Annotated in this window: 55 protein-coding genes, 1 tRNA gene and 2 pseudogenes (1 of these 58 cut by a window edge); 44 read left to right on the top strand and 14 right to left on the bottom strand. The window is 70.9% G+C overall.

From position 1 onward, the window contains the following. The first annotated feature begins 158 nt into the window (after positions 1–158). Positions 159–608: an alpha/beta fold hydrolase gene (locus tag ACFY01_RS21590; protein ID WP_390737324.1), complete on the top strand. Its 450-nt coding sequence runs from the start codon at positions 159–161 to the stop codon at positions 606–608. Positions 609–682: 74 nt separating this feature from the next. Then, on the top strand, positions 683–1,003 hold the full coding sequence (locus tag ACFY01_RS21585; RefSeq protein ID WP_390737323.1) for a hypothetical protein: 321 nt from the start codon (positions 683–685) through the stop codon (positions 1,001–1,003). Between the two features lie 228 nt (positions 1,004–1,231). On the opposite strand, the gene ACFY01_RS21580 is transcribed toward ACFY01_RS21585, so the two are convergent. Together ACFY01_RS21580 and ACFY01_RS21575 are read right to left on the bottom strand one after the other, a co-directional pair. After that, on the bottom strand, positions 1,232–1,801 hold the full coding sequence (locus tag ACFY01_RS21580) for a TetR/AcrR family transcriptional regulator (protein WP_390737322.1): 570 nt from the start codon (positions 1,799–1,801) through the stop codon (positions 1,232–1,234). A 323-nt stretch (positions 1,802–2,124) separates the two neighbouring features. Further along, the gene (locus ACFY01_RS21575; protein WP_390737321.1) at positions 2,125–2,274 is read right to left on the bottom strand and encodes a hypothetical protein; all 150 of its coding nucleotides are present in this window, start codon (positions 2,272–2,274) and stop codon (positions 2,125–2,127) included. 208 nt (positions 2,275–2,482) lie between these two features. Here ACFY01_RS21575 and ACFY01_RS21570 point away from each other — a divergent pair, with 208 nt between their 5' ends. Next, a complete protein-coding gene (locus tag ACFY01_RS21570) occupies positions 2,483–2,749 on the top strand; it encodes a CopG family transcriptional regulator (RefSeq protein WP_356052442.1) in 267 nt (88 codons plus the stop codon). After that, complete coding sequence (locus ACFY01_RS21565) at positions 2,746–3,189, top strand: PIN domain-containing protein (RefSeq protein WP_390737320.1); 444 nt, start codon at positions 2,746–2,748, stop codon at positions 3,187–3,189. Before ACFY01_RS21570 ends, ACFY01_RS21565 begins: the two co-directional genes overlap by 4 nt. A gap of 124 nt (positions 3,190–3,313) precedes the next feature. Here ACFY01_RS21565 and ACFY01_RS21560 read toward each other — a convergent pair. Continuing rightward, positions 3,314–3,387, bottom strand: a tRNA-Gly gene (locus tag ACFY01_RS21560). A gap of 554 nt (positions 3,388–3,941) precedes the next feature. On the opposite strand from ACFY01_RS21560, the gene dcd reads away from it, so the two are divergent. Continuing rightward, a complete protein-coding gene (dcd, locus tag ACFY01_RS21555) occupies positions 3,942–4,517 on the top strand; it encodes a dCTP deaminase (RefSeq protein WP_132856835.1) in 576 nt (191 codons plus the stop codon). 10 nt (positions 4,518–4,527) lie between these two features. Beyond that, the gene (locus ACFY01_RS21550) at positions 4,528–5,025 is read left to right on the top strand and encodes a phosphoribosyltransferase (RefSeq protein WP_390737319.1); all 498 of its coding nucleotides are present in this window, start codon (positions 4,528–4,530) and stop codon (positions 5,023–5,025) included. Between the two features lie 94 nt (positions 5,026–5,119). Here the strand turns inward: ACFY01_RS21550 and ACFY01_RS21545 are convergent, their stop codons facing one another. Continuing rightward, positions 5,120–6,115 (bottom strand): YIP1 family protein, encoded by a 996-nt coding sequence (locus ACFY01_RS21545; RefSeq protein WP_390737318.1) that lies wholly within the window; start codon positions 6,113–6,115, stop codon positions 5,120–5,122. A gap of 153 nt (positions 6,116–6,268) precedes the next feature. Beyond that, a complete protein-coding gene (locus ACFY01_RS21540; RefSeq protein WP_390737317.1) occupies positions 6,269–7,750 on the bottom strand; it encodes an FG-GAP and VCBS repeat-containing protein in 1,482 nt (493 codons plus the stop codon). A gap of 219 nt (positions 7,751–7,969) precedes the next feature. Here ACFY01_RS21540 and ACFY01_RS21535 point away from each other — a divergent pair, with 219 nt between their 5' ends. Continuing rightward, positions 7,970–8,980: a hypothetical protein gene (locus tag ACFY01_RS21535; protein ID WP_390737316.1), complete on the top strand. Its 1,011-nt coding sequence runs from the start codon at positions 7,970–7,972 to the stop codon at positions 8,978–8,980. Positions 8,981–9,013: 33 nt separating this feature from the next. Then, positions 9,014–9,340 carry an antibiotic biosynthesis monooxygenase family protein gene (locus ACFY01_RS21530; RefSeq protein ID WP_390737315.1) on the top strand — a complete coding sequence of 109 codons (327 nt, stop codon included), beginning with the start codon at positions 9,014–9,016 and terminating at the stop codon, positions 9,338–9,340. A 68-nt stretch (positions 9,341–9,408) separates the two neighbouring features. Here the strand turns inward: ACFY01_RS21530 and ACFY01_RS21525 are convergent, their stop codons facing one another. Together ACFY01_RS21525 and ACFY01_RS21520 are read right to left on the bottom strand one after the other, a co-directional pair. Further along, positions 9,409–10,899, bottom strand: a complete 1,491-nt coding sequence (locus ACFY01_RS21525; protein WP_390737314.1) for an alpha/beta hydrolase — start codon at positions 10,897–10,899, stop codon at positions 9,409–9,411. 287 nt (positions 10,900–11,186) lie between these two features. Next, entirely contained in the window at positions 11,187–12,122 is a 936-nt protein-coding gene (locus ACFY01_RS21520) for a L,D-transpeptidase (protein ID WP_390737313.1), read from the bottom strand. A gap of 103 nt (positions 12,123–12,225) precedes the next feature. Here ACFY01_RS21520 and ACFY01_RS21515 point away from each other — a divergent pair, with 103 nt between their 5' ends. Both ACFY01_RS21515 and ACFY01_RS21510 read left to right on the top strand, forming a co-directional pair. After that, entirely contained in the window at positions 12,226–12,738 is a 513-nt protein-coding gene (locus tag ACFY01_RS21515; RefSeq protein ID WP_390737312.1) for a SigE family RNA polymerase sigma factor, read from the top strand. Next, positions 12,728–13,381: a L,D-transpeptidase gene (locus ACFY01_RS21510; protein ID WP_390737311.1), complete on the top strand. Its 654-nt coding sequence runs from the start codon at positions 12,728–12,730 to the stop codon at positions 13,379–13,381. Before ACFY01_RS21515 ends, ACFY01_RS21510 begins: the two co-directional genes overlap by 11 nt. Positions 13,382–13,476: 95 nt before the next feature. Here ACFY01_RS21510 and ACFY01_RS21505 read toward each other — a convergent pair whose 3' ends face one another. Further along, complete coding sequence (locus tag ACFY01_RS21505; protein ID WP_390737310.1) at positions 13,477–15,759, bottom strand: (Fe-S)-binding protein; 2,283 nt, start codon at positions 15,757–15,759, stop codon at positions 13,477–13,479. Positions 15,760–16,311: 552 nt separating this feature from the next. On the opposite strand from ACFY01_RS21505, the gene ACFY01_RS21500 reads away from it, so the two are divergent. The 7 genes from ACFY01_RS21500 (at position 16,312) to ACFY01_RS21470 (ending at position 24,697) form a co-directional block, all read left to right on the top strand. After that, a complete protein-coding gene (locus ACFY01_RS21500) occupies positions 16,312–17,469 on the top strand; it encodes an MraY family glycosyltransferase (RefSeq protein WP_390737309.1) in 1,158 nt (385 codons plus the stop codon). A 94-nt stretch (positions 17,470–17,563) separates the two neighbouring features. Beyond that, positions 17,564–19,408, top strand: a complete 1,845-nt coding sequence (gene dnaK / locus ACFY01_RS21495) for a molecular chaperone DnaK (RefSeq protein WP_390737308.1) — start codon at positions 17,564–17,566, stop codon at positions 19,406–19,408. Continuing rightward, positions 19,405–20,064 carry a nucleotide exchange factor GrpE gene (gene grpE, locus ACFY01_RS21490; protein WP_390737307.1) on the top strand — a complete coding sequence of 220 codons (660 nt, stop codon included), beginning with the start codon at positions 19,405–19,407 and terminating at the stop codon, positions 20,062–20,064. Before dnaK ends, grpE begins: the two co-directional genes overlap by 4 nt. Before the next feature lie 36 nt (positions 20,065–20,100). Continuing rightward, complete coding sequence (gene dnaJ / locus ACFY01_RS21485) at positions 20,101–21,288, top strand: molecular chaperone DnaJ (protein ID WP_390737306.1); 1,188 nt, start codon at positions 20,101–20,103, stop codon at positions 21,286–21,288. Positions 21,289–21,293: 5 nt separating this feature from the next. Next, a complete protein-coding gene (locus tag ACFY01_RS21480) occupies positions 21,294–21,746 on the top strand; it encodes a heat shock protein transcriptional repressor HspR (protein WP_390737305.1) in 453 nt (150 codons plus the stop codon). 483 nt (positions 21,747–22,229) lie between these two features. Continuing rightward, positions 22,230–23,336: a substrate-binding domain-containing protein gene (locus tag ACFY01_RS21475; RefSeq protein ID WP_390737304.1), complete on the top strand. Its 1,107-nt coding sequence runs from the start codon at positions 22,230–22,232 to the stop codon at positions 23,334–23,336. Between the two features lie 314 nt (positions 23,337–23,650). Continuing rightward, entirely contained in the window at positions 23,651–24,697 is a 1,047-nt protein-coding gene (locus ACFY01_RS21470; protein WP_390737303.1) for a LuxR C-terminal-related transcriptional regulator, read from the top strand. 295 nt (positions 24,698–24,992) lie between these two features. Here ACFY01_RS21470 and ACFY01_RS21465 read toward each other — a convergent pair whose 3' ends face one another. Continuing rightward, on the bottom strand, positions 24,993–26,030 hold the full coding sequence (locus ACFY01_RS21465; RefSeq protein WP_390737302.1) for a helix-turn-helix transcriptional regulator: 1,038 nt from the start codon (positions 26,028–26,030) through the stop codon (positions 24,993–24,995). 104 nt (positions 26,031–26,134) lie between these two features. Here ACFY01_RS21465 and ACFY01_RS21460 point away from each other — a divergent pair, with 104 nt between their 5' ends. Both ACFY01_RS21460 and ACFY01_RS21455 read left to right on the top strand, forming a co-directional pair. Then, a complete protein-coding gene (locus tag ACFY01_RS21460; protein WP_390737301.1) occupies positions 26,135–26,299 on the top strand; it encodes a hypothetical protein in 165 nt (54 codons plus the stop codon). Position 26,300: 1 nt separating this feature from the next. Beyond that, on the top strand, positions 26,301–26,636 hold the full coding sequence (locus tag ACFY01_RS21455) for a hypothetical protein (protein ID WP_390737300.1): 336 nt from the start codon (positions 26,301–26,303) through the stop codon (positions 26,634–26,636). A 149-nt stretch (positions 26,637–26,785) separates the two neighbouring features. On the opposite strand, the gene ACFY01_RS21450 is transcribed toward ACFY01_RS21455, so the two are convergent. Continuing rightward, positions 26,786–27,199 (bottom strand): pyridoxamine 5'-phosphate oxidase family protein, encoded by a 414-nt coding sequence (locus tag ACFY01_RS21450; RefSeq protein ID WP_390737299.1) that lies wholly within the window; start codon positions 27,197–27,199, stop codon positions 26,786–26,788. 167 nt (positions 27,200–27,366) lie between these two features. On the opposite strand from ACFY01_RS21450, the gene clpB reads away from it, so the two are divergent. Then, a complete protein-coding gene (clpB, locus tag ACFY01_RS21445; RefSeq protein WP_390737298.1) occupies positions 27,367–29,964 on the top strand; it encodes an ATP-dependent chaperone ClpB in 2,598 nt (865 codons plus the stop codon). A 227-nt stretch (positions 29,965–30,191) separates the two neighbouring features. Further along, positions 30,192–30,731: a YbjN domain-containing protein gene (locus ACFY01_RS21440; RefSeq protein WP_390737297.1), complete on the top strand. Its 540-nt coding sequence runs from the start codon at positions 30,192–30,194 to the stop codon at positions 30,729–30,731. Positions 30,732–30,821: 90 nt separating this feature from the next. Here the strand turns inward: ACFY01_RS21440 and ACFY01_RS21435 are convergent, their stop codons facing one another. Next, complete coding sequence (locus tag ACFY01_RS21435; RefSeq protein ID WP_390737296.1) at positions 30,822–31,286, bottom strand: ATP-binding protein; 465 nt, start codon at positions 31,284–31,286, stop codon at positions 30,822–30,824. Between the two features lie 176 nt (positions 31,287–31,462). On the opposite strand from ACFY01_RS21435, the gene ACFY01_RS21430 reads away from it, so the two are divergent. From ACFY01_RS21430 to ACFY01_RS21410, 5 genes and pseudogenes are all read left to right on the top strand, one after another. Further along, on the top strand, positions 31,463–32,377 hold the full coding sequence (locus ACFY01_RS21430) for a Scr1 family TA system antitoxin-like transcriptional regulator (RefSeq protein ID WP_390737503.1): 915 nt from the start codon (positions 31,463–31,465) through the stop codon (positions 32,375–32,377). Next, positions 32,334–32,471, top strand: coding sequence for a DUF397 domain-containing protein (locus tag ACFY01_RS21425; RefSeq protein ID WP_390737295.1), 138 nt, complete (start codon positions 32,334–32,336; stop codon positions 32,469–32,471). Before ACFY01_RS21430 ends, ACFY01_RS21425 begins: the two co-directional genes overlap by 44 nt. 282 nt (positions 32,472–32,753) lie before the next feature. Further along, positions 32,754–33,599, top strand: coding sequence for a hypothetical protein (locus tag ACFY01_RS21420; RefSeq protein ID WP_390737294.1), 846 nt, complete (start codon positions 32,754–32,756; stop codon positions 33,597–33,599). A gap of 100 nt (positions 33,600–33,699) precedes the next feature. Next, positions 33,700–34,356 (top strand): DUF433 domain-containing protein, encoded by a 657-nt coding sequence (locus ACFY01_RS21415; RefSeq protein ID WP_390737293.1) that lies wholly within the window; start codon positions 33,700–33,702, stop codon positions 34,354–34,356. Then, a pseudogene (locus ACFY01_RS21410) lies at positions 34,346–34,450 on the top strand (toxin-antitoxin system, toxin component, PIN family protein); the annotation flags it as partial. The gene ACFY01_RS21415 and the pseudogene ACFY01_RS21410, both read left to right, overlap by 11 nt. Before the next feature lie 67 nt (positions 34,451–34,517). On the opposite strand, the gene ACFY01_RS21405 reads toward ACFY01_RS21410, so the two are convergent. Next, positions 34,518–35,705, bottom strand: a complete 1,188-nt coding sequence (locus ACFY01_RS21405; RefSeq protein WP_390737292.1) for a pyridoxal phosphate-dependent aminotransferase — start codon at positions 35,703–35,705, stop codon at positions 34,518–34,520. Between the two features lie 753 nt (positions 35,706–36,458). Here ACFY01_RS21405 and ACFY01_RS21400 point away from each other — a divergent pair. From ACFY01_RS21400 to ACFY01_RS21320, 17 genes are all read left to right on the top strand, one after another. Continuing rightward, complete coding sequence (locus ACFY01_RS21400) at positions 36,459–36,983, top strand: DUF2617 family protein (RefSeq protein ID WP_390737291.1); 525 nt, start codon at positions 36,459–36,461, stop codon at positions 36,981–36,983. A gap of 80 nt (positions 36,984–37,063) precedes the next feature. Beyond that, entirely contained in the window at positions 37,064–38,704 is a 1,641-nt protein-coding gene (locus ACFY01_RS21395; protein WP_390737290.1) for a polyamine aminopropyltransferase, read from the top strand. 52 nt (positions 38,705–38,756) lie between these two features. Beyond that, a complete protein-coding gene (locus ACFY01_RS21390; RefSeq protein WP_390737289.1) occupies positions 38,757–39,542 on the top strand; it encodes an SRPBCC family protein in 786 nt (261 codons plus the stop codon). A 133-nt stretch (positions 39,543–39,675) separates the two neighbouring features. Next, positions 39,676–40,464, top strand: coding sequence for an aldose 1-epimerase (locus tag ACFY01_RS21385; protein ID WP_390737288.1), 789 nt, complete (start codon positions 39,676–39,678; stop codon positions 40,462–40,464). Between the two features lie 23 nt (positions 40,465–40,487). Continuing rightward, positions 40,488–41,036, top strand: a complete 549-nt coding sequence (pyrE, locus tag ACFY01_RS21380) for an orotate phosphoribosyltransferase (RefSeq protein ID WP_390737287.1) — start codon at positions 40,488–40,490, stop codon at positions 41,034–41,036. 135 nt (positions 41,037–41,171) lie between these two features. Then, positions 41,172–42,203: a class II fructose-bisphosphate aldolase gene (gene fbaA / locus ACFY01_RS21375; protein WP_390737286.1), complete on the top strand. Its 1,032-nt coding sequence runs from the start codon at positions 41,172–41,174 to the stop codon at positions 42,201–42,203. 94 nt (positions 42,204–42,297) lie between these two features. Next, entirely contained in the window at positions 42,298–43,770 is a 1,473-nt protein-coding gene (locus ACFY01_RS21370; protein ID WP_390737285.1) for an MFS transporter, read from the top strand. 52 nt (positions 43,771–43,822) lie between these two features. After that, positions 43,823–44,236, top strand: coding sequence for a DUF3151 domain-containing protein (locus ACFY01_RS21365; RefSeq protein ID WP_390737284.1), 414 nt, complete (start codon positions 43,823–43,825; stop codon positions 44,234–44,236). 150 nt (positions 44,237–44,386) lie between these two features. Beyond that, positions 44,387–45,244, top strand: coding sequence for a tryptophan 2,3-dioxygenase family protein (locus ACFY01_RS21360; protein WP_390737283.1), 858 nt, complete (start codon positions 44,387–44,389; stop codon positions 45,242–45,244). Beyond that, on the top strand, positions 45,237–46,436 hold the full coding sequence (kynU, locus tag ACFY01_RS21355) for a kynureninase (RefSeq protein WP_390737282.1): 1,200 nt from the start codon (positions 45,237–45,239) through the stop codon (positions 46,434–46,436). The genes ACFY01_RS21360 and kynU overlap by 8 nt, the downstream gene beginning before the upstream one ends. 320 nt (positions 46,437–46,756) lie before the next feature. After that, complete coding sequence (locus ACFY01_RS21350; protein WP_390737281.1) at positions 46,757–47,638, top strand: alpha/beta hydrolase; 882 nt, start codon at positions 46,757–46,759, stop codon at positions 47,636–47,638. A 140-nt stretch (positions 47,639–47,778) separates the two neighbouring features. Further along, positions 47,779–48,804, top strand: coding sequence for an alpha/beta hydrolase (locus tag ACFY01_RS21345; protein WP_390737280.1), 1,026 nt, complete (start codon positions 47,779–47,781; stop codon positions 48,802–48,804). Next, positions 48,797–50,014 (top strand): acyltransferase, encoded by a 1,218-nt coding sequence (locus ACFY01_RS21340; protein WP_390737279.1) that lies wholly within the window; start codon positions 48,797–48,799, stop codon positions 50,012–50,014. Before ACFY01_RS21345 ends, ACFY01_RS21340 begins: the two co-directional genes overlap by 8 nt. Positions 50,015–50,023: 9 nt before the next feature. Continuing rightward, positions 50,024–51,406: a sensor histidine kinase gene (locus ACFY01_RS21335; RefSeq protein WP_390737278.1), complete on the top strand. Its 1,383-nt coding sequence runs from the start codon at positions 50,024–50,026 to the stop codon at positions 51,404–51,406. After that, entirely contained in the window at positions 51,403–52,077 is a 675-nt protein-coding gene (locus ACFY01_RS21330; RefSeq protein WP_390737277.1) for a response regulator, read from the top strand. The genes ACFY01_RS21335 and ACFY01_RS21330 overlap by 4 nt, the downstream gene beginning before the upstream one ends. Before the next feature lie 95 nt (positions 52,078–52,172). After that, the gene (locus ACFY01_RS21325) at positions 52,173–53,519 is read left to right on the top strand and encodes a sensor histidine kinase (protein WP_390737276.1); all 1,347 of its coding nucleotides are present in this window, start codon (positions 52,173–52,175) and stop codon (positions 53,517–53,519) included. Beyond that, complete coding sequence (locus ACFY01_RS21320; protein ID WP_390737275.1) at positions 53,516–54,181, top strand: response regulator; 666 nt, start codon at positions 53,516–53,518, stop codon at positions 54,179–54,181. The genes ACFY01_RS21325 and ACFY01_RS21320 overlap by 4 nt, the downstream gene beginning before the upstream one ends. Here ACFY01_RS21320 and ACFY01_RS21315 read toward each other — a convergent pair. Then, a complete protein-coding gene (locus ACFY01_RS21315) occupies positions 54,151–54,369 on the bottom strand; it encodes a DUF397 domain-containing protein (RefSeq protein ID WP_390737274.1) in 219 nt (72 codons plus the stop codon). The genes ACFY01_RS21320 and ACFY01_RS21315 overlap by 31 nt on opposite strands. Before the next feature lie 8 nt (positions 54,370–54,377). After that, positions 54,378–54,614 (bottom strand): annotated as a pseudogene (locus tag ACFY01_RS21310) (Scr1 family TA system antitoxin-like transcriptional regulator); the annotation flags it as partial. An 812-nt stretch (positions 54,615–55,426) separates the two neighbouring features. Here ACFY01_RS21310 and ACFY01_RS21305 point away from each other — a divergent pair. Next, a protein-coding gene (locus ACFY01_RS21305) for a cytochrome P450 (protein WP_390737273.1) crosses the window boundary here: on the top strand, positions 55,427–55,908 show its beginning. The gene runs 739 nt beyond the window's last position; only the first 482 of its 1,221 coding nucleotides appear in the window; the start codon lies at positions 55,427–55,429; its stop codon lies off the right edge, out of view.

Raw genomic sequence — 55,908 nt, 5'->3', positions numbered from 1 at the left:
AAAGAAGCAGGATTGGCATTAGCCTTCCGCCGATGCGGCCGCCATAGTCGATTCTGCGAAGCGCCGCCGGCCGCAAAAAATACGGTTTCCGTTCCCCTGCGGACCGCGCCGCTTCCCCATACCGATTCGGCTGGACAACCCGAGAGGAACAACACCACATGAAGTCCACCGCTCGAATCAAAGCGCTGGCGGCTGCCGGGCTCGTGAGTGGCGCGGTCGTGGCCTCGCTGGCCGTGACGAACGCGAGCGCCGTCACGACCCAGGCGAACGACCACGCCGTCGCCTCGCAGACGGCGCACCGCGCGAAGCCGACGGTGGTCCTGGTGCACGGGGCGTTCGCCGACTCCTCCAGCTGGAACAGCGAGATCGGCTACCTGCGACGCCACGGCTACCCGGTCCTCGCGATCGACACCCCGCTGCGCGGCCTGGCCTACGACAGTGCCTATGTCGAGGCACAGGTCAAGACCGTCAAGGGCCCCGTCGTACTGGTCGGCCACTCCTACGCGGGCGAGGTCGTCAGCCAGGTCGCCGCAAAGACGTCGAAGGTCAAGGCCCTCGTGTACGTGGCGGCCCTCATCCCCAAGGCGGAGAAACCGCCGGCTCCCTGATCGGGCAGTTCCCCGGGTCGCAGCTCACCTCGGAGAACTTCCGCACCGTTCCCCTGCCCGGCGGTGACACCGACGTGTACCTCAAGGCCGACAAGTACGGGACCGTGTACGGCAACGGGCTGTCGAAGTCGGCCATCAATCTCGCTTCGGTGGCTCAGGAGCCGGTCGCCCTCTCGGCCTTCACCGACAAGGCCACGGTCAATCCGCCGGCGAGGACGCCGAAGTGGGCGGTCATAGCGACCGAGGACCACGCCGTGCCGACGGCCGCCCAGAAGTTCGAGGCCAACCGAGTGGGCGCCCACATCAGCTACACCCGCTCGGGCCATGACGTTCCTTCGATCAGCCCGGGAGCGGTCGACCGAGCCATCGTCGCCGCCGCCAACTCCGTGCACTGACCGATCCCGGCGGCGGAGCGCCCGTTTGATCGACGCGGGGCTTCCGGCGTCCGACGGGACACCGCCCGGGTCGGCGCTGTCGGCGCCCAAACGCCGCCGACGGCAGAAAGGCTCCCGCGGGCATCCGGCTCGCGGGAGCCCTTCGTCCCCACGGTTCACCAGGGAGGACGGCACCCGCACGAGGCCGGCTGTGGGATGCGCCTCAGGGAGTCCTGGACGGGTGATGTGTCAGCGCACGCCTGCTGCGTCGAGCAGGGTGGTCACGGTGGGTGCGACGAGCCCGGTCAGGTTGTCGGCTCCGATCCCCGCGCGGGCGCCGGCACCGTCGAAGACCAGGCTGAGCTGCCGGGCCAGCAGGTCGGGATCGCTCGCTCCGCCCTGCTCTGCCTCGGCGCGGAAGAGGGCCGTCAGGTTGTCCTTGACCTGATGGGCGACCCGGCTCGCGGGGTGATTCTCGTCCTTGAGCTCGATCTGCACGACCAGGTACCGGCAGCCTCGGAACTCGGGTGCCCCTGCCTGTGATTCCACCTGCTCGAAGACGTGCTGGATGCGCTCACGGGGTGACCGGCCGTCGTCCGACTCGGGCAGGAGAGTGGTCACGTGGGCAGCGGCGCGCTCCTTCAGGCTCGCTGCCAGAAGTTCGTCCTTGCTCTCGAACAGCTGGTACATGGAGCGCTTCGAAACCCCCGCCGCCTTGCACAGCGTGTCAACGCCGATGCTGACGCCCTCTCGGTAGGTGAGCGTGGCCGCTGCCTCCAGCAGCCGCTCTCGGGAGCTTGACTTCGCCTCGGTGGTCATATTGCGAGGTTGACTCGATTCCGCCGCATTGGAAACCGATCGGTTTTCGGCGCTTGGGCGCCAACTCGGAGATGCCCCTCTTCCTGCGCCGAGTTGTGCCATGAGGGCACCAATCAGCGCAGGCATTTCTCACCGCGGTGCATTCAGACTCAGTGGGCGATCACGGGCTCGCCCTCCGACGGCGCCAGAGGCGCATTCGGTATCAGGAGCGGCGAAAGGACAGCGCCGACCACGAAGAACCCTGCGCCCCACGCCAGGGTGGCCGTGCAGCTCTCGACCCCGGCGTGGGTCGGGGTCGGTGCGCCCGGCTTGTGCGAGGACAGCTAGTCGGTCGCGGCCGACGAGGCAACGGTGGTCAGCAGCGCCGTGCTGATCGAGCCACCCACCTGCTGGCCGGTGTTGATCAGCGCCGAGGCGACACCCGAATCCTCGTGGTGTATGCCTGCGGTCGCGCCCTGGAACGCGGTGGTCATCACTTCACCGAGGCCGAGCCCAAGCAGGATCTCCTCGAGTGGAGACCCGCACACTCACCCCGGGCACACCGACACGGAAACCGAACCCCATGACATACCCCTCTCCCCAGGAGGCGCCCGGACGCGGCCTGTGAGGTGTGCTCGGCCGGCCCTCGGCAACGGGGAAACGCTGCATACATCAATCCGGTACATGGACTACGCTTGGTACATGTCCATGAAGCGCACGAACGTCTACGCGGACCCCGAGGACCTGGCGATCATCAAGGAGGCCGCCAAGCGCCGGGGTATAAGCGAGGCCGAGATCATCCGCCAGGGCATCCACCTTGCAGCCATGGCGAACCGGGTCTGGGACGAGCCGCTGTTCTCGCGCACGTTCGAGGGGTCGGGGCGCACGCTGTCCAAGTCGGAGGTCCGTGACACGGTCGCCGAGGCCGTCCGGCGTGAGACCGGCTCGGGCTCCGGATCCGCCGCGTGATCATTGTCATCGCGGATACGTCCGGCCTTCTGGCAGCCCTGGACTCGGCTCACCCGGAACACGGGGCGGCGAACGAGGCCATCATGGCGGCGGGTCTGCTGGTCATGTCCCCGCTCCTGCTGGCCGAACTGGATCACGTGGCGACGCGTGAGCTCGGCAGGGAGGCCGCCGTCAGCGCGGTCGACGACCTGCGGCGCTGGATGAGCCGGGGCCGTGTCGTTCTGCCGGAGATCACGGAGGACCACCTGGGTGCCGCCCAGTCCGTCCGTGTCCGCTACCGCGCGCTTGACCTCGACCTCGCCGACGCGGTGAACGTGGCGCTTGCCGCCGACTACGACACGGACGCGATCCTCACCCTCGACCGACGAGACTTCCGGGCCGTACGCCCGTTGGGCCGTTACAAGGCGTTCCGGGTACTCCCCGACGACCTCCCGCTCTGACGCCTCGGCGGTCAAGTACCCGTTCCCGCAAGGGGCTTGTGCCGCGTGCGCGCGGAGGTCACGCAGGCCCCGAATCGATCTGGACAACAAACAAACCCCAGGTCACTGACCTGGGGTTTTAATCTGGAGCGGGTGACGAGAATCGAACTCGCGCTCTCAGCTTGGGAAGCTGATGTTCTACCATTAAACTACACCCGCGTAAGACGGACGGACCCCGGCGGAGCCGGTGGCCGAACGCTCGCTCACTGTACCTCATCGCAGGCCCTGGGTGCTCGGGACCCGGGGCCTGGGCGCGTTTCAGGGGCATGGGATCCGGCTGCGGGGGAACCGAGTTGGGGCGTACCGTGGAGGGGTGGGAGAGGGGCCGGGCGGGGCCGGGGTGCCGCCTGGAGAGTCGTCTCTTTGATCCCGTAATGTGGCTTTTGTCGTCAGGGCAGTTAGCCAGACGCGGCTCTTGGGGAAGGGACTCTTGGACTTGATGGAACGCACCGTCGTCCGCTGTGCCGATGGGCACGTGTTCAGCACCGCTTCGTTCCCGATGCAACAGGCCGAGCGGCTCGGCCCCGGCCGGCTCATGCGGTGTCCACGGTGTGCCCGGCTGCGCAGTGTCGTGCCGGTGGCTCTTGAGAAGCGATAGCCGGCAGTAGCGAGCAGTAGCCAGCAGTAAGCACCAGCAACCACGACAGCTGTAGCCCGGCGCGTGGAGTCGTCACGATTGTCACGGCTCCGCGCGCCTTGCGTATCCTCGGGACGTGCTTCTCTCAGACAAGGACATCCGGGCCGAGATCGACGCCGGGCGGGTGCGGATCGATCCCTACGACGAATCCATGGTGCAGCCGTCGAGCATCGACGTGCGGCTGGACCGCTACTTCCGGGTGTTCGAGAATCACCGGTACCCGCACATCGACCCCTCCGTCGAGCAGGTGGACCTCACCCGGCTCGTGGAGCCCGAGGGCGATGAGCCGTTCATCCTGCACCCCGGGGAGTTCGTCCTCGCCTCGACGTACGAGGTCATCACGCTGCCCGACGATCTTGCCTCGCGGCTGGAGGGGAAGAGCTCCCTCGGGCGGCTCGGGCTCGTCACGCACTCGACCGCCGGGTTCATCGACCCGGGGTTCAGCGGGCACGTGACCCTTGAGCTGTCCAATCTGGCCACGCTCCCCATCAAGCTCTGGCCCGGCATGAAGATCGGCCAGCTGTGCATGTTCCGGCTCAGCTCGCCGGCCGAGCACCCCTACGGCAGCGAACGGTACGGATCCCGGTACCAGGGGCAGCGCGGGCCCACCGCCTCGCGGTCCTTCCTCAACTTCCACCGGACCCAGGTCTGAGGGCGGCTCCATGGGTGACATCAGGGAGAACCTGACCTACGAGCGGTTCGGCGCCGCCGTGCGTGAACTCGCGCAGACCATCGCCGACGACGGGTTCGAGCCCGACATAGTGCTGAGCATCGCGCGCGGCGGGGTCTTCGTCGCCGGCGGGCTCGCCTATGCCCTCGACTGCAAGAACATCCACCTGGTGAACGTCGAGTTCTACACGGGTGTCGGGACCACTCTTCCCATGCCCGTCATGCTCGCTCCCGTCCCGAACGCGATCGACTTCTCCGACAAGAAGGTGCTCATCACCGACGACGTCGCCGACACGGGGAAGACGCTGAAGCTCGTGCGCGACTTCTGCGTCGACACGGTCGCCGAGGTGCGGTCCGCCGTGATCTATGAGAAGTCCCACTCCCTCGTGAAGTGCGATTACGTGTGGAAGCGGACCGATGACTGGATCAACTTCCCGTGGAGCGTCGAACCCCCCGTCGTCAGGCGGGCGGGGCAGGTTCTCGACGCCTGATGACAGTGGGCTCGACGCCCGCCGTCAGCGAAGAAGGGCCTCCGGCTGTCGTGGCCGGGGGCCCTCCTCGTGTGCGTGAGCGCGTGTGAGCTGCTCAGAACGTTCCGAGCTTCACGATCGACAGCAGCGCGATCAGCTGGATAGCCGACGCGCCCAGTGCCTTCGGCCAGGGCAGGTCGTGGGAGCGGCTGACCATCAGGGTCAGCAGGGCGCCCGCGGCGACCCAGGTGGCCCAGCCCAGGAGCTGGACGAAGCCGGCGTCGCCGCCGAAGAACATGGCGAAGACGAGGCGGGGCGCGTCCGTGACGGACATGATCAGCATGGAGAGGCCGACCGTGGGCTGCCAGGCGCCGTCGCCGCCGAGCTGGCGGGCCAGGGTGTGGGTGACCACGCCCAGGATGAAGGACGACAGGACCATCGCGACGGCCGTCACGAGGACGATCGGGACCGCGTTGGAGAGCGTGGCGTTGATCGCGTCCGAGCGGGCGGTGTCGAAGCCGAAGACGGCGAGGAGACCGTAGAGGAAGGTCACGATGAGGGCGGGGCCCCACATCGTGTAGTCCCGCATCCGCAGAAAGGTCGGGTTGGGGGTCAGGACGATGCCCCGCAGCAGTTCCTTCCAGTGCAGGGGCGGGCCGATCGGGCCGGACGGGGCCGCCGCGCCCGCGTGGTAGGTCTCGCCCTGGGTGTAGGAAGCTGCCTCGTCGACCGAGAAGGCCTGGGTGTGGCCCGGACTGTTGGCCGCGTACGGGTCCGGGGCGCCGCCCTGGCCCGGGTAGCCGCCTCTGTCGCCGTAGCCGTCGCCGAAGTACTCCGGGCCGTCGCCACCGGGGTGGCCGCCGCCCGCCTGCGGCCAGTGGCCGCCCCCGCCCGCCGCACCGCCGTACTGCGGCCGCTGCTGCGGGTGCGGGTACGGCTGCTGCGCCGAGGGGTAACCGTACGACGGCCCCTGCCCCTGCGGCGCCTGCCTGCCGTACGACGGTCCCTGCGGGGCCTGCCGTCCCTGCGGGCCCTGCTGTCCCCGTGGGGCCTGCTGTCCTTGCGGGGCACGGCCGTTCCGGCCCCCGCGTCCGATCCTGAATCCAGCCACGTCATCGAACGTACCTGGTCCCCGGGAGTGACGTGCCGGGCCCGGCCTTCCGGCCCGGCTTTGCTGCCGACCTGTGACATCCCCTAAGGGGTTCCCCAGGGACCCCCCAGGGGTGTTCCGAGGAGGTCACCGGGCGATCACCGAGCCGAAGGCTCAGTCGGCGAAGAGGGAGCCGAACTGCGGGGTGCCGGTCGTCGACACGCCGACGGCGCTCGCGGAGATGGCGCGGGAGCCGGTCGTGGTGATCTTCGTGCCGTTGGACGGCAGGTAGGTCAGGGCGCCGTCGCCGCCGTTCTCGTACGAGCCCACGAGGAGGTCGGCCTTGCCGTCGCCGGTGATGTCGTCGAGCTTGACGTCGACGCCGAAGAGGTCCTGCTTCTCGTCGTTGTCGGGGACGCCCGCGGTGCTCTGGGCGAAGGACTGGGCGCGGGTGGCGGTGTTGATGCCGGTGGCGGAGCCGTACAGGACGGTGACCTGGCCGGTGTCGGTGACGCCGCCGATGTCCTCCATCGGGGAGCTGACGACGAGGTCCTGGTAGCCGTCGTGGTTGACGTCGCCGAGGTCGAGGTCCCAGCCGAAGCGGTCGCCGGTCTCCGAGGTGCCGGGCACGTTGCCGGTGTCCTGGTTGACGGACTTGGTCGTGCCGGGTCCGGAGGCCGTGCCGTAGGTGATGGCGACCCGGCCGCCCTTGGCGCTGTCGGGGACGGCTGTGCCGGCGTCGTCCCTGGTGTCCCAGGAGGCGCCGCTGACGATGTCGCCGAAGCCGTCGCCGTTGATGTCGCCGACGCCCGTGATGACGCCGGACTTGAGGACCTTGGCGGAGGACGTGCTCAGGCCGTTGGCCGTGCCGGGCAGCCAGTAGTTGGTGTTCCAGCCGTGGCTCGTCCGCGTCTCGAACCCGTCGACGATCAGGTCGGTGCGGCCGTCGCCGTTGACGTCACCGGCGGTCAGGTTGAGCGGACCGTTCGGGAAGTCGTTGGTGCCGTTCTGGATGGGCGGCTTGACGGTGGTGCGTCCGCCGGGCGTGCCGGAGTTGCTGAAGCCGCCCTTGTAGACGTAGATCGTGTTGGAGGAGTTGCCGACGGCCAGGTCGGCCTTGCCGTCGCCGTCGAAGTCGCCGGCGGCGAGGTTCTTGCCCCAGTAGTCGTGGGAGCCGGTGGCCGGGTCGGGGACGTCGACGCTCTTGCCGGTGAGGCCGTTCGCGGAGCCCCAGAGGATGGCGAGGGCACCGCCGCCCGTGTCGGTGCCGACCTTCTCCTGCGGGGAGCCGACGGCGAGGTCGTCGTAGCCGTCGCCGTTGAAGTCGGCGTACGCCAGCGCCATGCCGAACTTGTCACCGGCCTCGGCGGTGCCCGGGACGCCGGCGGTGTTCTGGCTGATGGTGGTGCGCTTGGCGGCGGTCACGCCGGAGGCGGAGCCGTACAGGGCGATGACCTGGCCGGCGTCCTTGTGGCCGCTGACGTAGGCGGTGGCGGCGGAGGTCGCCACGTCGCCGATGCCGTCGCCGTTGAAGTCGGCCTTCGCGACCGCGGTGGAGTCGGCGGCCGAGGCGGTCGTTGCCGCGAAGGTGAGCAGACCGCCCGTCAGCGCGGCAGCGGTGGCCGTCGCGAGGGCGAGTCGCAGGGGTTTGTGCATGCGGGGTCTCCTGCTGCATGCGGGGATGCCGGGTCAGGGCATCCGCAGTCGATGGCGTGCGACCGTCCGGGGGTGCGGTGTTCGTGCTCCGCACAGGAGCGGTCGGCGATCAGGAGACCTGTGGTGGGGCGTAAGGGTTGTACGTGAATTCGGTTGTTTTTCGGGGCTGTTGTGGATCCGGGAAGGGACTGGAAGATATGGGCCATGGGGGAGGGACGGATGACGTCTGCGCTGGCGTGGCTCGTGCGGTTGTGCGGGCTGGTGGGGTGGGTGGCGGGAGCGGTCGCGTGCGCGTGGCTGCTGGGGGCCGGCCCGATGGGACGGCCGTGGCACGAGCCGTTGGTGTGGGGCGGGGTGGCCGCCGGGTGTGCGGGCGTGCGGGTGGTGGCGTTGTGGGCGCTGGTGTTGGTGACCCGGCGGGAGCGAGAGCCTGCGGACGGGGTGTCCCTGGCCAAGGGTGCTGCGGCTACGCGGAAGCCCCGGGAAACACTCGGTGACCTCGGTGACACGCTGTCCGTCGACGGCTCCGAGCCTTGGGTCAAGGGCCGCACCGCCGCCGTATGGCTGCTGGTGGCCTTCGCCTCCGGTGCCTTCTTCGCCTGCCTGATGACGATGTCCACGAACGACCGGGTCGAGAAGCTGCGTGACGCGGGCGCCGAGGTCGGCACGGCGAGGGTCGTGGGGAAGCCGCTCGCGACAAGGGCGGAACGGGACGACGAGGACCAGATCAAGGGCTACGCCTCACGGCTGGTGGTCACGGTGTCCGACGGCCCGCGACGCCTCACCGTGAAGGGCGCGTATACCTACGACAAGCCCCGCGCGGGCACCCGCCTCGACATCCTGTGGGCCCGGTCCGCGCCCGAGCTGGGCGGGTACGTCAACGAGTCCAAGGACCTGCCCACGCTCGCCGCGGGCCGCTGGAAGGCGTTCGCGGACGACGAGCTGGGGGAAGGCGCGCTGATCGCCTTCATCATCTGCGCGGTGATCGGGGGCCTCGTCATGGCACCGGTATTCACACTGGTCCCGGATGCGGATTCCCTGCAGTACCAGGCCTGGTCGGTACCCGTGCAGACGATCCGAGGCGCGTTCACGGTCGCGCAGTACCTGGCCTGGCGGCCGATCATGCTCGGCCACGAGCTCGGCCTGGTGTCGGGGCTGGTGGCCGGGGGCGGATTCGTGCTCGTCCTGCTGTTCTACGTGTTCACCTCCATCCAGGCCATTGCCGCCTGAGCGCTGTCGCGCGCGAGGGGGCAGGATGGGGTCATGAGCGTAGTCAAGATCAACGTACTGACCGTGCCGGCCGAGCAGCGGGAGACCCTGGAGAAGCGGTTCGCCTCCCGGGCCCACGCCGTGGAGAACTCCGACGGCTTCGAGTGGTTCGAGCTGCTGCGGCCCGTCGAGGGCACCGACCAGTACCTCGTCTACACGCGCTGGCGGGACGAGGAGTCCTTCCAGGCGTGGATGGAGGGCCCGATGAAGTCCGCGCACCAGGGCGGCGGCGAGGGCGGCGAGCGGCCCAGGCCGGCGGCCTCCGGCTCGACCCTGTGGTCCTTCGAGGTCGTGCAGCAGGCGGGGCCGAAGGGCGAGTAGGGCCGAGCGACGGCAGAGGCGGCGCCCTCCGTGTCCCGGAGGGCGCCGGTGCCGGCCGCAGGCCGTGCCTAGTCGCAGACGACGTCCCGCGCCGGCCGTTCACCCGTCGCCAGGAAGTGGGAGACCGCCTGGTCGCCGCAGGCGTTGCCGTTGGCGAGGTAGGCCTCGTGGCCGGTGGAGTTCACGGTCACCATGACGGCGCGCCGGCCGAGGGCCCGGCGGAGTTCGAGGGCGCCGCTGAGGGGGGTGGCCACGTCGTGCCGGTTCTGGACCATGAGGACGGTGGAGGGGCCGCGGTCGGTGATCCGTACCGGGGGCTCCTTCGGTGTGTACGGCCAGGCGGCGCACACCGGCGCGTTCCTGGGCATGCCCGCGGTCAGCGGGAACTTGGCGCGGCTTTCGGCGACCTCCTTCTCGTACCCGGCCGCGGACGTGGGCCAGGCGACGTCGTTGCAGACGGTGGCGGCGACGACCGCGGTGACGTTCTGCAGGACCGGCTCCGGCGGCGCCTTGGGGGCGGGCGGCACGGTGCCCTTCCGGGCGGCCAGGATCAGCTTGGCGAGGGCGGGGTAGTCGTCGGGGTCGTAGAGGCTGTCCAGCATCGTCTGACGGAGCACGTTGCCGTTGAGTTCTTCCGGGGTGGCGCCGGGCCATGGGAGGGGCTCACGGTCGAGGTGTGCGGCGAGGCGGAGGAAGAGGCGACGCACCTCGGCCGGGGTCCCGGCCACCCGCTCGGGGTTGCCCGGCCGGGACGCCCACTCGGCGAACTCGGCGAAGTTGTCCTCGACGCCCCCCTCGTACGCGGCGAACCAGGCACGCTCCACCCGCACGTCGGGGTTGTCGTTGCTGTCCAGCACGAAACGGTCGGTGCGGTCCGGGAACAGCTCGTTGTAGACGGCGCCGATGTACGTCCCGTACGACACGCCCCAGGCGGAGATCTTCCGCTCGCCGAGCGCCGCCCGGATGCGGTCGAGGTCGCGGGCCTCGTTGGCGCTGCTGATGTGTTGTACCAACCGGCCGCCGTTGCGTGCGCAGGCTTCCGACATCCGGCGCGCGGTGGCCATGTTCGCCTCGATGGAGCCGTCGGGGGCGGGCCAGGGAAGGAGCTTGGTCCGGGCGAGGTCACCTCGTTCCATGCCGCAGCTCACCGGGGTGGAGCGGCCGTACCCCCGGGGGTCGAATCCGATCAGGTCGTAGGTGTTCCGTACTTCCTGCGGCAGCTTCTGCCCCTTGCTCGAAGGCTGGTCGAGGCTGCCGCCGCCCGGTCCGCCGGGGATCAGGAACAGGGCGCCGCGGCGTGTCCTCGGGTTCTCGGCGGGGATGCGGGAGAACGCGAGGGTGATCTTCTCGCCGTGCGGGTCGGCGTAGTCCATCGGCACCTCGATGGTCGTGCACTGCTGCCGTGGATCGAGACCTGTTCCCTCGCACTTCGTCCAGTGGAGGTGCGGCGGCCTGGCGCTGCCGGCCGTCGCAGCGGAGGCCGTGGCGAGGGGTACGGCGAGGCTCAGGACGGCGGTTGAGGCGGCGAGCAGGGCTGCGATTCGCTTGATCTTCGTCATACGGACGAGCTTCGCCTGACCCGTCCGTCACCGACATCCCGCCAACTGGCCTGTGTCTACGGGGGTTTGCCCCACGGGGTGCCCTGCTCCGCAGGCTTCGCGGTCAGTTCGCACCACACGTACACCTCGCGACCCCGACCAGCCGCACCGGCAGGGCATCTCGGGCGGGGCGACTCCGACGACCGCGTCGAACTCGCCGCCCGCCAAGGCACCGTCCTCCTCCGCGAGAGCGACGACCCAGGAACCGTCCTCAACGCATCCCGGCCCCGGCTCGCCGCCCTCATACGTCACCTCAGCGCGCTGCCCGCCCGCCAGTCGTCCCAGTCCACGTTCCAGTCGCCGTAGCCGTTGCCGGGGGCGACCGTGTCCTTGGAGCCGACGACCGTCACCACGTCACCGGGAATGACCTGGTCGTAGAAGCGCTTCGCCGTACCGTCGTCGGCGAGGCCGACGCAGCCGTGGGTGACGTTCTGGCGGCCCGCGTACGTGTCCGCCTTCGGGTTCTGGTGGAGGTACGTGCCCGAGGCGGTCAGGTGGACGGCGTAGTAGTAGTAACCGGCGTAGGCGTCGCCGTAACCGACGCTCCTGGAGTTCATGAAGACCTTCGGCGCCTTGTCGGAGACGACCATCGTGCCGTTCCAGGTGTCCATGCCCGGTGCGCCGGCGGTGATCGGGACGGTCCGGGTCGAGCCGTTCTCGACGACCTTCATCACGTGCGTGCGCACGTCGACGGTGGCGACGAGCGAGCGCCCCACGGTGAAGTGCCGGGTGAGGGAGGATCCGACCCCGACGGTGACCTTCGTGCCCGGCTTCCAGTACGTGTGGGGCCGGAAGTCGACGCGCTGACCGTCCAGCAGATTGCGGTCCCTGACCCAGCTCCAGGACCCCTCGACATCGGTGCTGACCCTCAACCGGCGTTCCACGACGCCGCGTCGCGCGACCGGGACCGGGTGGCTGAAGGTGACGGATATCGGCATGCCGACGCCCACGGTCTGGCCTTCGGCGATGTTCAGGCGTGCGCCGGCCAGCTCTGGAAGCGGCTTTGGAGCCGAGTGGGTGCGGGAGGCGGTCGGGGTCGGTCGGTCGCCGGCCTTCGCCTCCGTGCCCGTACGGGCCGCACCCTCGGCCGCCGCTTTCTGGGAGCAGCCCGCGAGGGCGAGGACGCAGACCGCTGCCGCTCCCCAAGCGGCGGCGGTTCGACGGGACTTGGCTCTGCTGGTCATGGTGTTCCCCCTGCGATGTGTTTCCATGTGCGGCGTACGGGACCTGTACGCACGGCGCCGACCGCCGGGTTGCACGGGACATCGGGAAATTCATGGCGGGGGCATGACCGAGGAAGAGTTCGACGCTTTCTACGCCGCCGCGTTCCCCCGGCTGACCGGCCAGCTCTACGCCCTCACCGGAGACCACGGCGAGGCGCAGGACGTCGTACAGGAGGCGTTCGTACGGGCCTGGGACCGGCGTCAGGAGTTCCTGGGGGACGGGGCCCCCGAGGCGTGGATCCGGACCGTGGCCATGCGGCTCGCGGTGAGCCGCTGGCGGCGGGCGAAGCGGTGGCTGGAACTGGTGCGGCGTACTCCGCCGCCGGAGTACACGCCGGGACCCGAGTCCGGGCCCGCCCATCTCGCCGATCTGGTCGCGGCGTTGCGGCGACTGCCCGAGGCGCAGCGGATGGCGGTGGTCCTGCACCACCTGTGCGACCTGAGTGTCGAGCAGGTAGCCTCCGAGACCGGTGCCCCCGTGGGGACGGTGAAGGCCCGGCTGTCCCGTGGCCGGGCGGCGCTGGCGCGCGAACTGGCCGAAGGTGACGGGGAGCGGGAGGACGACCGTGTCCGATGACCTCACCACCGGGCTGCGTCAGCTGGCCGAGGCCGGGGAGACGTCGCCGTCCGCGTCGGGTGCGGAGATCCGTCGTCGGGCCGGGCTGCGCCGCCGTCGCCGTCGTACGGGTGCCGTCGCCGGGACGGTGGCCGCGGTCGCCGTGGTGCTCACCCTGGTGCTGCGCCCGGGTGGCCCGGAGGCCGGGCGGACGTCCCCGCCGGCCGCGCGTCCGACCGGCACGTCGAGCCCGCGGGTGGCACCCGACGCGAGGGTGGACCTCTCGACCCGGCTCCTCGCCGTCGGGGGCCGCGAACTGCCCGTCTCGTCCGGCCTCCCGGGTGCACCGACCCCGACCGGGCGGATGACCGTCATCGCCAAGACCAGGACGCGGTTGGTGAGTCCGAAGGAAATCGGCATGCGGGCCGGATCCGGCTATCGCTACACGCTTCCACTGGTGATCCGCCTGCGGGCGGACGACGGCAAGGAGACGTACCTCGCCGCGATGCCGTACGACGAGAAGGCCCCTGGCAACCGCGACGTCACCACCGGCTGGATCGGACTGAGGTCCTCGGACGCGAAGTGGCTCTACGGGAGGCTGCGGCTCGGGGCAGTGGTGGACATCGTCGGCCGGTCACCGGCCGAGCCCAGGGCCACCTCATGACGTACGACGATGCCCCCGTGGCCCAAGCAGAGGGCACGGGGGCATCGGCCGTATGGAGGTGACCGCCGCGACGGGGCCGGTCACCTCGCTGAGCCCTACTTCACCGGCTCCGGCTCCGGCTCGCTCTCCGTCTCGGCCTCGCCCGCCGGGTCGACCGGCGTCCTGACGGAGTCGAGGAGGAGCTGGGCGACGTCCACGACCTGGATGGACTCCTTGGCCTTGCCTTCGTTCTTCTTGCCGTTGACCGAGTCGGTCAGCATGACGAGGCAGAACGGGCAGGCCGTGGAGACGATGTCCGGGTTCAGGGACAGGGCCTCGTCGACGCGCTCGTTGTTGATGCGCTTGCCGATCCGCTCCTCCATCCACATCCGGGCGCCGCCGGCGCCGCAGCAGAAGCCGCGTTCCTTGTGGCGGTGCATCTCCTCGTTGCGCAGGCCCGGGACCTTGCCGATGATCTCGCGCGGGGGCGTGTAGATCTTGTTGTGGCGGCCCAGGTAGCACGGGTCGTGGTAGGTGATGATGCCCTCGACCGGGGTGACCGGGATCAGCTTGCCCTCGTCGACGAGGTGCTGGAGCAGCTGGGTGTGGTGGATGACCTCGTAGTCGCCGCCGAGCTGCGGGTACTCGTTGCCGAGGGTGTTGAGGCAGTGCGGGCAGGTGGCGACGATCTTCTTCGCCGACTTCGGCTTCCTGGACTCCGCCGTGACCTTGCCCTCGTCGTCCAGCTCCTCGCCGAACGCCGTGTTCAGGGCCATCACGTTCTCCATGCCGAGCTCCTGGAAGAGGGGCTCGTTGCCGAGACGGCGGGCGGAGTCACCGGTGCACTTCTCGTCGCCGCCCATGATCGCGAACTTGACGCCCGCGATGTGGAGCAGCTCGGCGAAGGCCTTCGTGGTCTTCTTGGCCCGGTCCTCCAGGGCGCCGGCGCAGCCGACCCAGTACAGGTACTCGACCTCGGACAGGTCCTCGATGTCCTTGCCGACGACCGGGACCTCGAAGTCGACCTCCTTGGTCCACTCCAGGCGCTGCTTCTTGGCCAGGCCCCAGGGGTTGCCCTTCTTCTCCAGGTTCTTGAGCATCGTGCCCGCCTCGGAGGGGAAGGCGCTCTCGATCATGACCTGGTAGCGGCGCATGTCGACGATGTGGTCGACGTGCTCGATGTCCACCGGGCACTGCTCGACGCAGGCGCCGCAGGTGGTGCAGGACCACAGGACGTCCGGGTCGATGACGCCGTTCTCCTCGACGGTGCCGATCAGCGGGCGCTCGGCCTCCGCCAGGGCGGCGGCGGGGACGTCCTTCAGCTGCTCCTCGGACGCCTTCTCCTCACCCTCCATGGTCTTGCCGCCGCCCGCGAGCAGGTACGGCGCCTTGGCGTGGGCGTGGTCCCTCAGGGACATGATCAGCAGCTTGGGGGAGAGCGGCTTGCCGGTGTTCCACGCGGGGCACTGCGACTGGCAGCGGCCGCACTCGGTGCAGGTGGAGAAGTCCAGCAGGCCCTTCCAGGAGAACTGCTCGACCTGGGAGACGCCGAAGACGTCGTCGTCGCCCGGGTCCTCGAAGTTGATCGGCTTGCCGCCGCTCGTCATCGGGAGCAGGGCACCCAGGGAGGTCTCGCCGGTCGCGTTGCGCTTGAACCAGATGTTCGGGAAGGCGAGGAAGCGGTGCCAGGCCACACCCATGTCGGTCTTCAGGGCGACCGTGATCATCCAGATGAACGAGGTCGCGATCTTCAGGCCGGCGAAGAAGTAGGTGAGGTTCTGGAGCGTGGAGACGTCCATGCCCGCGAGCCAGTGCACCACCGGGTACGAGATGAAGAACGACGCCTCGTAGCCGTCCACGTGGTGCTGGGCGCCTTCGAGGGCGTGCAGCATGAAGATGCAGACGCCGACGATGAGGATGACGGCCTCGACGAAGTACGCCTGGCCGAAGTTGGAGCCGGCGAAGCGGGACTTGCGGCCCGGGTTGCGCGGGTGGTTCAGCTGGCGGATGGCGATCAGGACGAGGATGCCGACCACCGTCATGGTGCCGATGAACTCGACGTACATGTTGTACGGCGCCCAGTCGCCGAGGACCGGCAGGATCCAGTCGGCCTGGAACAGCTGGCCGATCGCGTTGACGATCGTCAGCAGCAGGGTGAAGAAGCCCACCGCAACGAACCAGTGCGCCACGCCGACGATGCCCCAGCGGTTCATCCGGGTGTGGCCGAGGAACTCCTTGACCACGGTGACGGTGCGCTGTGTGGGATCGTTGGTCCGCGTGCCGGCCGGTACCGGCTGACCCAGCCGCATGAAGTTGTAGATCTGGAGGAGGGCGCGGCCGAACAGTGCCACGCCGACCACGATCAGGACCAGCGACACGATGATCGCGGCGAGTTGCATTGGGGCTCCTGAGGCGGCCTCGAATTTACTGAGCGACATTACTAAGCGGTAACTTATGCAGTCCGTCTGAGACTACCCCCATCTTCCGTCCGGATGCAGCCGGGCGCGGGGTGATCTGGGTCGCTGAGGCGTGCCTGAGTGGAGGTTAGGGGCGGGGGAGAGGGGGGCCAGGATCGGACCGGGTGCGAGAGGGCGTTCTCGCGCTCCCTGCGTGCGATCGCGGCGGCGGCCCCCAGGGCTGGTCGGCCGCCGCGGACGGCAGTGCCGCGACTCGGCGAGGCAGCTGAGCACGAGCCGGAGCAGCGGTGTGAGGCCGCCGGGCCGGCGGCCCGGCCTCCCTGGGCACGGCGAGACAGAGCGCCGGCGTCCGGCTGCGTGCCTGGCCGACGTCGCTCGGCGGGGACGCGTCGTCGTCGAGGAGCGACCTCAGGTGGTCCAGATTCCCACAAGGGGCGGTCGGTGAATCCTTCCTGCGGCGGAATCGGCCATCCGCCCTGCAATCAGATCGTGTTATTCATCCAGAATTGCTACTTTCGCGCCTAATTTATTGCCGTGCTCTACGGGATCCTCGCCGCCACCGCCGCCCTCCTCCTGACCGCCGTGTTCGCGGCGCTGCTGAGGGGGCCGGTCCTGCGGGCCGGGATCGTCGACCGGCGGCGGCAGCGGCCCGTGCCGCTGTTCGGGGGACTGGCCGTGGTGGCGGTCACCTGCCTCGTCGCCGGGATGGGGCAGTGGACGCGGGTCGCGCCGCTGGGGGAAGGGGTGGGGGACCTGCTGGTCGCCGGGGCCGGGGTGGCCGCGCTCGGGCTGGTGGCGGATGTGTGGCGGCTGCGGGCACGGGTACTGGTCGCCGGTGCGGCGGTGGCGGCGGCCTGTGTCGTGCCGTACGAGGAGACCGGGGTGCTCGCCGGGCTGCTGGCGGTGGCCTGGATCGTCTTCGTCACGCTCGCCTTCCGGGCGCTGGACCACGCCGACGGGCTCGCGGGAACGGTCGGGGTGGTCACGGCCTTCGGGGCGGGGGCGTGCGCGGCGGCCGAGGTGATGGACGGGCTGGCGGTGCTGCTGAGCGTGCTCGCCGCCGCCCTCACCGGGTTCCTCATGCACAACTGGCCGCCCGCGCGGATCGGACTCGGCGCCTGCGGGTCGCTGTTCACCGGGTTCCTCCTCGCATCCGCCGCGGTGTTCGCCCGGGCGGGGTACCCGCTCGGGTCCAGCGTGCGGGTGCTGTTCCCGCTGACCGCGGTCGCCACCGCGGACGTGGTCCTCGTGGTCCTCTCCCGGCTCATGGCCCGGCGGTCGCTGCTGCGGGGCGGGCCCGACCATCTCGCCCACCGGCTGCGGCGGCTCGGGCTCACCCCGCCCGGGGCCACCGTGCTGCTGGGCGTGGGGGCCTTCGCGGCGGTCGTCGTCGGGGTACTCGTGCACAGCGGCTGGGCGGGGGAGCCGGCCGTGCTGTGGGTGGTCGGCGGGGCGTCCGTGGTCGTGCTCGGGCTGCTGCGCGTACCCGTCCACGGACGCCGCCGGACGGTGACGGAGACCGGCATGCGGACGACCACGCAGACAGGTGTGCGGACGTCCACGCAGACCGGGCAGACCGGCGTGCGGACGTCCACCCAGACTGGAATGAGGGTGTCCGCACAGACGTCCATGCACCCATCCGCACGGGCATCCACGCAGGTCAGCGGCGCATTGCGTGTAAGGAACGGATAAGACTTGAGTCCACTCGACTCAGGTCTGTTGACCCAGCGGGCCCCCTCATGCACACTTGAGCCTGTTCCACTCAAGTCATCTGGAGGAATTCACCATGGCACGTGCGGTCGGCATCGACCTGGGCACGACTAACTCCGTCGTCAGCGTTCTGGAAGGCGGCGAGCCCACCGTCATCACCAACGCCGAGGGCGCCAGGACCACGCCGTCCGTCGTCGCCTTCGCCAAGAACGGCGAGGTGCTCGTCGGCGAGGTCGCCAAGCGCCAGGCGGTCACCAACGTGGACCGGACCATCCGGTCCGTCAAGCGCCACATGGGCACCGACTGGAAGATGGAGCTCGACGGGAAGCCCTTCAACCCGCAGCAGATCTCCGCCTTCATCCTCCAGAAGCTGAAGCGGGACGCCGAGTCCTACCTGGGCGAGAAGGTGACCGACGCGGTCATCACCGTCCCGGCGTACTTCAACGACTCCGAGCGCCAGGCGACCAAGGAGGCCGGCGAGATCGCCGGCCTGAACGTCCTGCGCATCGTCAACGAGCCGACCGCGGCCGCGCTCGCCTACGGCCTCGACAAGGACGACCAGACGATCCTCGTCTTCGACCTCGGTGGCGGCACCTTCGACGTGTCCCTGCTGGAGATCGGCGACGGCGTCGTCGAGGTGAAGGCCACCAACGGTGACAACCACCTCGGTGGTGACGACTGGGACCAGCGCGTCGTCGACTACCTGGTGCAGCAGTTCAAGTCCGGTCACGGCGTGGACCTGGCCAAGGACAAGATGGCCCTCCAGCGTCTGCGTGAGGCCGCCGAGAAGGCGAAGATCGAGCTGTCCTCGTCCAGCGAGACCTCGATCAACCTGCCCTACATCACCGCGTCCGCCGAGGGCCCGCTGCACCTGGACGAGAAGCTCACCCGCGCTCAGTTCCAGCAGCTGACGGCCGACCTGCTGGAGCGCTGCAAGACGCCGTTCCACAACGTCATCAAGGACGCCGGCATCGCCCTCGGCGAGATCGACCACGTCGTCCTCGTCGGTGGCTCCACCCGTATGCCCGCCGTGGCCGAGCTCGTCAAGGAGCTCACCGGCGGCAAGGAGGCCAACAAGGGCGTGAACCCGGACGAGGTCGTCGCCATCGGCGCCTCGCTCCAGGCCGGTGTCCTCAAGGGCGAGGTCAAGGACGTCCTGCTCCTCGACGTGACCCCGCTGTCCCTCGGTATCGAGACCAAGGGCGGCATCATGACCAAGCTCATCGAGCGCAACACGACCATCCCGACCAAGCGGTCGGAGATCTTCACGACGGCCGAGGACAACCAGCCGTCCGTGCAGATCCAGGTCTACCAGGGCGAGCGCGAGATCGCGGCCTACAACAAGAAGCTCGGCATGTTCGAGCTGACCGGTCTGCCGCCGGCGCCGCGTGGCGTCCCGCAGATCGAGGTGTCCTTCGACATCGACGCCAACGGCATCATGCACGTCACGGCGAAGGACCTCGGCACCGGCAAGGAGCAGAAGATGACCGTCACCGGCGGCTCCTCGCTCCCGAAGGACGAGGTCGACCGCATGCGCGAGGAGGCCGAGCGCTACGCGGAGGAGGACCACAAGCGCCGCGAGGCCGCCGAGTCCCGCAACCAGGGCGAGCAGCTCGTCTACCAGACCGAGAAGTTCCTCAAGGACAACGAGGACAAGGTCCCGGGCGAGATCAAGACCGAGGTCGAGGGCGCGATCGGCGAGCTGAAGGAAGCCCTCAAGGGCGAGGACACCGCCGAGATCCGCACCGCCACGGAGAAGGTCGCGGCCGTCTCCCAGAAGCTCGGCCAGGCCATGTACGCCGACGCCCAGGCCGCGCAGGCCGCCGGGGCTGAGTCCGCCGGTGCCGGTGAGGCCAAGGCCGACGACGACGTCGTCGACGCGGAGATCGTGGACGACGAGCGCAAGGACGGTGCCGCGTGACGGAGGAGACCCCGGGCTTCGAGGAGAAGCCCGACGTCCCCTCCGGCGCCACCCCTGACGACGCCGAGCCGAAGGCCGCCTCCTCCTCCGAGGAGCAGGCGGCCCCGGCCGGGGACGCGAACCAGACAGCGGGCCTGGTGGCCCAGCTGGACCAGGTGCGCACCGCGCTCGGCGAGCGCACCGCGGACCTCCAGCGACTCCAGGCCGAGTACCAGAACTACCGCCGCCGCGTGGAGCGCGACCGGATCACGGTCAAGGAGATCGCCGTCGCGAACCTCCTGACCGAGCTCCTGCCCGTGCTGGACGACATCGGCCGCGCACGGGAACACGGCGAACTCGTCGGCGGCTTCAAGTCGGTTGCCGAGTCGCTGGAGACCGTCGCCGCCAAGATGGGCCTCCAGCAGTTCGGCAAGGAGGGCGAGCCCTTCGACCCGACGATCCACGAGGCCCTGATGCACAGCTACGCGCCGGACGTCACCGAGACGACGTGCGTGGCGATTCTGCAGCCCGGGTATCGCATCGGCGAGCGCACCATCCGCCCCGCGCGGGTGGCCGTGGCCGAACCGCAGCCCGGCGCGCAGACGGTCAAGGCCGAGGGGGCCGACGAGGCCCCGGCGGCCGGTGACGACAAGGACAACGGCCCTGAGGAGGGCTGACGTCGTAGACACTGAGGGGAAGGAGGGGCGTCGGGGATGAGCACCAAGGACTTCATCGAGAAGGACTACTACAAGGTCCTCGGCGTCCCCAAGGACGCCACCGAGGCCGAGATCAAGAAGGCGTACCGGAAGCTCGCCCGCGAGTTCCACCCGGACGCCAACAAGGGCAACGCCAAGGCCGAGGAACGCTTCAAGGAGATCTCCGAGGCGAACGACGTCCTCGGTGACCCCAAGAAGCGCAAGGAGTACGACGAGGCGCGCACCCTCTTCGGCAACGGCGGTTTCCGCCCGGGGCCGGGCGCGGGTGGCGGATCGTTCAACTTCGACCTGGGCGACCTCTTCGGAGGCGGCGGCGCCGGCGGCGCCCAGGGCGGGGGCGGCGGCTTCGGCGGCGGAATCGGTGACGTCTTCGGGGGCCTGTTCAACCGGGGCGGCGGCGCGGGCACCACCCGCACCCAGCCCCGGCGCGGCCAGGACATCGAGTCCGAGGTCACGCTGAGCTTCACGGAGGCCATCGAGGGGGCCACGGTCCCGCTCAGGATGTCCTCGCAGTCACCGTGCAAGGCCTGTTCGGGCACCGGCGACAAGAACGGCACGCCACGCGTGTGCCCGACCTGTGTCGGCACCGGCCAGGTGGCCCGGGGCTCCGGGGGAGGGTTCTCCCTCACCGACCCCTGCCCCGACTGCAAGGGCCGCGGCCTGATGGCCGAGCACCCCTGTCTGGAGTGCAAGGGCAGCGGCCGGGCCAAGTCGTCCCGCACCATGCAGGTCCGCATCCCGGCCGGCGTGACCGACGGGCAGCGCATCCGGCTGCGCGGCAAGGGCGCCCCCGGCGAGCGGGGCGGACCGGCGGGCGACCTGTACGTGGTCGTGCACGTCGGCGAGCACCCGGTGTTCGGCCGCAGGGGCGACAACCTCACGGTGACCGTCCCGGTGACGTTCGCCGAGGCGGCCCTAGGCGGCGAGGTCCGGGTCCCGACCCTCGGCGGCCCCGCCGTCACGCTGAAGCTGCCCCCGGGCACGCCCAACGGCCGCACCATGCGGGCGCGGGGCAAGGGCGCGGTCCGCAAGGACGGCACCCGCGGCGACCTGTTGGTCACCGTCGAGGTGAGTGTTCCCAAGGACGTGACGGGGAAGGCTCGTGACGCGCTCGAGGCGTATCGCGAGGCGACCGCGGGCGAGGACCCGCGGGCGGAGCTGTTCGAGGCTGCGAAGGGAGCATGAGTGGGATGGACGGCCGTCGACGGAACCCGTATGAACTGACCGAGGAAACCCCGGTCTACGTCATCTCGGTGGCGGCCCAGCTCTCCGGCCTGCACCCGCAGACGCTGCGCCAGTACGACCGCCTGGGCCTGGTCTCGCCCGACCGCACTCCCGGGCGGGGCCGCCGCTACTCGGCTCGCGACATCGAACTGCTGCGCACCGTCCAGCAGCTGTCGCAGGACGAGGGCATCAACCTGGCCGGCATCAAGCGCATCATCGAACTGGAGAACCAGGTCGCCGCCCTCCAGTCCCGCGTCGCGGAACTGCAGGCGGCCCTGGACGGCGCCGCGGCCACGATGCGCCAGCGCGAGGCCGCCGTGCACGCCTCCTACCGGCGGGACCTCGTTCCCTACCAGGAGGTCCAGCAGACCAGCGCCCTGGTGGTGTGGCGGCCGAAGCGGCAGCAGCAGAGCGACTGACCCGCCATGTGCGGCAGAGGGCCCGGAGGCAAGACCTCCGGGCCCTTTCCCGTGCGGGAACCGCCGCCTCGGGCTGCCGCCGGGCCGCGGATAATTTGCCTCGGGGTGGTGGGCGGTCTGCCTCCGGGCCTTGGACGGGCCGCCGACGGGCCGTCAGCGGGACGCTGGCCGAGTTCGTTCGATCCTCTGCTCGGTCGGTACGACGCCTCGGTCGCCGTCCGGGTCGTCGACGAGCGTGACCCGGGAGGAGTGGAGTCGGTTGCACTGATCTTTGCCCGCACATGAACTCCCGTTGAGTGGAGGGTCCGTAAAGGGCGTTTGGAGGCGATTCCGCTCAGCCTTCACAGGAGCAGCGGAGCGTGGTGTTGCGCACTCGTTAAGTGATTCCGCTTGACGCCGGTGGTGGCCTCCGCGTTGGCTTTTCAGACATCTGGGTGGCATAGGAGCCACCACGTCCCGAACGCACCTGAAGTGAGCCCTCGAATGCGTCGTATCGCCATATCCGTGGCCGCCACCACGATGACCCTCTCGCTCGCCGGCTGCGGCGTGCTGAACGCGACGGGGGACTCGAGCGACGCAAGCCCGACGAAGGGCAACGACGTCACCGTGGGCGTGCTGATGCCGGAGAAGACGAACACGCGGTACGCGGACTTCGACTACCCCATCATCAAGAACAAGGTCGCCGAGCTCACCGAGAAGCAGGGCAAGACCGAGTACGAGAACGCGGGTTCCGACGCGAAGCTCCAGTCCACCCAGATGGAGAAGATGATCGACGACAAGGTCGACGTCATCATCCTCGACGCCGTCGACTCGCACCTCATCGCGCCCACCGTGAAGAAGGCCAAGGACGCGGGCATCCCGGTCATCGCCTACGACCGGCTGTCCGAGGGCCCGATCGACGCGTACGTCTCCTTCGACAACGAGCTCGTCGGCGAGGTGCAGGCCCGTACGCTGCTGGAGGCGCTGGGCTCGAACGCGGACACCTCCGACAAGGTCGTCATGATCAACGGCTCGCCGACCGACCCGAACGCCAAGCAGTTCAAGCAGGGCGCGCTCTCCGAGCTCAACGGCAAGGTGACCATCGCCGCGACCTACGACACCGACAAGTGGGACCCGAAGCTCGCCCAGTCCGAGATGACCAAGGCGATCAACTCGATCGGCAAGAACAACATCGCCGCCGTCTACTCCGCGAACGACGCCATGGCGGGCGGCATCGTCGATGCGTTCAAGAACGCGGGCGTCACCACCGTGCCCCCCCTCACCGGTCAGGACGCGGAGCTGACGGCGGTGCAGCGGGTCGTCTCCGGCGAGCAGTACATGAGCGTCTACAAGCCCTACCCGGACGAGGCCGAGGCCGCAGCCCAGATGGCCGTCGCCAGGATCCAGGGCCACGACATCCAGTTCGACGCCCTCACCCGCGACAAGGTGGACAGCCCCACCAACAAGGACATCCCGGCCCAGCTGGTCACGGTGAACGCCCTGACGCGCAAGACCATCAAGAGCACCGTCATCGCGGACGGCATCTACAAGGTGGACGACATCTGCACGGCCAAGTACAAGGCGGCCTGCGCGTCCATCGGTCTGAAGTAGGCCACCTTCCGGTCGATCTCCCGGTCGATTCCCGGTCGACCTGCCGGTCAATGTGACGCGGTGCGAGGCGTTCACCCGCGAGGGTGGGCGCCTCGCCGTGTTCGGTCCGCGGGTGTGCCGGCCCCGGTGCGTGGCCGTGGCGTTCGATTCCACCCCCGTCAGCTTGTTGCGGTGCGACGGGCGGAGGGCGGAGGATAGCGGGTCATTCCGGTGGTTTACGACGACCGTGGCCCGGAGAGCCGTGTTGCGGACCCGGTCGGGGCCGCGCATAGTTGCGCTGCGGATGTGGCAGCAAACCGGGGGTGGAATGGGCGATGGCCGGGCACGGGACGGAGGAGCATCCCCACGGTGCCGACCGACTGTGCGAGGCCGGGGATCGCGTGTATTCCCGGGCCGTACGGCGCGGCCGTGTGGCGCGCACGGACGCCGAGGCGGTGCCCTGCCTGCTGGACCTGGCGCTGCTGCACCCTGACCCCGACGACATGGACTGGCTGGTGCCGACCTCTCCGCAGGAGGTCATGACCCGGCTGCTGCGCGGGGTGTACGACGAGGTCAGGGAGAGCCAGCGGCGGATGGGCTCGGCGGTGACCGCCTTCGAGCGCTACGCGGGCCTGGGACGGCAGTTGCAGGCCTCCGCGGCGGCCTCGGCGGAGGGCACCGCCATTCGCGTCCTGGACGGGCTGTCACGGATCCAGGCGGCGATGGACGAGGCGACGGAGGCGTGCACCACCGAGGTGCTGACCGTGCAGCCCGGCGGCATCCGGCGGGAGGCGGAGCTCACGGAGGGTCTGCACCGGGCGCTGGCGCTGCGCGGCCGGGGTGTGCGCATGCGCGACCTGTACACGCACGTGGCCCGGCACGGGCAGGGGCTGCTGAACTATCTGGAGCTGATGGGCGACGCGGTCGAGGCCCGCACGCTGGACGAGGTCATCGACCGGCTGATCCTCTTCGACCGCACGGTGGCCTTCATCCCCGCCAACGCCGACCGCACGATGGCGCTGGAGCTGCGTCACCCCGCGCTGGTCGAATATCTGGTGACGGTTTTCGAAAGGTTGTGGCGGCTGGCGATCCCGCTGACGGCGCCGCTGCCCGACACCGGCATCGAGGGCATCTCCCACCGCGAACAGTCCATCGCGGCGCTGCTCGCGGAGGGCCACCAGGACGCGGTGATCGCCGAGCGGCTCGGCATCAGCGTCCGCACCTGCCGGGCCCACATCGCCCGGCTGTCGGAGACCCTGGGGGCGGCCAGCCGCACCCAACTGGGCGTGCGCATCGCCCAGGTGGGCCTGGACGGCCCGCCACGCACGGCGGCACCGGCCGTGCTGGGCCTCCCCGGCCGGCAGTCCCCGACGGTGCGATAGCCGCCCCGGCGGCCGACGGCGCCGTCAGGACGACGGCCCCACCGCCGACTCCGCGCGTCGCCCACCGGCTCGGGTCAACGCCGCCGCCGGCCGCACCGGTTCACCGGCATCGCCCCGGCGACGGTTTCGCCGCCGACTCCGCGCGTCGCGCCCCGACTCACCTGCCGACCGCACCGCACGCCGGGCATACGGCCGACGCCGCCGACCGGGTCCTCGGCGGCCGTGCGGGCCGCCGCGGCTCACCGGCAGCCGCAGCCCGCCGGCTCCCCGGCGGCCGTCCCGGCGAAGCGCTGTCTCAGCGGCGTTCGGCCGGGTCCGGGAGTGCGCTGGTTTTGTCCAGGATGCCCGACTGGGCGATGCGGTAGCCGAGTTGGGCGCGGCTGCCGCTGCCCAGGGCCTGGGCCAGCTTGGCGATGTGGGCGCGGCAGGTGCGTACGTTCATGCCCAGGCGGCGTGCGATGGCCTCGTCGACATGGCCCTCCACCAGGAGCTTGGCGATGGAGTGCTGGATCTCGGTGATGCCGTCGGAGTCGGTCGAGTACGGGCCGCCGGCGCTCATCGGGACGGCCCGGTCCCACAGGTACTCGAAGACCTTCATGAGATAGCGGACCAGGCCGGGGTGACGCAGCTCCAGCGCGATCTTCTGGTCGTCGCGGGCCGGGATGAAGGCGATGGTCTCGTCGACGATGATCAGGCGCTCGACCAGTTCGTCGATGGTGCGGTACTCGAACTTGCCGTCCGAGAGCTGGGCGGCGTAGGCGAGCTTCTCCGGGTTGTAGCGCGCGGTGTGCTGATAGAGGCTGCGGACCTTCACACCACGTTCGATCAGCTGCCGGTCCCGCTCGAGACCGCGCAGCAGACTGTGCTCCGAGATACGGTCCGACGGCTGTACGGTGAGGATCTCGGACTGCGACTGTGACGTGGCGAGGTTGAGCGCCGCGTTGATCCGTTCGCCGCCCTCCAGGACGGTGATGGAGTCGCCGGCCGTGCTCACCTCCACGCCGATCGCCATGAACGGCTCGAAGACCTGGGCGAGTTCGACCGACAACTGCCTGCGTTCGGTGATCTCGCGTTCGATCGGGTTGAGTCGCCGGGCCAGGGCGATGGCCGGCGGGACCGGACGGAACCAGGAGGGATCGTCAGGATCCGGGTGGAGCAGGGCGAACTCCATCAGGCAGGGAGCGGCCTCCGCGTCCGCGCGGGCGACGCGTCCCGAGCGCAGGGCGGTGACGTAAAGACGGTTGCCTTCCTCACATAGTTCGGTCAACGCATGAGGATGTGTCCCTTTCGCCCGATTCGTTGCCAAATCTCCACCCCCCAGGGTCCTGAACATGCAGGAACATGATGCACCGATTGTGTGGCCACCACGTGCCCGAATGAGCCATCGTCGTACCTGACGGGGGAAAAGGGGACCTTCAAGTGAGGATGAAGCCGACTATGCGTAACAGACTGCTTCGCTCGGCGGTCGCCGCCGCGTTCGCAGCCCTCGTTGCCTTGGGGGTGGTGAGCGGAGTCTCCGGCGCGAAGGGCGACACCCAGGCGGTCACCGAGTGGCCTTCGGTCGCCGTGAACGCCGACACGGCAGGCGGAGCCGGGAGCTGACGTGACGACTCCGCCCGACGACCGTTCCTTCCGCCGCGAGATGGCCACCGCCTATCGCTCCGGCTGGCACTTCATCGACCTGGTCACCGCCATCCCCCACAGCGGCGACTCGCTGATGGTGACCGTCTTCGGAGAGCCGGTCGTCGTCACGCGGGACGAGGACGAGGACGTACGGGCGTACCGGTGTCTGCGGAAGCCCCGAGGGGCGCCACAGCCCGTGCGATGTGCCATCCGATACGGAATGATCTTTGTGAACCTGGACCGACGAGACCACCGGCTGGCAGATCCGGAGGTCTCGGATGTGAGGACCATCTCGGCCACCCCCCGCAGTGCCTGACGCGATTCCCCCGTCGTAAAAGATCGCTCAGGTGCTTCCCCCCGCAGCGGCGTCACCGTGACCTGAACACGGTGACGCCGCTGTAGTTTGCGGGGACATTTCTCCGTATGGGTGGATTCGGCCAGGACGGCATGGTGGCCGAAACACGCTCAACCCCGCCCGAGGGCCCGCTCCACCCGGATCTCGATCACCACGCGTGACGGGTTGGGGGACGGGGTCCGCTCATAGCGCTCGGCGTAGCGCCGCTCCGCCTCCGCGACCCGCTCCGGTTCGCCGCGGACGTACGCGCGCCCCTCCAGCGTCGCCCACCGCCGCCCGTCCACCTGGCACACGGCGACCCGGGCCCCCTCCGGCCCGGCGGCCAGGACGTGGGCCGCCTTCGCGCTCGCCTTGTTCGTGATCACCCGAGCGAGCCCCGCCCCGGGCTCGTATGTCACACCGACGGGCACGACGTGCGGGCTGCCGTCCGGGCGCAGGGTGGTCAGTGTGCACAGATGCCGCTCACGCCAGAAGCGGAGATACGGCTCGTCGGGGGCACTCGGATCCACGGAGTACGTACTCATGGACCGGAAGCTAGCCCGGAACGGCCTCCGGCTCCACCGTGAGCGAAAACGCGGGAAACCTTGAGTGGAATAGACTCAACTTTGTGTACGTTGGTTAAGTCAGCAGTGGGAGACGCAGGAGTCGGAGACACGGCCGACGAGCCGAAGCCGAGGAGGAGAACGGACACGTGGACGCCGAGCTGACCAACAGGAGCCGGGAAGCGATCAACGCGGCCGGCAACCGAGCCGTGACCGAGGGGCACCCGGACCTCACGCCCGCCCATCTGCTGCTGGCTCTGCTCCAGGGGCAGGAGAACGAGAACATCACCGATCTGCTCGCCGCCGTCGACGCCGACCAGGCGGCCGTGCGCTCCGGCACCGAGCGGGTCCTGGCCGGGCTGCCCAGCGTGACCGGGTCCACCGTCGCGCCCCCGCAGCCCAACCGTGAGCTGCTCGCCGTCATCGCGGACGCGAGCGAACGCGCCAAGGACCTCGGCGACGAGTACCTTTCCACCGAGCACCTGCTCATCGGCATCGCCGCTAAGGGCGGCGCGGCCGGCGAGGTGCTCCAGCGGCAGGGCGCGACCGCGAAGAGGCTCCAGGAGGCCTTCCAGAAGGCGAGGGGAGGGCGCCGCGTGACCACCGCGGACCCGGAGGGCCAGTACAAGGCCCTGGAGAAGTTCGGCACCGACTTCACCGCCGCCGCGCGCGACGGCAAGCTCGACCCGGTCATCGGGCGGGACCAGGAGATCCGCCGGGTCGTGCAGGTGCTGTCCCGCCGCACCAAGAACAACCCCGTGCTCATCGGCGAGCCCGGCGTCGGCAAGACCGCCGTCGTCGAGGGCCTCGCCCAGCGGATCGTCAAGGGCGACGTGCCCGAGTCCCTCAAGGACAAGCGGCTGGTCGCGCTCGACCTGGGCGCGATGGTCGCGGGCGCCAAGTACCGCGGCGAGTTCGAGGAGCGGCTCAAGACCGTCCTGGCCGAGATCAAGGACTCCGACGGCCAGATCATCACCTTCATCGACGAGCTGCACACGGTCGTGGGCGCGGGCGCCGGCGGAGACTCCGCCATGGACGCCGGCAACATGCTCAAGCCCATGCTCGCCCGCGGTGAGCTGCGCATGGTCGGCGCGACCACCCTGGACGAGTACCGGGAGCGGATCGAGAAGGACCCGGCGCTGGAGCGGCGCTTCCAGCAGGTGCTGGTCGCCGAGCCGACCGTCGAGGACACCATCGCGATCCTGCGCGGCCTCAAGGGCCGGTACGAGGCCCACCACAAGGTGCAGATCGCGGACAGCGCGCTGGTCGCCGCGGCCACGCTCTCCGACCGCTACATCACCTCACGCTTCCTGCCGGACAAGGCCATCGACCTCGTCGACGAGGCCGCCTCGCGCCTGCGCATGGAGATCGACTCGTCCCCGGTCGAGATCGACGAACTCCAGCGCTCCGTCGACCGTCTGCGCATGGAGGAGCTGGCCCTCGACAAGGAGACCGACCCGGCCTCCCGGGAACGCCTGGAGAAGCTGCGCCGCGACCTCGCCGACAAGGAGGAGGAGCTGCGGGGCCTCACCGCCCGCTGGGAGAAGGAGAAGCAGTCCCTCAACCGGGTCGGCGAGCTCAAGGAACGCCTCGACGACCTGCGCGGACAGGCCGAACGCGCCCAGCGCGACGGCGACTTCGACTCCGCCTCCAAGCTGCTGTACGGCGAGATCCCCGGCCTGGAGAAGGAGCTGGAGGCCGCCTCCGAGGCCGAGGAGGAGGCCGCCCAGGACACGATGGTCAAGGACGAGGTCGGCTCCGACGACATCGCCGACGTCGTGGCCTCCTGGACCGGCATCCCCGCCGGGCGGCTCCTGGAGGGCGAGACGCAGAAGCTGCTGCGCATGGAGGACGAGATCGGCAAGCGGCTCATCGGGCAGTCCGAGGCCGTACGGGCCGTGTCCGACGCCGTGCGCCGCAGCCGCGCCGGGATCGCCGACCCCGACCGGCCCACCGGGTCCTTCCTCTTCCTCGGCCCGACCGGCGTCGGCAAGACCGAACTGGCCAAGGCGCTCGCCGAGTTCCTCTTCGACGACGAGCGGGCCATGGTCCGCATCGACATGTCCGAGTACAGCGAGAAGCACAGCGTGGCCCGGCTGGTCGGCGCGCCTCCCGGCTACGTCGGCTACGAGGAGGGCGGCCAGCTGACGGAGGCGGTGCGCCGCCGCCCGTACAGCGTGATCCTGCTCGACGAGGTCGAGAAGGCCCACCCCGAGGTCTTCGACATCCTCCTCCAGGTGCTGGACGACGGCCGCCTGACGGACGGTCAGGGACGCACGGTCGACTTCCGCAACACCATCCTGGTCCTCACCTCCAACCTCGGCAGCCAGTACCTGGTCGACCCGGTGCTCGGCGAGGAGGAGAAGAAGGAGCAGGTGCTGGAGACGGTACGGACCTCTTTCAAGCCGGAGTTCCTCAACCGGCTGGACGACCTGGTGGTCTTCTCCGCGCTCAGCAAGGAGGAGCTGGCCCGTATCGCCCGCCTCCAGATCGACCGGCTGGCCAAGCGGCTCGCCGAGCGGCGGCTCACCCTGGAGATCACCGACGAGGCCCTGGCCTGGCTCGCCGACGAGGGCAACGACCCGGCGTACGGCGCCCGTCCGCTGCGCCGCCTCGTCCAGACCGCCATCGGCGACCGCCTCGCCAAGGAGATCCTCTCCGGGGAGATCAAGGACGGCGACACGGTCCGCGTGGACAGGTTCGCAGACGGCCTGATCGTGGGCCCGGCCACCGGCAAGACGCTGTAACCGGCCCCCGCCCGGCCCCGACCCGGCCGCCGTGTCCGGCGGCCGGGTCGGGTGTCGATTTTGCATGCACCTGAATAAAACGTGACGCGTCGTTTCCCGCTCCGTGCCCTGGTTACTTGGGACAGGCCGGATCATGTCAGCCGAGGGCTGACAGGCCCCGTCGGGGCTTGCCACCCCCCTCCCCGGATGAGGGAGGATGGCGGGATCCGTACGAAGGGAAAATCACGGTGACCATCGACCCGTCCTCGATTCCGAACTTCGGGGGCCAGCCCGACCCGCAGCCCCAAGGACCGGCGGGCCCCGTCGTCCCGGATCAGGACCTCGTGAAGCAGCTCCTCGACCAGATGGAGCTCAAGTACGTCGTCGACGACGAGGGAGACCTCGCGGCGCCGTGGGAGCAGTTCCGTACGTACTTCATGTTCCGCGGAGAGGCCGAGCAGGCCGTCTTCTCGGTGCGGACCTTCTACGACCGCCCCCACAAGATCGACGAGAAGCCGCAGCTGCTGGAGTCCATCGACGACTGGAACCGGCGGACCCTGTGGCCCAAGGTGTACAGCCACACCCACGACGACGGCACCGTCCGCCTCATCGGTGAGGCGCAGATGCTGATCGGCACCGGCGTCGACCTCAACCACTTCGTCTCCTCCACGGTCAGCTGGGTGCGGGCCGCGATCGAGTTCGACAAGTGGCTGGTCGAGCAGCTCGGCCTCGAGCAGGAGGTCAACGAAGCGGACAAGCCCGAGGACGAGGGCGACGACGAGGAGTAGTCCTCCCGTCCCACGCGTGAGAGAGCCCGGCCAGGGCACCGGCCAGCACGGCCGCGTGTCCACGGTCGGGCTCACGTCGTACCGCCGGGGTCACACAGAAGTTGACGCCGCAAGTTCCACCTCCGCCCACACCGTCTTGCCCAAGGGGCGACGAGGTGCCGACCCCCAGCGCACGGCCAGGACATCCACCAGGAGCAGCCCTCGGCCGGACTCGCCGTCGGGCCCCGACAGGGGCGGGGCCGCGGGCAGTCGCTTCTCGGAGGCCGCGTCCGAGACCTCGACACGCACCAGGCCCGCGGGCGCGTCGAGGGCGAGCCGGAGGCCGAAAGTACGTCCCGGGACCCGACCATGCCGTACGGCGTTCGCGACGAGTTCGCCGACGACGAGGGCGACCGTGCACGACACGTCGGACGTCGGCGGATGGCCCCACTCCTCCATGCGCCGGACGGCCAGCCGGCGGGCGAGCTGTGCTCCTCGGGGCGAGGAGGAGAACTGCTCGGTGAAGCAGGGAAGCTCGCGTGGCCCGTATCCCGGGGTGGTCGTTCCTGTGGGCACGGCTTGTCCGTCCTTGTCTGTCGAGCCGAGTCATCCCGTGACGTACACGAGTCGTCACGTTCCGTGCCCAAGAATCGTCTGACCGCCCTACGCTCGACAGGTGACACAGCCTTACTTTTCAGGCCGTAAGGAACGGAAGTGACGCTTTGGCCAACGGAATTGACCCCAGTGCGTCGATGGCGGCCCTGTTCGGCGCACGGGTGCGCAGGCTCCGTACGGCGGCCGGTCTGACCCAGGCCGAGCTCGGCGAGCGGACCCACGTGGTGAGCACGCGGATCACCCAGATCGAGCGGGCGTCCGGGGCGAAGCCGACGCTGGACCTCGCGCGTGCACTGGACGCGGCCCTCGGTGCGGACGACCTGCTCGTCGAGTTGTGGCCGTACGTGTACCGGGAGGCGTTTCCGGACTGGTCGCGGAGGTTCATGGAGTACTCGGAGCGGGCGGTGGCCATCCGTGAGTACGCGGCTCACGTGGTGCCCGGCTTGTTGCAGACGGAGGACTACGCACGGGCGGTGCTGGGTGTCGGTCGAACACTTGGCAGCAAGGAGCAATTGGAAGAGCGGGTCGCCCTTCGCCTGGGACGTCAGGAGCGCCTTGGTGCGGCCGATCGGCCCGAACTGTGGGTGGTGCTCGACGAGTCAGTGCTCAGGCGTCCCGTCGGTGGCCTGGAGGTGATGCGTGAGCAGTTGGCGCGTCTGCTCAGGACCTCGGCCGAACCCCACATCACCGTGCAGGTACTGCCGTTCGACCAGGGCGAGCACGATGTCATGGGCGGTTCGCTGACGATGCTCACCATGCCGGACGGCTCGGAGATCGCCTACACCGAAGGCGCGCACTACGGCCAACTCATCGAGGATCCGGACGAGGCCAGGGGTTTCGCGCTGACCTACGATCGGCTGCGGGCGGCAGCTCTGCCCCCGCTCATGTCGCTCGACATGATCCGATCCGTGATGGAGGACAACCACTGTGGAGCGAAAGTCCCGTCCCGATCTGAACGGCGCCGCGTGGCGCAAGAGCAGCTACAGCAATCAGGAGGGCGGCAACTGCGTGGAGGTGGCCGACGGGTTCCGGGCCGTCGTCCCCGTCCGTGACAGCAAGGTTCCGCACGGCCCGGCGCTGTGCTTCGAGGCCAGCTCCTGGGCCGCCTTCATAGGCGAGCTGAAGGCCGGGCACCACCGTCCCTGAGGCGGCCGGCCCCCGGCCGCCCTCCCTCATCCGGGGGCACCGGGTCCTTGTCCGCGAGGGCCCGGCGGGCCGCTGACCTCCTTAAAGAACCGGGAGAAAGAACTACCCACCCACCCACCCTCCCCGGCTGGAGGGCCCGCGTCACCCGTCCGAGTGACCGGCTTGCAGGCGGGGGATGCGGACGGTTACGTTCACCGCGACAACCGCAAACAGATACGGCCCCCGGCCGGGACGGCAATCCCGAACGAGGGCCTAACCGATCGAGAAGGAATGCACTTCCCGATGGCTGACCCGCAGTCTAACGCGCCCTCGCGCGCCGACGCCGGAGCTCCGACCTCCGGCGTGATCCACGTACGCACCCGCCTCACGGCCGACTTCACCGTGATCTCCAACGCCCTCGCCCAGCGGCGCGGCAGCGCGGTCACGGTCGGCGTCGCGGCGTACATCGCCTCCCTTCCCGATGGCACCCCCGTGACGATCACCGCCCTGTGCGGGCACTTCGACGAGGGCGAGATCCTCATCTCGCGGGCGCTCAGGGAACTCGAAGACGCCGGATACCTGGAACGTCGCCGTGAGCGAACGCCCACCGGGCAGGTCCGTACCCGGACGTACTTCTACGACGTCCCCGGCGGCACCCGGGATCCGGACGGCCCTCCCGAGCCGCCCAAGCCGCGTCGGCCCCGCAAACAGCTCGCCGCCCCGGCCGTGCGGGAGACCGCGCAGGCACCGGTCACGCTCGCCGACGCCAACCCCCGAGCCGTCGCCGTACTCGCCGGGCTGCGCCGGGCCGACCCCCGCCTCGTCCTGACGACGAAGGAAGCCGCCCGTCTCGCCCCGGCCGTCACCCAGTGGCTCGCGGCAGGCATGCGCCCCACACAGATCACCGACCACCTCACCGCAGGCCTCCCGGACCACCTCCTGACCCGCCCGAGCGGCATCCTCGCCTACCGGCTCCAGGAGACACCTCTGCCCGCACCGGCCAGAAGCGCCGAACCCCCAGTACGACCGGGGGTCCTGCCCATGGAGAACTGCGAGGGCTGCGACCGGGCGTTCCGCGCTGCGGAACCCGGACGCTGCCGGGACTGCCGGTCCCTAGAAGCCGGGGATCGTCTCCGTGCGGCCAGCTGAGCCGCTGGTGGGCGGGTGTGCGGTCCGGCTCCGGGTGGGAGGCTTGATGTGCAACGATGCGAAACCCGGCACTGAGCAAGACGGCAGGAGGAGGTGGGGCATGGTCGACAGGTTTCGCGACGGGCTGCTGACCCTCACGGAAACGTCCTCCTACCTGGAGATTCCGCAGTCGACGCTCCATTCGTGGCTGAAGGGCAGGGCTGCCGGGGCACCCCTGGTGCATCAGGTCGAGCCGCTGCGCAAGGGGCAGCCCTCGGTGCCGTTCATCGCGGTGGCCGAGGCGCATGTCCTGCGTTCCCTGCGCTCCCTGGGGCTTCGTATGAGCGAGATCAGGGAAGCAGCCGCCGCCGTACGGGACGCCTTCGCCACCCCGTACGGACTCGTGTCGAAGCGGATCGCGACAGACGGGGTGGACATCTTTGTCGAGCACGGGCTCGGAGATCTCCGCAGGGCCCGTGACGGTCAGGCACCCATCCACGAAGTGGTTTCGGACTGCCTCCGCTACCTGAACTGGGAGCCCGACGACGACTTCCCCTGCAGCCTGCGGCTCAGGCAGTACCCGCCGTCCGTCCCTGTCGTCATCGATACGAGGTTCGGGCACGGGAGACCCGTCGTGGCCGCCAACCGCGTTGCGGTCGACGCCATCACCGATCTGTGGGAGGCCGGGGAGAGCGTCGAGGACATCGCGTACGACTTCGACATGACGCCCGAGCAGGTGGACGCGTTGTGCAAGGCAGTGGTGCGCCTTGCCGCCTGAGTTCTTTCTGGACCGGAATCTCGGGCGTCGGGTCGCGGAAGGGCTGAGGGAGCGCGGCTGGTCGGTTCACCGCATCGGGGACGTCTTCCCGGACGACGGACAGGACGTGGCCGACGAGGAGATGATCACACCTGGCCGTCCTGACCGTCGGACACCTCAACTCACATCAGGCCCCGGAGGCGCTCCACCGCAACCTCCAGCACGTCCCGCCGCTTGCAGAAGGCGAACCGCACGAAGGGGGCCCCGGCCTCGCGGTCGTCGTAGAAGACCGCGTTGGGGATGGCGACGACACCCGCCCGCTCCGGCAGGGCGCGGCAGAAGGAGAGGCCGTCCTTCTCGCCGAGCGGGCGGATGTCGGTGGTGACGAAGTACGTGCCGGCGGGCCGGAACACCCGGAAGCCGGCGTCCGCCAGCCCCGCCGCCAGCAGATCGCGCTTGGCCAGCATGTCCGCGCGGAAATCGGAGAAGTAGGAGTCGGGCAGGGCGAGCGCCTCGGCCACCGCGTACTGGAAGGGCCCCGACGCCACGTACGTCAGGAACTGCTTGGCCGAGCGCACCGCCGCCACCAGGCCGGGCGCCGCCGTCACCCAGCCGACCTTCCACCCGGTGAAGGAGAAGGTCTTCCCGGCCGATCCGATCGTCACCGTGCGCTCGCGCATGCCCGGGAACGCGGCCAGCGGCAGGTGCTCGGCCTCGTCGAACACCAGGTGCTCGTACACCTCGTCCGTGACCACCAGCAGGTCCCGCTCCACCGCCAGCTCGGCGATCGCGGTGAGCTCCTCGCGGGTGAGCACCGTCCCCGTCGGGTTGTGCGGGGTGTTGATCAGCAGCAGCCGGGTGCGGTCGGTGACGGCCGCGCGCAGTTCGTCGAGGTCGAGCCGGAAGCTCCCGTCGTGCGGCCTCAAGGTGACCGGTACCCGTGTACCGCCCGCCATCGCGATGCTCGCCGCGTACGAGTCGTAGTACGGCTCGAAGGCGATCACCTCGTCGCCGGGCTCCAGCAGCGCCAGCAGCGACGCGGCGATGGCCTCCGTGGCCCCGGCCGTGACCAGGACTTCGGTGTCGGGGTCGAAGGACAGTCCGTAGCGGCGCTCCTGGTGCGCGGCGATGGCCGTACGCAGCTCGGGGACGCCCGGCCCCGGCGGGTACTGGTTGCCGCGCCCGTCGCGCAGGGCCCGCACCGCCGCCTCCCGTACCTCCTCGGGGCCGTCCGTGTCCGGGAAACCCTGGCCCAGGTTGATCGAGCCGGTCCGCACGGCGAGGGCCGACATCTCGGCGAAGATCGTCGTCCCGAACTCGGCGAGCCGGCGGTTGAGGAGGGGGCGCGCACTGGAGGTCATGCCGGTCATCCTGCGCCCAAGCTCTGGAGTTCCTCAACTCTGCTTTGGCGCGGAATCGGGCCGGGCATCCCCCGTTCACCACATCACAGGGGAACAGTCACGGGGGAACGGAAGGAGGGTGGCGCCATGGTCATCGGCATCATCCTGGCAGTGATCGCGGTCCTGTTCGTCGGAGCCATGCTGAGCGGCGTGCGCAAGGGGCGGTCCTACCGCAAGGGGTCGTCGTCCTCGGGCAGCAGCGGAGACAACAGCTGGTGGGTGGCCGGCAGCTCGGGTGCGGCCACGTCGTGCGGGTCGTCCTCGGGCGGACACAGCGGGCACAGCGGTCACAGCGGTCACAGCGGCAGTCACGGGGGTCACTCGTGCGGGGGACATTCGTCGTGCGGCGGGTCGTCCTGCGGGGGCGGCTCGTCCTGCGGCGGTGGGGGCGGATGCGGCGGAGGCAGCTGACACGGGGCAGCTGAGCTCCTCCCCAGGCCCTGTTCGTCGGGGCCGCACACCGAGCGCCCGCCGGAAGAACTCATCCGGCGGGCGCTCCGTCGTACGCGCGCCATCGTTGAACAGTTGAGCTGTTGAGCCCTCTAGGGGATGGAAACCCCACGAAGTTGGGTAAAAACGCTTTGGTGGCGCCACCGTTCATGATTCCCTCTAAACCGCCCTGGGCCGGTTGGGCCGACCGCGCTGACCTGGCCGATCTCCTGGCCCCTTCCCCTCTTCCCTTCTTTTCCCTCTCTTTTATTCGCGTGCTAGCGGAGCCGATCCATGCTCACGACCCTGAACACCGCCTACACCGATACGCGCGCCGCCGACCTCGCCTGGGCCCTGGGACGCGAGCCGCTCCCCGCCCTGGCCACGCTCGATCTCGAACTGGGCGCATCGAACCTACAGTTGAGACTCCTCGGCGCGTCCCACCAGGTGCTGCTGGAGGAGGAGCGGGGCATCTGCTCGGAGACGGTGGCGTGCATCCCGGGATCCAGCACCCCGCTCCCACTGGGCGTCGCCAAGCGGGTCGGCGACTGGGAGTACGAGTTCGCGGCACGGGTGGAGGTCCTCTCACCCCGTTCCTTCGCGGGCCGCGCACAGGAGTTGCTGGCCCTGGTCTCCGACCACCCCCACGGCCTGGCCGGCGTCTTCCCCGGCAGCCCGCACGCCTTCACCGCGCTGCTGGCCCAGCACCACGAGGGCCAGGTGCACTGGCGCACCTGGCACGCCTACCCGCAGGACGGCCAGCTGGTGGCGACGCGGACGAGGGTGGGGGTGCGGGCGAGCCGCCCGGTGGTCGGATAAACCCAAGACGTCGGCAACAGCGCCGAGTTCCACACGTGTGGGTGACGAAGAGCACCACACCAGTGACGTAACGTCGCAGCGTGATCGAACCGCACGCGCCCGCCCCGCCCGGCACACCGCCGTCCTGGGGTGCCCCCGCGCGGTTGCCCGTCCGGCCGGGGACCGGACGCTTCCTGGTCCTCGCCGGCGTCTTCGTCTGCGCGGCCTGCGGACTCGTGTACGAACTCGAACTGGTCGCACTCGCCTCCTACTTGATGGGCGACTCGGTCACCCAGGCCTCCGTGGTGCTGTCCGTGATGGTCTTCGCGATGGGCATCGGCTCCCTCGCCGCGAAGCGGCTGCGCCCGCTCGCCGCCGCCGGCTTCGGCGCCGTGGAGGCGACCCTCGCGCTGGTCGGCGGATGCAGCGCGATGGCGCTGTACGCGGTCTTCGCCTGGACCGGCGACTGGGGCGGCATGTGGGCCGACGGCCCGCGCTGCCTCCTGGTCGCCTTCTCCCTCACCATCGGCCTGCTGATCGGCGCCGAGGTCCCGCTGCTGATGGAGCTGATCCAGCGCATCCGCCGCCAGGACGCGGGCGGCGCGGTGGCCGACCTGTTCGCGGCGGACTACGTCGGCGCCCTGGTCGGGGGTCTGGCCTTCCCCTTCCTCCTGCTGCCCCGGCTGGGCCAGTTGACCGGCACACTGCTCACCGGCACGGTCAACGTGGTGGCCGGCGGCGCCCTGGTCCTCGGCCTGTTCCGCCGCGACCTGACCCGCCGGGCCCGCTGGCTGCTGCTGCTCGCCAACCTCGTGGTCCTCACCGTCCTCGCCTCCGCCGCCGTCCTCGTCGACGACTTCGAACGGGCCGCCCGGCACGCGGTGTACGGCCAGGACGTCCGGGTCGCCGTCCAGGCCGGCGTCCAGGAGGTCGTCCTCACCGGCGGCACGCGCGGCCGTCCCCTCGACCTCTTCCTGGACGGCCGGCTACGGGTCGGCGGCCGGGACGAACGCCGCTACCACGAGGCCCTCGTCGACCCGGCGATGACCGGCCCCCACGCACGCGTGCTGATCCTCGGCGGCGGCGACGGGCTGGCCGCCCGCGAGGTGCTGCGCCACCGGGGCGTGCGCCGCGTGGACATCGTCGAACTCGACGCCGGCCTGCTCCGTCTCGCCCGCCGCGACCCGGCCCTGTCCCGGCTGAACGGGCACGTGTACGACGACACCCGGGTCCACACCACCACCGCGGACGCCTTCAGCCGGCTGCGCGGGGCGCCCCCGGCGGCGTACGACGTGGTGATCGCGGACCTTCCCGACCCCGGCATCACGGCCAGCGCCAAGCTGTACTCCCTGGAGTTCTACGGTCTGGCCCGCCGGGCCCTGGCACCGGGCGGCCGCCTGGCCGTGCACGCGGGCCCGGTCTCCGGCCGGGCCCGCGTCTTCTGGACGGTGGCGTCGACACTCCGCGCGGCCGGCCTCACCACCACCCCCTACCGCGTCCCCGGCCAGGACCCCGGTCCCGCGGCCGGCCCCGACCGCTCCGCCGGCGCCTTCCACGCCCCGCACGACTGGGGTTTCCTCCTGGCCGCGCCGGGCCCGGCCGCACCCCCGCTGCGCCTGGACCCGGACCAGCCGCGCCCGCGCACCCTGACCCGGACCGGACTCGCCGCCGCCGCCCGCTCGGCGGCACGCACGCGCGTGCCGGGGCTGCCCGCGTCCACGTTGGTGCATCCGCGCTACTGACGCTTCGCCGAAGGGGGTACGCGACGGTCACTCCTGGGTAGGCTCAGCCGACATGGAGCACGAGGTCTTCCTTCCGGTTCCGGTCGAGCGGCTGAGGGAGGCGCTCGCCGACCCCGCGCGCATCGCCCGGGCGATTCCCGGGCTCCAGCAGGACGCCGGCGCCGAGCCCGTCACCGGGCGGCTGAAGGTGCGCATCGGCAGCCACTCCATCACCTACCGCGGCTCGCTCCGGGTCTCGCCCGGTCAGGACGGCGCGTACGTCGTCGAGGGCGACGCGACCGAGACCCGCGGCACGGGCTCGGTCACCCTCGTCCTGACCCTCCGGCTGCGCGACACCGACGGCGGCACCACCGTCACCGTCCACGGCACCGCCACCGGGGAGGGCCGCGTCGCGGAACTGCCGCGGGAAGCGGTGGCCTCGGCGGCGCTGCGGCTGCTGAACCGCTGCCTGGAGGCGCTGGGAGCGGAGCCGGAACCGGAGCCCGGGGCGCAGCCGGAGGCGCCGGACACCGCCGAGGACTCCGTCCACGACACCGAGATCCCGCCGCCCTCCCTCGCCCCGCCGGCCGACGACGGCCTCGGCCTGGAGGACACCGCCGGCACCGAGGGCTACGGCGAGCCGGACGAGCCGCCCGCCGAGGCGGCACACGCGCGGCGGACGATGATCGGCCGCAGCGCGGAGGAGGTCGACCACGCGCCGCCGCGCGGCCGGTACGCCCCCGTGCCGGCACCGCAGGCCGTCGCCGTGAACTCCACCCTCCGCTGGGCCGCCCCGGCGGCGGCGCTGGTGCTGGCGTCGGCGATCGTGGTGGGCCGGGCGCTGCGCCGACGCCGCTGAGCACGGTCCGCGAGGCTGCGGCTGTTCTCGTGCGCGGCGAGGGGGCCGGGCCGAGCGCCGGCGTGCCGACGCCGCTGAACTCCGTCCTCCGGGACTTCGGGCGCCCTCTTGATCGCCCCAGTAGGGTCGTCACGTGAGCAACGAAGACATCACGCTGACCGCGGGTGACGCGGAAGTGACCCTGCGGCCCGCCCACGGTGGCCGGGTCGGCGGGCTGAAGGTCGCCGGTCTCGAGCTGCTCCGGCAGGGTGACCGGTTCGGGTGCTTCCCGATGGTCCCCTGGTGCGGCCGGATCCGGGAGGGCCGTTTCCTGGACGGCGCCACCGCCCACCAGATGCCGCTGAACTCCCCGCCGCACGCCATCCACGGCACCGCCCGCGACGGCGCCTGGCGCGTCGCCCGCGCGGGTGTGGACGAGGCGGTCCTCACCTACGACCTGGTCGAGCCGTGGCCGTTCCCGGCCCGGGTCACCCAGGCGGTGACGCTGGCCGAGGACGCGCTGACGCTCACCATGTCCGTGGAGACGTACGACTCGTCCTTCCCGGCGCAGGTCGGCTGGCACCCGTGGTTCAACCGGAACCTGGGCGGTCAGGACGTGCGCCTCGACTTCGAGCCCGCCTGGCAGGAGGAGCGCGGCGACGACCACCTGCCCACCGGCAACCGCGTCGAGCCGAAGCCGGGCCCCTGGGACGACTGCTTCGGCATGCCGGGCGGCGTGGACGTCACGCTCACCTGGCCCGGGCAGCTGGAGCTGAAGGTGACCAGCCGCGAGGAGTGGGTCGTCGTCTACGACGAGCAGGAGGCCGCGGTGTGCGTGGAGCCGCAGACCGGCCCGCCCAACGGGCTCAACACCCTTCCGCGCCTGGTCACACCCCTGGAGCCGCTGGAGGCCACGACGACCTGGCGCTGGCGGCGGCTCTGAGGACACGCCCTAAGCTGTCCGGCATGACGGACGTTCGCGGCGAGCTGCTGCGCGAGATCAAGGACAAGGCCGTGGTGCACGGCAAGGTGACCCTGTCGTCGGGCAAGGAAGCCGACTACTACGTCGACCTGCGCCGGATCACCCTCGACGGGGTGGCCGCGCCGCTGGTCGGTCAGGTCATGCTCGACCTGACCGCCGACCTCGACTTCGAGGCGGTCGGCGGGCTCACGCTGGGCGCCGACCCGGTGGCCACGGCCATGCTGCACGCCTCCCACGCGCGCGGGAAGACGCTGGACGCCTTCGTGGTGCGCAAGGCGGGCAAGGCGCACGGCCTTCAGCGCCGTATCGAGGGCACCGAGGTCGAGGGCCGCCGGGTGCTGGCCGTCGAGGACACCTCCACCACGGGCGGCTCGGTGCTCACCGCAGTCGAGGCGCTGCGCGAGGCCGGCGCGGAGGTCGTGGCCGTGGCCACCATCGTGGACCGGGCGACGGGCGCCGCCGAGGCCATCGCCGAGCAGGCCGGCGTGCCGTACCTCTACGCCTACTCGAAGGACGACCTGGGGCTCGACTGAGCAGTTATCCACAGGCTGGACAGGGTGTCCGAAGGATCCCGTCCAGTCTGCGAAGATGGCCCCGACGATGACGTCACCCCCTAGGTCAGGGCCGTAATAGCAGGACGCAAACCCGCACATACAAGGAGCGGACAGATGCCCATCGCAACCCCCGAGGTCTACAACGAGATGCTCGACCGGGCGAAGGCAGGCAAGTTCGCCTACCCGGCCATCAACGTGACCTCCTCCCAGACCCTGCACGCGGCCCTGCGCGGTTTCGCGGAGGCGGAGAGCGACGGCATCATCCAGATCTCCACGGGTGGCGCCGAGTTCCTGGGCGGCCAGTACGACAAGGACATGGTCACCGGCGCCGTGGCCCTGGCCGAGTTCGCGCACATCGTCGCCGAGAAGTACCCGGTCACCGTCGCCCTGCACACGGACCACTGCCCGAAGGACAAGCTCGACGGGTACGTACGTCCGCTGCTCGCGGTCTCCGAGGAGCGCGTCAAGGCCGGCCGCAACCCGCTCTTCCAGTCCCACATGTGGGACGGCTCGGCCGAGACCCTCGCCGACAACCTGGAGATCGCCCAGGAGCTGCTGGCCCGCGCCGCCGCCGCGAAGATCATCCTCGAGGTCGAGATCACCCCGACCGGCGGCGAGGAGGACGGCGTCTCCCACGAGATCAACGACTCGCTGTACACCACGGTCGACGACGCGATCCGCACCGCGGAGGCGCTCGGTCTCGGCGACAAGGGCCGCTACCTGCTGGCCGCGTCCTTCGGCAACGTGCACGGCGTGTACAAGCCGGGCAACGTGGTGCTCCGCCCCGGCCTGCTGAAGGAGCTGAACGACGGCGTCGCCGCCAAGTTCGGCCGGCCCACCGGCAGCAAGCCGTTCGACTTCGTCTTCCACGGCGGCTCCGGCTCCACGGCGGAGGAGATCGCGACCGCGCTGGAGAACGGCGTCGTCAAGATGAACCTCGACACGGACACCCAGTACGCCTTCACGCGTCCCGTCGCCGACCACATGCTCAAGAACTACGACGGCGTCCTGAAGGTCGACGGCGAGGTCGGCAACAAGAAGACCTACGACCCGCGCACCTGGGGCAAGCTGGCCGAGGCGAGCATGGCCAAGCGTGTCGTCGAGGCCACGCAGAACCTGCGGTCCGCCGGCAACAAGATCAAGTAACCGATCGCGGTAATCGATCGCGGTAACCGGCCGCGGTACTCCCGGTGGGCCCGGCGTCTGTCTACGGCGCCGGGCTCGCTGTATACCTGGGGACATGCCCGACGTCCGGCTGTCCTCCTCGCAGGGCAAGTGGATCCTGCTGACCACCGTCCTCGGCTCCAGCATGGCGATGCTGGACTCGACCGTCGTCAACGTGGCGCTCCCGACCATCGGCCGCGACCTCGACGCGAGCCTCGCCGCCCTCCAGTGGACGGTCAACGCCTACATGGTCACCCTGGCCGGGCTGATCCTGCTGGGCGGCTCCCTCGGCGACCGCTACGGCCGCCGCAGGATCTTCGTGCTCGGCGTGATCTGGTTCGCGCTGGCGTCCCTGCTGTGCGGGCTCGCCCCGACCCCGGTCATCCTGATCGCGGCCCGCGCCCTCCAGGGCATCGGCGGGGCGCTCCTGACCCCCGGCTCCCTCGCCCTGATCCAGGCGTCCTTCCACCCCGACGACCGGGGGAGGGCGATCGGTCTGTGGTCCGGTTTCGGCGGGGTCGGGGCGGCCGTCGGCCCGTTCCTCGGCGGCTGGCTGGTGTCGGGCCCCGGCTGGCGCTGGGTGTTCCTGCTGAACGTGCCGCTGGCACTGCTGTGCGCGCCGATCGCCCTGCGGCACGTCCCTGAATCGTCCGACGCCCGCGCGCACGGCCGGTTCGACGTGCTCGGCGCCGCGCTGGGCGCGCTGGCCCTGGCCCTGGTGACGTACGCGCTGATCGAGGCCCGCGGCGGCTCACTGGCCGTCGCCCTCACGGCGGTGGCGGGCCTGCTGGCCGCGGTCGCCTTCGTGTACGTCGAGAAGCACAGCCCGGACCCGATGCTGCCGCTCGACATCTTCGCCTCCCGCCAGTTCACGTCGGTCAACCTGGTGACCCTCTGCGTGTACGCGGCCTTCGGCGGCTTCTTCTTCCTCACCGCCCTCCAGCTCCAGGTCGTGGCCGGCTACTCGCCCCTCCAGGCGGGCGTGTCCCTGCTGCCGACGACCGCGCTGATGCTGCTGTTCTCGGCCCGCTCGGGCGCCCTCGCCGACCGCATCGGCCCCCGCATCCCCCTCACCGTCGGCCCCCTGCTCTGCGCGGCGGCGATGCTGCTGATGCTGCGGGTGGGGGTGGACGCGGACTACGTGACGGACGTCCTCCCCGCCCTGCTGGTCATGGGCGCCGGCATGGTCACCCTGGTGGCCCCGCTCACCGCCGGCGTCCTGGCCTCCGTGGAGACCGCCCGGGCGGGCCTGGCCAGCGGCATCAACAACGCGGCGGCCCGGGCGGCGGGCCTGATCGCGGTGGCCGCGCTGCCGCTGCTGGCCGGGATGGGCCCGGAGGCCTACCGCTCGGCGGCCGCCTTCGACGCGGCCTTCCGCCGGGCGATGCCGATCTGCGCCGGGGTCCTGGTCGCCGGATCGGTACTGGCCTTCGCCTTCGTACGCCGCCCGCGGCCCGGCTGCGTCCGCCCGGAATGCCGTACGCACGGCTCGGTGACGGCGCCGCCTTTGGAACGCGGGCCGTCCTCGTCCAGCCCGTCCGGCGCTTGAGAGCCCCCAGCCAAGCGGCTGAGCCCCGGAGGACATGCGACAGACTGGACCCATGAGCATTCACGAGAACCTCCTCGGGGGCCCGCCCCCCACGCACCTCCCCGACGACCCGGAGCCCCGTGAGCTCCTCGCCCAGGGCACCGCGCCGGCGGACGTCGCCGCCAGGTACCCCACCTCGTCACTCGCCTGGGCCCAGCTGGCCGACGACGCGTTCGAGCGGGGCTCGGTCGTCGAGTCGTACGCCTACGCCCGCACGGGCTACCACCGGGGCCTGGACGCCCTGCGCCGAGCCGGCTGGAAGGGCCACGGCCCGGTCCCCTGGGAGCACGAGGCGAACCGCGGCTTCCTGCGCGCCCTGCACGCCCTCGCCCGCGCCGCGCAGGCGATCGGCGAGCAGGAGGAGTACGAGCGCTGCACGCAGTTCCTGAAGGACTCCTCGCCGACGGCGGCCCAGACCCTCGGCTGACCTGCCGGCAGGCCCGGTGTGGCCCGTCTGGCAACAGGCGGGCCTTGCCGTATCCGGGGGGATTGCGGAGGATGCCGGTTGGGGACCGGGGCCCCCGTGCCGGCATCGGCAGGGGCGGACCGCTACCCGGAGCAACAACAGGAGACAGCGATGTCCCAACAGGCTCACCCGACCTCTCAGCCCCCCGAGGCCCCTGAGCCCGAGACCCCGCATCTCGACTTCGCGGGTACGACGCCGTACGAGGACTACGTCAAGGCGGACGTGCTCACCCACCTCCAGCACACCCTCTCCGACGACCCCGGAGAGATGGTCTTCCTGGTCACCACCCAGGTGATGGAGCTGTGGTTCACCGTCATCGTCCACGAGTGGGAGACCGCGGCCAGGGCGCTCCGCGAGGACCGGGTGCCGGTCGCCGTCGACGCGCTGAAGCGTTCCGTACGCGAGCTGGAGGCGCTCAACGCCTCCTGGAAGCCGCTCGGCCAGCTCACCCCGGCGCAGTTCAACTCGTACCGCTCCGCTCTCGGCGAGGGCTCCGGCTTCCAGTCGGCGATGTACCGCCGCATGGAGTTCCTGCTCGGCGAGAAGTCCGCGTCGATGCTCGTCCCGCACCGGGGCGCGCCGCGCGTGCACTCCGAACTGGAGAAGGCCCTGCACGAGCCGAGCCTCTACGACGAGGTACTGCGGCTGCTCGCCCGCCGCGGCCACGCGATCCCCGCCGCCGTCCTCGACCGTGACGTGTCCCTGCGCTACGAGCCCTCGGACGCCGTCGAGGCGGCCTGGACCGCGATCTACTCCGGCGACCAGAACGCCGAGCTCGCCCGTCTCGGCGAGGCGCTGAGCGACGTGGCCGAACTGGTCTGGCGCTGGCGCAACGACCACCTGGTCGCCACCCGCCGTGCGATGGGCGCCAAGGCCGGCACCGGCGGCTCGGCGGGCGTGGCCTGGCTGGAGAAGCGCGCGCAGAAGAACGTCTTCCCGGAGCTGTGGACGGCGAGGTCCCATGTCTGAGCCGAGGTCCGAACTCATGATGCGGGCGGAGAAGCTGGACGCGGCGGACGACCTCGCCGCCGTCCGCTCCCGTTTCCTGCTCGACGACGTCGTTTACCTGGACGGCAATTCACTGGGCGCACTGCCCGCACACGTCCCCGCCCGGCTGGACGACGTGGTCCGCCGGGAGTGGGGCGAGCTGCGCATCCGCTCCTGGACGGAGAGCGGCTGGTGGACGGCGCCGGAGCGGATCGGCGACCGGGTCGCCCCGCTGGTGGGCGCGGCACCGGGCCAGATCGTGGTGGGCGACTCCACGAGCGTCAACGTCTTCAAGGCGCTCGTGGCGGCCGTACGCATGGCGGGCGAGGACCGCGAGGAGATCCTGGTCGACGCGACGACCTTCCCCACGGACGGCTACATCGCCGAGTCGGCCGCCCGCCTGACCGGCCGCACGCTGCGCCCGGTGACCCCGGCCGAGGTGCCGGCCGCGCTGAGCGACCGCACGGCGGCGGTCCTGCTGAACCACGTCGACTACCGCACCGGCCGCCTGCACGACCTGCCCGCCCTCACGGCCGCGATCCACGCGTCAGGCGCCCTCGCGGTCTGGGACCTGTGCCACAGCGCGGGCGCGCTGGAGGTGGGCCTGGACGAGCACGGCGTGGACCTGGCGGTCGGCTGCACCTACAAGTACCTGAACGGCGGCCCGGGTTCACCGGCGTTCCTGTACGTCCGCCGGGACCTCCAGCCCCGCTTCGACTCGCCCCTCCCCGGCTGGAACTCCCACGCCGAGCCCTTCGGCATGCGTCCCTCCTACGAACCCGCGCCGGGCGCCCTGCGCGGCCGCGTAGGCACGCCGGACATCCTGTCCATGCTGGCCCTGGAGGCGGCGCTGGAGGTCTGGGACGGGGTGCCGGTCCCGGCGGTGCGAGCCAAGTCCCTGGCCCTGACCGACTTCTTCCTGGAGTGCGTGACCGCATACGTCCCGCCGGGCCGCGTCGAGTCCGTCACCCCCCTCCCGCACGAGGAGCGCGGCAGCCAGATCGCGCTGCGCTGCGACGACGCCGGGGCCGTGATGCGCCGCCTCATCGAGCGGGGCGTCGTCGGCGACTTCCGTCACCCGGACGTCCTCCGCTTCGGCTTCACCCCGCTGTACGTACGGTTCACCGACGTGGAGCGGGCGGCACGGGTACTGGGGGAGACGGTCGCGGGGTAACGAGGCCCATGCCCACCCACCACCCGTGCGGGTGGGCTGGAGGGCGCGGCTCTCGATTATCAGCCTGTCCGGCGTTTGAGGACGAGGCCGTTCAGGCCGAAGCGGGGGTCTGGGGGCGGCAGCCCCCAGCGGGGTCGAAGGGGCGGAGCCCCTGGGGACGGGAAAGGGCAGGGGCGGCGGGGGCGGAGAACCCGCTGACATGCCACGTCACCGGCCTGATACCGTCCCCGCCAACGGCCGACTCGCCACCTGGTCCGCCAAACCCTCCCCCAGCGCCGAAAGCCTGGGTGGTACCCCCATCACGCCTGAGAGGTTGGAGCATGCCGGACGACGCCGCAGCATCCCGCGCCGCCGCCGAGGAGGAGTCGGCCTTCTCGCACCCGTCCGTCGCCCCCGACGCCACCCGTGCCTACGGTGACCACCCCGACCAGGTGATCGACTTCTACGCGCCGCGAGGCGAAAGCACCGCCGGGGGCGCCCCCCTGGTCGTCGTCCTGCACGGCGGAGCCTGGCGCGCCCCCTACGACCGCCACCACATCACCCCGTTCGCCGACTCCCTGGCCGCCAGGGGCTTCGCCGTCGCCAACGTCGAGTACCGGCGCGGCAGCGCGACCCCGGCGCAGGGCGCCGACGCCCCGGTCGCCGGACGCTGGCCGGACACGTTCGACGACGTGGCCGCGGCCCTGGACGCGCTCCCCGCCCTCGTCCGCGAGGCACTTCCCCAGGCCGACCCCCGCCGTACGGTCCTCACCGGCCACTCGGCGGGCGGCCACCTGGCCCTGTGGGCGGCGGCCCGCCACGTCGTCCCCGCCGACTCCCCCTGGCGCACCGACGGCCCCGCCCCGTTGCGCGGAGTGGTCGCCCTCGCCCCGATCGCGGACTTCGCGGTCGCCGGGAAACTGGAGGTCTGCGGCAACGCGGCACTCCAACTCCTGGGCGGTCAGGAGAAGTTCGCCGAACGCCGGCCGTACGCCGACCCCGCCCTCCTCCTCCCCACCGGCATCGCGACCACGATCGTGCAGGGCCGTACGGACCTGGTCGTTCCGGAGGCGGTCGCCGAGTCGTACGCGGAGGCGGCGGCGAAGGCGGGCGAGATGGTGGGCCTGACCCTGCTGGAGGAAGTCGGCCACTTCCCGCTGATCGACCCGGCGGCGGACGCCTGCGCGGTGGTGGCGGAGGAGATCGCCCAACTGGCCTGGTGACGCGCCCCGGTCATACCCGTAGTACCTGAGAGCTACCCCAGAGGACAGCTCTGAGGCGGGACGCCGGCTATGAGCGCCGATTTGTAACTTCCCTTCCAGACCAGCCCGATGACCGGGCGGGACCGGAAGGGGAGGCCGGCATGGAGCTGGTACGGGAGGCACACGAGCGGGACGTGGAACGGCGCCCAGGCACCAGCCCAGCCACCCCCCGCGGCCCCAGATGGATCCGCGCCCTCCTGGCCACCGCGATCACCGCCGCCATAGTGGTCCCCCTCTCCGCCGCCGCCCACCCCGAGGTCCCCGCTCCGGCACCCGCCGCCCTCGCCCCCCTGACGCCGTCCACCCTGGGCGAGGCCTACACGGCCAACCGTGCCAACGCCGCGCAGGCGTCCCGGATGGCCGCCGCCCACGGTGACCGGCGGCGCGCCGCCGCGGACCGCTCGCTCGCCGCCCCGGCCCGCCATCTCCTCGCCTTCGACGGCCGGGGCGCGGGTCTGGCCACGGAGGTCTTCGGCGACCTCGCCCACGCCGACCGGGTGGCCGTCGTGGTCCCGGGCTCCGACACCTCCCTCGACACCTACGCCCGCTTCCACACGGCGGCCGCCGCCCTGCACCGCGAACTCACCCGGCAGGCCCCGCCCGGCACCCGTACCGCGGTCGTCGCCTGGCTGGGCTACCGCACGCCCGGCACGGTCAGCACGACCGTCCTCACCACGGGCCGCGCCGAACAAGCCGCCCCGCACCTCAGGGACTTCGTCGGCGAGCTGCGCCGCGTCACCGGCCCGCACACCCGTCTCACCCTGGTCTGCCACTCGTACGGCTCGGTGGTCTGCGGACGTGCCGCCGACCACCTCGCGGTGGACGACATCGCCCTGATCGGCAGCCCCGGCACGGGCGCCGACAAGGCATCCGCTCTGCACACGTCCGCCCGGATCTGGGCGGCCCGGGGCAGCGAGGACTGGGTGGCCGAGGTGCCGCACGTCAGGGCCGATCTGCTCGTCACCACCCTCGGCTTCGGCACCGACCCGGTCTCCCCGGCCTTCGGCGCCCGGGTCTTCGACGCCGCCGGCGCCGACCACAGCGGCTACTTCACGCAGGGCTCGACGGCCCTCGCCAACCTGGCCCGGATCGTCCTGGGCGACACCTCGGAGGTGACCCATGACTGAGCACACCCTCCAGACCCCGCTCCTCCGGGGCGTACGGCAGGCCGCCCGCCGGGTGGACGCCGCCACGCCCGCCTCCCGGGACCGCGCGGTCGACGCCCTGCGCGCCTTCGCGATCCTCGGCGTCGTCCTCGGCCACTGGCTGGTCACCGCCCTCGTCGTGGACGACGGCGCGCTGCACGCGGCGAGCCCGCTCCAGCACATGCCCTGGCTGGCGCCCGTCTCCTGGGCCTTCCAGACCCTCGCGGTGTTCTTCCTGGTGGGCGGGCACGTGGCGACCCGCGGGTACGCCTGCGCTCGCGCCCGGGGGGTGTCGTACGGCGAATGGCTGCGCGGCCGGCTGACCCGGCTGTTCCGTCCGGTGGCCGCCGTACTGGCCCTGTGGACGGTGGCGGCGACCGCCCTGCTCCTCGCCGGCGCCCCGTACGACACGGTCCACACCCTGGTCAAACTGGCCCTGTCACCGATGTGGTTCCTGCTGGTGTTCGCCGTGCTGACGGCGGCGACCCCGCTGGTGACCCGGCTCAACCCGCTGTGGCCGCTGGCCGTCGTCCTCCATGTGGACCTCCTCCGATTCGGCCTCGGCGTCGCGCCGCCCTGGCTCGGCTGGGTGAACGTGGCGGCGGGCTGGCTGGTGCCCTACACCCTGGGCGCGGCCTGGACCCGGGGTGAGCTGGAGAGCCGCCGCGCGGGCTGGGTGCTGCTCGCGGGCGGGGCGACGGCCACCGCGGGACTGGTCCTGTGGGCGGGCTACCCGGCCTCGATGGTCGGCGTCCCCGGGACGGCCGTCTCCAACCTGGACCCGCCGACCCTGGCGGCCGTGACCTTCGGCCTCGCCCAGTGCGGGCTGGCCCTGCTGCTGCGGGCGCCGCTGCACCGGGCGCTGCGCCGGCCTCTCGCCTGGGCGGCGGTGGCCCTGGTCAACCTCTTCGCGATGACGGTCTTCCTCTGGCACCAGACGGCCATGATGGCCACCACGGCCCTCGCGCTCCCGGCGGGCCGGCTGACCGGCCTGCACACCCCGCCCGACGACCTGACCTGGGTCGCCGTCCGCCTGGCCTGGCTCCCGGTCTTCGCCCTGGCCCTCGCGGTCTGCTGGACCGCGTTCCGCGGCCACGAGCGGACCGGCCGCGCCCGCCGCCGGCGTTCACGCGTGGTCCGTGCGCACCGGCCGTCCGGCCGGGGAGCGACGGTGGACGGTCACCGTGTCTAGGGTGGGGCCGTGACGGAACGGGGGCTCCAGCAGGTGTTCGGCCGCCCTGCGCTGCGCTGGCTGGGGGTGCTGCGGGACGACCTGTGGACCGTCAGGGTGGACCCGCTGCCCCCCTCCGCATGGGTGCGCTGGCTGCCGCACGGTGTGCTGTGGCTCGCCGCGTTCGGCATCGGCCTAGGCGGCGCGGCCCAGCTCGGGAACGACGGGAACCTGAACCCCACGACCGCCCTGCTGATCGGCATCGCCCAGGGCGGCGCGGTGGTGCTCGCCCTGTCGCGGCCGATTCCGGCGTGGTGGCTGTCCACGGCCGCGATGGTGGTGGGGGCCGTCGCACTGCGCGACCGGATGCCCATGGACGTGAACGACAAGTTCACCTGGCCCTGGACCCCGGCCGGGATCATCGCCCACCTGCTCGTACTGCTGCTGCTCGCGCTGCGGGTGCGCACCAGGGTCTCCGGGGAGGCGCTGGCCCTGACCGTACTGGTCACCTACGTCCTCGAAGGGCTGTGGGGGGCGTCGAACTACCAGCCCACCGGGGTGGTCACGATCGTCCTGTCGGCGGTCGTCGTGGTGCTCGGCATGGCGCTGCGCGGCCGCCGCGTGGCGCGCGCCGAACTCGGCCGGCAGACCACGCTCACCGCCGAGGAACGGGCCCGGCGCACCCTCCTGGAGGAGCGCAGCCGCATCGCGCGCGAGCTGCACGACGTGGTCGCCCACCACATGTCCGTCATCTCCATCCAGGCCCAGGTCGCCCCGCACCTCGTGGAGAACCCGCCCGAGGAGCTCAGGGAGAACCTCGCGGGCATCCGCGAGAACGCGCTGGAGGCGCTGACCGAGCTGCGCCGGGTGCTCGGCGTGCTGCGCTCGGAGAACCCCGAGACGGGCGACCCCATCGACGGGCCGGCCGGCGGCGCCGCCCCGCACGCCCCGCAGCCCGGCCTGGACCGGCTCGACGCGCTCGTGGAGAACACCCGGGCCGCGGGCCTGACCGTGACGCTCGCGGTCAAGGGCGAACGGCGACCGCTGGCACCGGGCGTGGAGCTGTCCGCGTACCGGATCGTGCAGGAGGCGCTGAGCAACGTACTGCGGCACGCTCCCGGCGCGACCGCCCGCGTCGAACTCCGGTACTCCCTCCTCAGGTTGAGCGTGGAGATAGTCAACTCGCCCCCGACCCGTCCCACACCGCCGTCACCGGGCGCCGGGCACGGGCTGCTCGGGATGCGGGAGCGGATCGCGATGCTCGACGGCTCCCTGGCGGCGCACTCGCTGCCCGACGGCGGCTACCGGGTGAGCGCGATCCTCCCCACGTCCACGCTGGTCACCGGCCTGGCCGAAGCCACCGACCCGAACGACCCGTCTGCCCCGACCGACCCGAAGGGCCACACCGCATGACGAGCAGCCCCATCCGCGTCCTCATCGCCGACGACCAGCAGATGGTCCGGCAGGGCTTCACCGTGCTGCTCAACACCCAGCCCGACATCGACGTCGTCGGCCAGGCGGTGGACGGCCGGGACGCGATCGCCAAGGTCGCCGAACTGCGCCCGGACGTAGTCCTGATGGACATCCGCATGCCCGAGGTGGGCGGCATCGAGGCCACCGGCCGCATCACCGCCGAGCACCCCGGCATACGCGTCCTCGTCCTGACCACCTTCGACCTCGACGAGTACGTGTACGAGGCCCTGCGTGCCGGCGCCTCCGGCTTCCTGCTCAAGGACGCCTCCGCGGACCAGCTCGCCGAGGCGGTCCGGGTGGTGGCCGCCGGTGACGCGCTGCTCGCACCCGGGATCACCCGCCGTCTGATCGCCGAGTTCTCCCGCCTGGACGGCAGCCGCCGGGCACCGCTGAAACCGCGCGTGGGCGGTCTGACGGAACGCGAGACGGAGGTGCTCGCCCTGATCGCCCAGGGCCTGTCGAACGCCGAGATCGCCGAGCGGCTCGTCGTCGCGGAACAGACCGTGAAGACCCACGTCGGGCGCATCCTGGTGAAGCTCGGCCTGCGCGACCGCACCCAGGCGGCCGTGTTCGCCTACGAGTCGGGCCTGGTCCGCCCGGGCGGGCGCTGAACCCTGCCGGGAGGGCCCGTAGTACCTGAGACGGACTCCACGGAACCCCTCTCACTGCTGACGACCGCGTACCCACCCCCGCCTACCTTGGACACGTGACCGAGACGACGCAAACGCAGACGACGCCGCCGGGCGCGGGTACGGGCCCGCGCAGCCCGGAGTACCGGCTGGCCGCGGACGCCCTGCGCGGGCTGCGGCAGGACCTGTTCCACGACGCCTTCGCCTACCGCCCGCTGGCCCGCACGAGCGTCGACAGCCCGGTCGCCGGCCGGTTCACCGGCCGGATGCGGGAGTCCGCGTCCTGGGGCCGGCACTGGGTGGTGGTCGCCGTCGCGATGGTGGCGGCGATCGTGGCCTGGTTGGGGAACACCGGCGGCGGCGCATCCGCCCTGCTGTGCGGCCTGATCACCCCGATCCCGGTCCTGCTCACCCTGATCCGTCCGATCGGCGCCTTCTGGATGTCGTTCGCGGCGGCGGCCGCCACCGCCGTCGTCGGCGACACCTGGAGCGACTGGCCGTGGCTGCCCGGCAGCCTGCTCGCCCACCTGGCGGTGCTGACGATCGTCGCCATCCGCACCCGGCCCCGCACGGCGGCCTGGATGTGGGTGATCACCGGCGTGTACGGCTTCCTCGCCGAGACCTTCTTCGGCGGGGACCACGACATCACCAACGTCGGCCCCATGATGGTCGTCTCCGCCTTCGCCCTGCTCGCCGTCACCGTCTGGCACGTCCGCCGCGACGCCCGGCAGGAGGTGACCGCCCAGCAGACCGCGACCGAGCACGAGCGCTCCCGCCGCACCCTGCTGGAGGAGCGCACCACCATCGCCCGCGAACTGCACGACGTGGTCGCCCACCACATGTCGGTGGTCGCCATCCAGGCGGAGGCCGCCCCCTACCGGGTGGAGAACCCGCCGCCGGAGCTGGAGCGGGCCTTCGCCACCATCCGGGAGAACGCGGTGGCGGCGCTGACCGAGCTGCGCCGCGTCCTCGGCGTGGTCCGCGCGGAGGACTACGAGGCTCCCGACGCCCCGCAGCCCACCCTCGCCGACCTGGACGCGTTGCTCGCCAACGTGCGGGAGGCGGGGCTGGACGTGGAGAAGGTGGTGACGGGCGCGGTACGCGAACTGCCGCCGGGCGTCGAGCTGTCGGCGTACCGGATCGCCCAGGAGGCCCTGAGCAACAGCCTGCGCCACGCTCCCGGCGCCAGCGCCCGCGTGGAGGTCGGATACGTTCTCGGCGGGCTCGGCCTGCGCGTGGTGAACGGCCCGCCGCCCGCGCCGTCCCTGATCAAGCCCTCACCCGGCGCCGGCCACGGCATCACGGGCATGCGGGAACGCGTGACCATGCTGAACGGCGAGATGACGGCCGGCCCGGCGGAGGACGGCGGCTACGAGGTGACCGTGTTCCTGCCCGTCACCCCCATGAACGAAGGATCCGCATGACCATCCGGGTGCTGATCGCCGACGACCAGATGATGGTGCGGGAGGGCTTCTCGGTGCTCCTCAACGCCATGCCGGACATCGAGGTCGTCGGCGAGGCGGTCAACGGCCGTGAGGCGGTGGACCGTGTCCGCGAACTGTCCCCGGACGTCGTCCTGATGGACATCCGCATGCCCGAACTGAACGGCATCGAGGCCACCCGCGAGATCGTCGCGGCGGACGGCACGGCGAAGGTCCTGGTACTGACCACCTTCGACCTCGACGAGTACGTCTACCAGGCCCTGCGAGCAGGAGCCTCCGGCTTCCTCCTCAAGGACGCCTCGGCTCGGCAACTGGCCGACGGTGTAAGGGTCGTGGCCTCCGGCGAAGCCCTCCTGGCCCCCTCGGTCACCAGGCGACTGATCACGGAGTTCTCCCGCCTCGCCGACACCCCACGCCTGTCGCCCACGGCCCACACCGCCTACGGAGACCTGACGGAACGCGAGACGGAGGTACTCGTCCTCATCGCCCAGGGCCTGTCCAACGCGGAGATCGCCGGCCTGCTCGTGGTCGCCGAGTCCACCATCAAGACCCACGTGAGCCGGATCCTGGTGAAGCTGGGGCTGAGGGACCGGACTCAGGCGGCGGTGTTCGCTTATGAGGCGCGGCTGGTCACGCCGGGGTAGTGGGTTGGGATTTCAGGGCGGTTATGAAGGTGGTGAAGGCCTCGCTCGGGAAGTGAGAGGGTCGCGAGGGCGGGGGCCTTTGAGTCGCGGATGGCTATGTGCGTGGGCAGGTGGGCGATCTCGACGCAGTCGTTGCCCTCGCCGCCACCGGAGAAGGCCGACTTCTGCCACTGCGCGCGGGTGGTCATGCTGGTCCTCACAGTTCCTCGGCCAACCGGTGGATGAGGTCGCGTGACTGCTCCGGAGAGAGCGACGCTTCCTTCACCCTAAGGAAGAGCTCCCGGAAGTGCTCCAGTTGGGCTTCGGAGTCGAGGAACACCGTGCCGTGCGGGGCATCGCGTACGACGGTGTCGAGGCGGGGGACCGCGCCGCCCAGGAGCACCATGGCGCTTCCGGCTCGGCGGTGCCGGTTGACTGTGGCCGGTGAGGCCCTTGTGACTCCAGTACGGCGCGGAGGGCGGCCGACCGGGCGGCCTCCCCTTCCCACATCTGGGCAAAAGGGATACGGGGCGAGGTCGTGGGTGCAAGTGGAAGATATGTACCACGCCCAGGCGCTGCGACCTGCGATTTCGTCCTCTGCCCGTGAGACATTTCTGCCAATCACCGGGTGTCTGTGACTGGTGAGGCCAATGCGACGCACGCGGGATGTCGGATGTCGGATTCCCGAGGGCGGAGGGGCGGAGGGCACCGATAGCCGCCAACCCCGCCCGGCGTGCCGCCACAACTCACCTCCACGTGCACCCGCACCGCCCACCCGCCCCAAGCCCCCAAGCCCCCAACCCCACCCGGTGTGCCCCCGCCTGCCCGACGGCCCTCCCCACTCACCCCAAGCCGCTAAGCCGGCCCGGCGTGCCGCCCCCCACCCGGCGCGCACCCTCACATCCCACCCACCGATCGTCGCCAAGCCAACCCGGCGTGCAGGCGAGGCGCGACCGCGCCCCCCAACCCCGCCCCGCTACCCAGCCCACGCAAGGGACGCCCACCCGGGCCCCCGCTTTCCCTGGGCTGCCCGCTCGCTTCTTCCTCGTGGTGGAGCGAGCCGAGTCAAGGGTCGGCCGCAAGGCCGATCGCCGCAGGCGACGCGGAGTGCAGCGCAGCGGAACGCAGCGCCCTTTACTCGGGTCGCGGAGGCACGACAATGCCAAAGAAGCGGGCGGCCCCACGGTCACAACCCAACCGGCGCCCATCGCAACCACCCCTCCAACCCCCTGGTCAGCAGCACCGCCGCCGGGCTAGCGTCCGTTCATGGCAGCTGCTGATGACCTCGCGTTCGACCCCTGGAACCCGGCGTTCGTGGCCGACCCGTACCCGGCCTACGCCGAGCTGCGGGAGAGGGGCCGGGCGATCCACTACGGGCCCACCGACCAGTGGCTGGTTCCGCATCACGCGGACGTGTCGGCGCTGCTGCGGGATCGCCGGCTGGGGCGGACGTATCAGCACCGGTTCACCCACGAGGAGTTCGGCCGCACCGCGCCCCCGCCGGAGCACGAGCCGTTCCACGTCCTGAACGACCACGGCATGCTCGACCTCGAACCGCCGGACCACACCCGGATCCGGCGTCTGGTGTCGAAGGCGTTCACGCCGCGCACGGTGGAGGCGCTGAAGCCGTACGTCCAGAACCTGGCGAACGACCTCGTGGCCGCCCTGGTCGACGCGGGCGGCGGCGATCTGCTGACGGACGTGGCCGAGCCGCTGCCGGTCGCCGTGATCGCCGAGATGCTGGGCAT

This window comes from Streptomyces sp. NPDC001480, assembly GCF_042894725.1.
Classification (GTDB): domain Bacteria; phylum Actinomycetota; class Actinomycetes; order Streptomycetales; family Streptomycetaceae; genus Streptomyces.
The sequence above is the reverse complement of the archived record's forward strand: the minus strand, read 5'-3'. Positions and strand labels throughout refer to the sequence as shown.

Coding starts and splice junctions, on each gene's coding strand:
- ACFY01_RS21505 (WP_390737310.1), bottom strand. CDS start 15,759: ATGCAACTCGCCGCGATCATCGTGTCGCTGGTCCTGATCGTGGTCGGC.
- ACFY01_RS21575 (WP_390737321.1), bottom strand. CDS start 2,274: ATGACCACCGCGTTCCAGGGCGCGACCGCAGGCATACACCACGAGGAT.
- ACFY01_RS21330 (WP_390737277.1), top strand. CDS start 51,403: ATGACGAGCAGCCCCATCCGCGTCCTCATCGCCGACGACCAGCAGATG.
- ACFY01_RS21525 (WP_390737314.1), bottom strand. CDS start 10,899: ATGACGAAGATCAAGCGAATCGCAGCCCTGCTCGCCGCCTCAACCGCC.
- ACFY01_RS21345 (WP_390737280.1), top strand. CDS start 47,779: ATGGAGCTGGTACGGGAGGCACACGAGCGGGACGTGGAACGGCGCCCA.
- ACFY01_RS21520 (WP_390737313.1), bottom strand. CDS start 12,122: ATGACCAGCAGAGCCAAGTCCCGTCGAACCGCCGCCGCTTGGGGAGCG.
- ACFY01_RS21360 (WP_390737283.1), top strand. CDS start 44,387: ATGTCCCAACAGGCTCACCCGACCTCTCAGCCCCCCGAGGCCCCTGAG.
- ACFY01_RS21415 (WP_390737293.1), top strand. CDS start 33,700: ATGGTCGACAGGTTTCGCGACGGGCTGCTGACCCTCACGGAAACGTCC.
- ACFY01_RS21550 (WP_390737319.1), top strand. CDS start 4,528: ATGGGTGACATCAGGGAGAACCTGACCTACGAGCGGTTCGGCGCCGCC.
- ACFY01_RS21475 (WP_390737304.1), top strand. CDS start 22,230: ATGCGTCGTATCGCCATATCCGTGGCCGCCACCACGATGACCCTCTCG.
- ACFY01_RS21580 (WP_390737322.1), bottom strand. CDS start 1,801: ATGACCACCGAGGCGAAGTCAAGCTCCCGAGAGCGGCTGCTGGAGGCA.
- ACFY01_RS21465 (WP_390737302.1), bottom strand. CDS start 26,030: ATGTTCAGGACCCTGGGGGGTGGAGATTTGGCAACGAATCGGGCGAAA.
- pyrE (WP_390737287.1), top strand. CDS start 40,488: ATGACGGACGTTCGCGGCGAGCTGCTGCGCGAGATCAAGGACAAGGCC.
- dnaJ (WP_390737306.1), top strand. CDS start 20,101: ATGAGCACCAAGGACTTCATCGAGAAGGACTACTACAAGGTCCTCGGC.
- ACFY01_RS21420 (WP_390737294.1), top strand. CDS start 32,754: ATGGCTGACCCGCAGTCTAACGCGCCCTCGCGCGCCGACGCCGGAGCT.
- fbaA (WP_390737286.1), top strand. CDS start 41,172: ATGCCCATCGCAACCCCCGAGGTCTACAACGAGATGCTCGACCGGGCG.
- ACFY01_RS21480 (WP_390737305.1), top strand. CDS start 21,294: ATGGACGGCCGTCGACGGAACCCGTATGAACTGACCGAGGAAACCCCG.
- kynU (WP_390737282.1), top strand. CDS start 45,237: ATGTCTGAGCCGAGGTCCGAACTCATGATGCGGGCGGAGAAGCTGGAC.
- ACFY01_RS21470 (WP_390737303.1), top strand. CDS start 23,651: ATGGCCGGGCACGGGACGGAGGAGCATCCCCACGGTGCCGACCGACTG.
- dnaK (WP_390737308.1), top strand. CDS start 17,564: ATGGCACGTGCGGTCGGCATCGACCTGGGCACGACTAACTCCGTCGTC.
- ACFY01_RS21320 (WP_390737275.1), top strand. CDS start 53,516: ATGACCATCCGGGTGCTGATCGCCGACGACCAGATGATGGTGCGGGAG.
- ACFY01_RS21365 (WP_390737284.1), top strand. CDS start 43,823: ATGAGCATTCACGAGAACCTCCTCGGGGGCCCGCCCCCCACGCACCTC.
- ACFY01_RS21460 (WP_390737301.1), top strand. CDS start 26,135: ATGCGTAACAGACTGCTTCGCTCGGCGGTCGCCGCCGCGTTCGCAGCC.
- ACFY01_RS21530 (WP_390737315.1), top strand. CDS start 9,014: ATGAGCGTAGTCAAGATCAACGTACTGACCGTGCCGGCCGAGCAGCGG.
- ACFY01_RS21340 (WP_390737279.1), top strand. CDS start 48,797: ATGACTGAGCACACCCTCCAGACCCCGCTCCTCCGGGGCGTACGGCAG.
- ACFY01_RS21570 (WP_356052442.1), top strand. CDS start 2,483: ATGTCCATGAAGCGCACGAACGTCTACGCGGACCCCGAGGACCTGGCG.
- ACFY01_RS21540 (WP_390737317.1), bottom strand. CDS start 7,750: ATGCACAAACCCCTGCGACTCGCCCTCGCGACGGCCACCGCTGCCGCG.
- ACFY01_RS21350 (WP_390737281.1), top strand. CDS start 46,757: ATGCCGGACGACGCCGCAGCATCCCGCGCCGCCGCCGAGGAGGAGTCG.
- ACFY01_RS21590 (WP_390737324.1), top strand. CDS start 159: ATGAAGTCCACCGCTCGAATCAAAGCGCTGGCGGCTGCCGGGCTCGTG.
- ACFY01_RS21535 (WP_390737316.1), top strand. CDS start 7,970: ATGACGTCTGCGCTGGCGTGGCTCGTGCGGTTGTGCGGGCTGGTGGGG.
- ACFY01_RS21390 (WP_390737289.1), top strand. CDS start 38,757: ATGGAGCACGAGGTCTTCCTTCCGGTTCCGGTCGAGCGGCTGAGGGAG.
- ACFY01_RS21450 (WP_390737299.1), bottom strand. CDS start 27,199: ATGAGTACGTACTCCGTGGATCCGAGTGCCCCCGACGAGCCGTATCTC.
- ACFY01_RS21370 (WP_390737285.1), top strand. CDS start 42,298: ATGCCCGACGTCCGGCTGTCCTCCTCGCAGGGCAAGTGGATCCTGCTG.
- ACFY01_RS21405 (WP_390737292.1), bottom strand. CDS start 35,705: ATGACCGGCATGACCTCCAGTGCGCGCCCCCTCCTCAACCGCCGGCTC.
- ACFY01_RS21400 (WP_390737291.1), top strand. CDS start 36,459: ATGCTCACGACCCTGAACACCGCCTACACCGATACGCGCGCCGCCGAC.
- ACFY01_RS21515 (WP_390737312.1), top strand. CDS start 12,226: ATGACCGAGGAAGAGTTCGACGCTTTCTACGCCGCCGCGTTCCCCCGG.
- ACFY01_RS21430 (WP_390737503.1), top strand. CDS start 31,463: ATGGCGGCCCTGTTCGGCGCACGGGTGCGCAGGCTCCGTACGGCGGCC.
- ACFY01_RS21315 (WP_390737274.1), bottom strand. CDS start 54,369: ATGACCACCCGCGCGCAGTGGCAGAAGTCGGCCTTCTCCGGTGGCGGC.